The sequence below is a fragment of the Lentibacillus cibarius genome (assembly GCF_005887555.1).
Classification (GTDB): domain Bacteria; phylum Bacillota; class Bacilli; order Bacillales; family Amphibacillaceae; genus Lentibacillus; species Lentibacillus cibarius.
The window spans coordinates 1-49,419 of the sequence record NZ_VCIA01000002.1 but is presented as its reverse complement, the minus strand read 5'-3'; the positions used below and the strand labels follow the sequence as shown (position 1 = coordinate 49,419).

Genomic DNA, 49,419 nt, shown 5'->3' with positions numbered 1-49,419 from the left:
GGCAGGAATGAATCCGTTTATAAACGTACACTTTGTGAAACATGCTTTAAATCTAGCTTTTTATGTTTCAAATACACAACATAATTCATTTGAAGTACTGCAAAAGAGGTGCAGCCATTTTGACAAGGTTCAATGTGAGTTTAAATATTCTGAAATACACCTTTTAGGGGCGTTGGGCAAAGATACCCAAGTTTTCCCTAGCATTTCGCGGTTAATCCAATCCTGCAGATAGTTATAACGCAAGCCATGAAAGGTAAATCCCGTTATGGTCACGATCATTCATGGCCCTCTTTCTCCACCTTTCTATGTCTTGCATATATCTCTGTGACGGCCGAGATACTTCTCCATTCATGTTAATTATTGTTTTTAGATAAGTCATAGAATAAAACTTTCTTTATATAGAACGATAGTCCAATAAGTAAAATCATAATCCCAACTATGAATGTAATTAATGGGATATAGCTACTTGTTTCATGAGCTGGATAAAAATCTGGCAAGCCAACCATAAGAATTTTTCCGATGCCAGACAAAGCAATAATTATTAGTCCTGAGCATGTAAATATTGCTGCAATATATTTTTCCAATTATAACCCCACCTTATGATGTAGTTCTCATAATAATTCTAGACAGTTTAGGATGCGATGTCTATAACCTGAATTATTCACAGCTCAAAACTAAAACGCCATTATGGTAAATTGAACGCTGCACCAGCGTTCTTGGATTCCAAAATCGTGAAAATAGAACCAAAGCAACTAAAACATGGCGATATCATCAGCTTACTGCCGATTTTGGACATACGTCTCCTGTGTCTGGGCTTGGGCTTTAAAAAATGACCTATATTTTTACACTATATTTTTACCGTCTTATGTCGGCTTCATAGCCTGTATTCGTTGCAGCACCTGCCAAAAAGTTTCGGATAGACAAAGCTGGAAGCCAGTTTGAAGTAAAACGATCGTCCCGATCGAACCAGCTTGCTGGCTACCTTGATCAACTTTGTGCGAATGGTCTGGATCTGCATGTTCTGGTGACCATCGGGGAAGCAAAGCGTGCGCAGCCAATTGGTTAAATTATAGGCCAACAGGCTCAACATCATTCTAACCTGGTTGACTTGAAAGTCATGACTGCTCATACGATCCATATAAAAGCCATTTTTTGCTTCCTTGATATAGTTTTCCATTGTCCCTCTTTGCTTGTAGGACTGGACAATCGTTTCAGGTGAAATGTGTCACCCAAGTTCGTGACAAAAACCCATGCGTGAAAAGCAATTCACCTGCCGGACGAATGGATTGGATGACCACTTTTCTTGGTTGGGACCAGGACCCAGCCTGATAGTGTATGGTCTCATAATAGCACTCGGTTTGCGTGGCATCGGCTGGTGTCGTATTGGGATGAAGTTCGGCTGCAATGCGCTTCAAAGCAGGGTTGGCTTTCAAACGAATCACGTAAAACACGGATTCACGTTCACACAGCTCATACAGGGCTGGAACGGCAAAACCGCTGTCACCGCGCAGGAACGGTGTGGTTGTCGGAAACACGTTATTATAGTGCTGTATAACAGGTTCGATAAAATCAACCACCCCATTGGACGTATAGACACTGCCCGGACGTAGATCTGCTTTCACAAAGTCACCTGTGATCCCGTCAAAAGCCACCAAAGGATGGAACCCAACGGTTCCATAATGGGTGTTGTAATTCGCTGCTTCCTGATTACCGTAGGTATCAGCGTGGGTGGAATCCAAGTCCAGGATCAGGGCATCGGACGCCCTGTATCGGTGCACCCTGTCCAACAGGTCCTGATTGGCCTGATTCAGTTGATCAATCGAGTTGGCATCAAATCGTTCAAGAAAGCGTGACAGACTAGGCTGAGAAGCCAGAGCTTTCGTCCCAATAATTTGTGTCAGGACAGGATCATTTGTCAGTTGATCGGCGGCATCATCGCCATCGTATCCGGCAATGATCTGGTAGATTTTTTGACGCAATAAGTCCTGATTGGCATGAATATGGTAGTGTCTTTCGTCGTTCAGCACCAGATATTTCGCCAATGTCCGGGTGAAACCAATAGTTTCGTCAAATTCCCGAAACAGGAATTCACCGGTATCCGATGACAGGTCACCCCCATCATGCGACAATTTAATTTGACGGTTGAAATCAAGCGTTATTTGCGGTAAAGTAGCCAATATAAGAACCCCTTTCTGTTGGTTTCTGTTGGTACTTTAACTGTAACAGAAAAAGGGGTTCTTTTTCATTTATTAGATGAATATATGATTTGGTCAAACAACCTGACAATCAAGGGGTTAAGCTATACCAGAGTGTTTTTGTGAATAATTCAGGTTTAAATGATCTGAGGGCATTTCTGTACCGGCTGATAAACTTCCTACTGAAATGGAATAAAGTCGACACACAGCCCTGCTTTAACTATTACATTTTCGGTTCGAATTATCACTTTAAGAATTAGTTGTGATACAAGGGAGGCTTTGCCTAGTATATTACCTTTGGTGATATCAATTTTCCCTTATGTTCTTCTAACTTTAAAGCCCCTGCAGGAAACCCCCATTTCATACAGCAGTTTAACCACTGCGTGTAAATGGGCACTCTCGTTTAACTCGAGTGATTTTTCTTTGCCGTTCACTCTTTTTAGGACTAAAAAAGCCGTTTCTTTTTAAAACCGTTCAACTGATTATAAATGCGTCAAAAAATCATTTTAATGCATTTGTGAGCGCTTTTAATTTCTTTGATGACGTTATATCATCTAACGTAAAAAACATCCAGCAAAGGCTCTTAAATAGTTTAAAGCTATTGGTACTATCTTAAAGATAGATTTATCTTCCAATTACTGTTTAATTCAAAGAGTTAAAAACAGCAATAACGATATACACTTTTTGTATGTATTCACTCATTCCTCATCTTCCAGCCAGTTAAAATAGATGGATGTGTCTCTTTCCTGTCCGTCATTTTCAAGGAGATCCTGCAAACACCTATATAATTCTTTTGCTTCCTGAATAAATACATTTGCTTGTTTTGATGTTAATTTTTCATTTACCTGTCGGTCTATTTCCTTAATCCTAATGATGTATCTTCTAGCCATGTCCCGACTTTTTGAGTTTTCTAAAGCGAGGTAATCAAACATCTTTCTCTCAACTTCATCATTGATTTCACGCAATAACGTTAATTGTTTATCTGTAGCACCCGCTTTACGCTTTCCGGTAGACCAATGTATTTGAAATCCCGTTATCTTTCGTCCGGATTTTATTTCTTTTATACCAAACTTCAAATTCTGTATATTGATTGATTTCATCAATTGCTAAATTAAGCGCTTTAGTTTTTAACAATGATGTATTGCTTTGATAACTTTTAACATTTTCAATACCGAAAAGTCGCATAAGAGATTTTTTTGACAATTCCTTATGCCAATAACCATAATGCGCTTTCAAATATTCGTATAATGTCCAGGAAAAGCTACTTTTAAATTTAGCTGCAATAGATAAATCTGTCATCACATAATTATCTTTTAATTCTAAAATATGAGGGAGCATATCATCAGCCCACTTAAAAGAGAATATTCCTTTTTTATATGTAATACGTTGGAAAACTCTTAAGTAGTCAAATTCATCTTCTTCTAAGTTTACTGTTGCAAATCCTAATTCATATAGCTTTTTAGTATCTTCATTCGCATGTTCTGTTCGATACTCACCAAGACCAAACTTTTGTTCAAAACTAGCCTTGTTGAAAATATTCCTTTTACTATCTTTTTGGGTTGAATAAATTGCATAAGCCAACAACTGCATTTGATTCAATGTTAGCCCATGATTCAACTTAGCCATCGAAAGCTCATTACTTTTCCTAATACTAGATTCATAGTCAATTGTTTGTTCCTTATTATTTTTCATAAAGAGAGTCCCCCTCCTATTTTTGAATTATAACTTTTTGTCTTTTACAAATGCAACTTTATTTAAACTAAGTTTTAATAAACCCGACAAAAAGTTTTAATAAACCCGACAAAAAGTTTTAATAAATCGCTATGATCCCTGATATGTCAACATTAAAGATGGAGACAATATAATTAATATAATAAAATCTTTAAAAGATAATAAATATGCGCGCGTGCGCGATACTATCTCCTTAATTTAAAAACTTCTCAACATAGACAGAAACATCATTTTTTACCCAAATAAACATTAATAACTTCCAGTCGGTTATGCCCGACTTCTTTCGTGATGATTTTTGCTGCATGCCGAAAGTTTCGTCCATGCAACATTTCCCAGTTCAGCCGATCCTGTACATAATTATAACGCAGGCCATGAAAAGTGAGTCTGTTATAGCCACCTTCATGGGAACGCCTTTCTCGGCCTTCCTGTGTCTCGAATTTATTACGGTGACGCCCAAGATATTTTTCGATTCGGTTAATCGCGCGATGCGTTTTTTCTGTCGGTTGCACAAAGATCTTTTCACCACGCTCGACAGATTGCAGTCGCTCGGTCAGCATTTCCCTCGCTTCCGAAGAAAGGGGCACTTGGCGGTGCTTACCGTTTTTTGCTTCATTTTTTACTTGATAAACGCCAGTCCGGAGTGCGTTTTCAGCTTGTGAACGGTGCATAGCCACAGCCTCAGCCACACGCAATCCCATGGTACGACTTAAAACAAACGTATCCCGTACATCACAAGCTGTCCGTTGTTCAGCCCCACCTTCTTTGCTTTGCTCATCAGCAAAAGCATACATATTGTTGTATTCTTCGTTTGTCCAGGAACGGTCGCCTTTTGCTTCTGTTTCAAGTTCAATCCCATGTTGCCTTTCCAGTTCATCATTAGAAGTCAGTTCATGTTTGGCATTAGGAACCATGTCATGGAGATACCGTATTGCCCCCAGATCGTTCTTGATCGTCTTGGTTGTTATCCCTGCATCCTGTCTTGCATGGATAAAGGCCACGACATGTTTATCCTGAAGGTTGCGTAAGTTCTTCATCTTAAATTCCTCATGAACAAACTGTAAAAATTGCTTGCAGCTGCCCTGATATCTGGCACGTGTTCCGTAGGATCCTGACCTTGTATGCTTAAATAACTTGTCAGCCTGTGCTTGAATTGGTGATTTTCCTTTCGCCATCTAAACTCCTCCTTTTGCAAAATGGACATACCTCGGACGTCTGCAAATAACGTTGTCCTCAGCATCTCCTCAAAAACGGAAATCGGTGTAACGCTTGGCGTGTTCGTTTTCAGCTGAGGTGTCCGGCGGCGGTCTCTTTGCCGGGATTTATTTAAAATAAATCCCGGCAAAGAGACCGCCGCCTTCCGCATCAACAAAATGTTGCAGCTTAGCAAATATGAAATTAACGATGAGTGATCTGCTGGTACGTTCTCTTGCGAGTGGGCATGCTGCCCTGTACCAATGACAAATATCATGCGGGTGCATGTAGCTGGCAGGCCAGCTCATTTGCCACTTACCATGTTGCTCTTCCCAACCCAAGAGCAACACAGCGAAACAATCTATGTTAATCAGCCTCTCTCCTTTTTAAATGAACCTCCCTTTCCTGTTTGGAACACAAAATGAGCAACGACGGGCTGAGTAGCGTCCTTGCTTTACGTGTTCGCCTTTTTAATTGTCTTTTAAGCATAAAAATATCGACCGTCGTTAGACGCTCGATTGCTTTTGAATCATTCTCTTTTTGGCACTATCAACCCTGGTGGTTACTGGCGGTTTGTTGCACGTTACCAGCCAAAAATAGCACATACATTTAAAAACGACACACGCCACTTCTAAATTTTTAAATCAAACCTTTGCCTGTTTCAACGACCCTTAGATTATTAGCCCAAGGCGCAAACGCGGCTTTTGTGACGGTGTTGCCATTGCCGTCGATCCATCTTCTCCCTTAAAACAAGAGTTAATGGAAAACTCATCCTTAAACCAAAGGATACTTAGATCGAATCTCCTTCTAAAGTGAAGGTGTGATGAATTCTGCTAAATAAGCAACTAATAAAATATTATATATCTTTATCCTATCAAGTTGGGAATAGATGTCAATATCTTTTTATTTTCTACTATCTCATGATAAAATAAAACAAAGAACAAAGAAATGTGTATCTTTCTGCAAAGGAGTGGCATACTATGGTTATAAAGGCAGATGCAATTCGAAAAAGTGAAGGAGAGACTATGATGAGACCTCAACCATCTGGGGCGAAACAGATTAGTGTGTCTGAAAAACGACAAATCACGATTCCTAAGCGTTTTTATGAGAAATTAGGAATGACGGAATCCCTTATTTGCGAGTTGCGTGGTGATGAAATTGTATTGCGCCCGGCACCAACAGACGCTGATTTCTCCCAGGAAATTTTAAAGGATCTTATTCAAGAGGGATACGAAGGAGAACAGCTTTTGAAATGCTTTCAAAAGCGAAAAGCTCAAATTCGTCCTGCTGTTGAATCTTTAATAACTGAGGCAGATGAGGTTGCTCAACAGTTTACAGGAACAGGTGACGAAGAAACAGAATCCCTATTTGGTGATGTAAGGGAGTGACCTTCATGTTACCTGTTGCGTACTTGAATCCAGCCAAACGCTACTTTAAAAAACTCAAAGAAAAACCACTTAAAAAACAATTTGACGAAGCGATTCATCATATCCGGCTAAATCCTTATGTCGGAGAACCAAAGACAGGGGATTTAGCCGGTATTTATTCTTACAATATTCCATACAAAGGAACACAGTATCGGTTGGCCTATCGGATCGCTGAAAATGACACAGGGGAATTAATTGTTGTTATTTTAGCCGGAACCCGGGAGACCTTTTATCAAGAGTTAAAGCATTTTATGAACTCTTAATACATACAAAAACAAAACCATATAAAAAATAATCACTCGCTGATTCGCTCGATCTTTAGTTTTTTGCTACCGCAAAAATTACCTGCAGGGGCTTGTAAAATTAAAACCTCTTCTGCGACTTGTTTGCAAATGAGATTCACTTAATCAAAAGGTAGTGCAAAAATACATATTACGATTGCGGGTTGTATCACAATAGATTTTGAGCTGAGGAAGCCACAGAGAAAGCGGACAGTGAATTTTTGATAGATTAATAGACTTAATACCTGAAACAATAAAAAACACTTTCTATGCCCCTTGAAATCGTCTTTAAGGACATTATGTACCTTTCTCTTACCTTTTAGTATTTTTTGTATTCTATTAGGACGTTAGATCCAAATTTCATATTAGATATATAAAATATTGTAAATTTTTAGTACACTGCAGTTGAAGGCGCCTTTAAAATTAATATTGAGAGGAGATTTATCATTGAAAAGGTTGTTATCCATTGGATTAGCTGTACTTTTAGTTTTTACAATGATTCCACTTCAATCATTTGCGTCTACAAATGACTCAAGTAAAAATGTAACTTTAACTACTCTTGAAAGGACAGATAATTATCAAAAAGTTGAAGTGAAAGCTAATACAAAAAGTAAATCAGGGAATGGAACGTTAGAATGGGTTAAAAACGGGGATAGAGAATATTATGTTGCTAAACAAAATGGAAAGAAGACTATCATTGAACAAAAAGACAATAAAATATATATGAATGGCGAAGTTGTCACTGAAATTGAAAAGGTCGAACCACACAATGAAAATTCAGCAACGATTTCTTCTTCTTGGGAGCAACTCGGTACTTACAGAACTTCTACGGATGTTGACAAAGCTATGGTAACAGAAATCGCAGGACTTATTGCTTCTTTCTTGGGGAGCCCAATAACTGGGGCAGTCACAACACTAGCTTCTTCAGTTTTTTCTATGGCTACACCTACTATATGGCAAGAAAAAACACAATATTGGGATACTGAAAATTATGGAGATATGAAAAATGTTGTGCGAGCATATGAGCATAGTAATTATACTGGATATATTGGTAGCGCAACTCACGAATTTAGAAGTATGCCACCTGGGTACTAAAACAATATGATACGGTGATCTTAAAATCACCGTATCTAACTTATATTATACTTATGTTTGGGAGAGAATCACCATGAAAAACTATAAACCAATTGAAACAATATTAATGGCTATAGTTATTATTCTTTTTACTGCTTCGCTTGCTGTTTTTCCTGAATATGGATATCAATTAATTTTTGCGTTTGCACTCATAACTTTGGTGTATATATTGGTGAAATGGCAAAGAAACAGGACTTAAATAACACATTTTATCTTAAATTCCTTTCGATTTTAGCTTTTAAAGTGTCTAAAAGCTTGTAACCCACTCGCTTAGGTTTATATCCAAATCTGCCGATTAAAATACGCACAGTGGGTTTTGATAGATTAATAGACCCTTTTTATACCTGAAACAATAAAGAACACCTAAACATTGTAATAAATTAATGCAATGTTTGTTGTGTTAAATTTAACGAAACTATGGGTTTTTTAACGTTCGATCATGGTGCCCGCAGTTCCTTAAAACAATGGTATCCGGCTTTTCAAAGTGAAAGGTTAGGCGTATATCCATATTGGCACTTGCTTCAAATATGTAATCCCAACCCTCCATCTTCTTTGTTCGGAGGGAAGGGTGATGCCAATCATGAGCCAGGAAGCGAAGTGCTTTCTTGATCGCCTTTTGTGATTGACCGTCAAGTGCAGCGAAATTTTTATCAAAGCGCGGTTGTCTGCGAAAATTCAATGGTCCGTTACTCCTTTGACATGTCATCAAGATCGTTTAGTGTCTCGTCCAGACTTTTCGATTCCGTTAGACGGCCGGCTTTAATGTGTTCCTCAACTTCCTGCTCTTCCTTTTGCCATTGTTCAGACCAAAACCATGCTTGATCCTTTGGAATGGAAACCATCGGCACAAACACGATTTTGCCATTTTCCAGACGGACCTGGAGATCATCACCTTCGTGCAGATCTAAGGCTTCCACAATCTCACGGGGAACCGTTACTTGTGATTTTCGTTTGAACCGTACATGTTCTGGTTTCATGGCGGCACCTCTTCTTTCTGTCGTTTCTGCCATCATATGTTTCCCCTTCCTGTTTGATTAATACAAAAGTACAACGGTATGAACTGTTGAACTCATTGTATCATATATTCGAAAAAAAGGATAAAACGCTGATAAGAAATATAGCGCTGTCAGCATTTAAAAGCTAAGATGTATGAATCATTTCCCTGAATTATGTGTATACTAATATATACAAAATGAAAAGGGAGTGCTATAATGAACTTAGATTCTCACAAAGGAGTGTATGCCATGACGACTGCACAAAAATGGGGCAATAGCATTGGTGTCCGTTTACCTTTTAAATTAGCTCAAAAGTATGACATTGCGAATGGGACAGAAATAAACGTTATAGAAGGCACAAACGAGATCATCATTAGACCTGCCAATGATAAGCCGACATTAGATGAATTGTTATCGCAATGTTCAGGTAATAATCCACACGAGGAATTTTTCGAGCAACCAGTGGGAAGGGAAGACATTTAATATGCAGGTTCCAGATAGAGGGGATGTCATTTATTTAGACTTTAATCCCCAGGCAGGAACAGAACAAGCAGGGCATCGCCCCGCCATTGTGCTATCACCAAAGAAGTTTAATGAGGTCACAGGGTATGCGTCCGTTTGTCCCATCAGTCGAACAGAAAGGAATTGGGGATTTCATATTCCTGTTCCGAAAGGTTTGGCAGTTGAGGGTGTCATCATTAGTGATCAAATCAAAAATTTAGATTGGAAAAAAAGAAAAGCACGCATTGCAGGAAAAGCACCTAACGACCTTGTCAATAAGGTTGTTCAGGTGATACATACCTATTTGTACGAAGAGCATCAGGAATAAACATAGGAATTGAAAAGAATATCCATCTGTAATACAACAGTTATTGTAATAATTTAATACAATATTAATACAATAACTGTTGTATTTATTTTAAATGGCTTTAGTTTTCTTTTGACGCAAATATTCCAGCACCGCAAACACAACCTGTTCGTCTTTGTTTTCGTAGGTCGTATCCAGCATAATACGCTGGCCATTAAATAAGGCAGCGTCCAGTAAATAAGGAATTCTGGGGCTGGCATACCCACGTTTGTGTTCCTGAATGATTCCCCATGCATCCCTTTCAAATGTTTTTGAAAGCCCCATGTGATTGACCGCATCACGCACTTGCGTTTTCTTCACTTCCAGCAAATCTTCAAAGATGTTTTTTCGCACTAATTCCCACCACATCTCAGCCCGAATTGCCTCGCGGTCCGTTCCTTTTACATCAGTTGTTGTATGAGGTGACGCAACGGGGATCTCGTCCGGCAGTCGGGATTGTATGAAATGCAGGAGATCCTCTTCTTGAATCAGCCAGCCTTCTTTACGGGATTTTGGCGGAGTCCCTTTGATTTTTCCTTCCCGCAGCCATCTACGGACGCTTTCGATATGCGTGGTTATTTTATAATCTTTTAAAAGGTCAAAAGCCGTTTCAACCGTGTACGTTTTCAATGGAATTCCCCCCTTGCTCATATTACAACAATTGTTGTTATAATTATATTAAAACATTTGTTGCATTAAAGTCAAACGATCATTCATTTTCGTGTTGAACAGGATAAGGGGAAAATGTCCCCACACAAGTCGGGGACCCAGGCAGTGCCTGGTTTTTCCATGATGTCATATTTTTGAGCCAAGGCGTACATTTGGCGCCCTTTATGGGGTACACGTGGCACATACTTTTTAGTGACTCTGCCAATCGCTTAGCCCTCTAGCCCAATCTAAAATCGTTCAGTGTATCGTCAATCTCATCTTGTCGGATACCGATATAGCGCTTCGTAATGCTTGGCGCTGCATGATTGAAGATTTCCTGCAGAATGGCCACGTCTTTAAATTGCTTGTAATGGTGATAACCGAACGTTTTCCGCATGGTGTGCGTGCCAACATCATCCCGATCTAAAAAATCAGCTGCAGCGTCCAGTATTCGATAGACTTGCGTTGTCGTAATGTGACCGTCGCCCTTTTGACTTTTGAACAGGTATTCGTCTGGATGTCTGCCTTCTGTATAGCGCGCTATTTCGCTCTGCAGCATTGAAATATTAACTTCACGGCGCTTATTTGTTTTGCCCTCGTAAATAATAAACTGATTCTTTCCCTTTACATCACCGACTTTGAGCCGAATGATATCATTTACACGCAGACCCGTGTTAATACCGACCAGAAAGATTAATACATCGCGCTGAGCAAGCTCCGGCCTTTTAGGTGTCCCTTTGTTGCCCCGTTTGATGGCCAATTTCATTTCGTCGATTTCCTCTTTTGTTCGTAACGGCTGCACATTGATAATCCGTTCGTTTTTGGCCATGGTTTCCCCTCTCCATTTATGTATTGAAATATAATATATAACCATAAAATAGTACATTTATAGTTATGATAAAATAAAAACCTTGATAAACCAAGGTTTAAAATGTATGCTTTTAACTATTTTATTACATTTTTAATGATAAAAAAGATGGAACAGCGTGGATTTTCGTTTCATTTTGGATTAAATTATAGGTGAAAATTGCTCCCATCAAGAAAAAGCCCCTCTCTCGAAAGAAAGGGGCTGCCGTTCATAGTAAAGGTTAATGGCAGACGGCAACCTGCATCTCTGGTAATGACACAATGTGTAGCGCGTGGGGAACCTTTCCCACCTCATTAACCCTTACTGAACATTAATATTGCCTTGTTAATTATACAAGGGCGTCACTCAAATGACACCCTTACCCAATACATAAGTTGATCATTCCCTGTTTTAGCATAAAAATGAGAACGAGAACTAGGTATTAATCAAATTGCTCGGCAAACTCCCAAAATCCCGGCGCCTGTTCAAAAACATCATTGTAGAAGCATTCCGTGATTTTCGTTTTTAGCTCCTGTTCCAGATCCTCTCGGTTCTGTTGTTCGGTTTGATGGAGCGACTTTTGGATTTTAGGCTCCAACGTTTTTAAAGCTTGTTCCACGTCAGCTGTTGTCATGGCCATCTTGCTCCTTTTTTAGATGGTTTTCTAGTTTTTGCAGTGCTTTTCGATGCAACTTGGATACGTTTTGCGGTGAATCGTTGAATAAATCAGCTATGTTGTTGTTTTGTACGCCATGCACGTATTTGTGCGTTAAAATGCTTTTCTGTTTGGGCGTCAGGGTTTCGATGGCTTGATATAATTGGGGGTCTTCCACACAGTCCGTCACTGTCTCACAGGCAATCATGTCGGCGATATCCGGCGATGACTGGTAAAGCATGTCCTTGTGTGTAGCCCCATCGTTTTCCTCATGCAATGGTTGATCCAATGTTAAGGTTTCGCGATAGCGATGTTTTTTCTTGGCTTTATCAAAGTTCATCGCATTATAGTGAATGACATTCGATAAATACGTCAGCGTTTTCACATGTTTATAAAACGTCTGGAACGCCTCGTTCACTTGTTTCATGTTTTGCTGAGTCGGTGAACAGATAGCCCGTTTCACAAGTTTGTAATGGGTTTCGTCCTGTAAAAACGATTGAATGATCGGCTGCTGAAAGAATTCAGGATGGTTCTGCCGGAATGCTAGGCATTTCTCATGACATCGCTCGTCGTTTTCCTTCACACATATCACCTCATGATTTAAAGAGACATGAAAGTCCCAAAAATAAACCACTTATCGAAAAAAAGGGAACAAACGTTCTATAAATCTATATTAGCATTTGTTTATGTTCGGATACAGGATTTTTTGAAAAAAGGTTGATTTTGAACGTCTTTTTGCTTCTTTAGATAAGAAAGGAGGAAGCACCTATGCAATGTCATGACTGGGTAATGAAACGGCCTCGGAAAAAGGTGGCGGCATGGGAATTTCCGTCCAAAGAAGGAATCAATGATGTCGACTGACTTATCGGCTTGGACGTCCTTATTGGAAAATGTGGGGTTCCCTATTTTTATTGCAGCTTACTTGTTGCTGCGTTTTGAAAAGAAGATCAATAACTTATCCGATACGCTGGACGAACTGAAAGAACTGATTCGAAACCATAGGAAATGAGAAAGGGGAAAAGAAGATGATTTGTCATGAACAAGCCATTCAACGCTATTATCGTATATTAACGACTTATCTAACCATGGCCAAGCATTTGGACTCTTGTTCCCGGGAAGATGAGGCATTTTATCAGGATATGTGCGTGTTATTAGCTAAAAAGATCAAAGCCATACAGGCTGAACTCGCTGATAACGGCTTCGCTTTCTCTCGGGAACTGACCGTACCTTGTGGCGATGCTTTTGTAGCAGATGAACAGGAAAAAAAGGAATAAACGGTTGATATTTTGCCTCCTTCCTTTTCTTTATAAGAAAAAAGGGAGGTGTTTTTATGACAGTGATTGTGTTGGATGCCGGCCACGGAGGATATGACCCCGGAACGTCAGGACGGAGGATACTTTTGTGGGACTAAGCGAGCGAACCAGCATGGCCAATGCTCATAATGCCGATCTGTTTGTATCTTTCCATCATAACGCCGGTGGAGGAGAAGGGTTCGAGAGTTATATTTATCCAGGATTCCGCCATACCAAAACCGGCGACATTCAGCGTATCATACACGCATCTATCATGGAGTTTTATGCTTCGTATAGTCTACGGGACAGAGGCAAAAAAGAAGCCGATTTTTCGGTTCTTCGAGAAACCGACATGCCGGCCATTCTGCTGGAAAACTTATTTCTGGATTCGGCGGTGGATACGTGGCATTTAAAGCAGCCCTCCTTTGTGAGGGAATTAAGTACAGCCATTGCTAAAAGTATTTTAAAAGCTGTGGGATAAAATTTTTAACAAAAATATTGAAAAGTGGTTGTTTTTTAGCCCCTTCATAACTCTTTATGTAACACACAGCATTTGGTGGCATAGCCAAGCGGTTAAGGCAAAGGTCTGCAAAACCTTAATCCTCGGTTCGATCCCGAGTGCCACCTCCAAAAAACCAATCAAAGGAGGGTTAAAATGAAAAGTGAACAGAATAAAAAAAATGTTTCTAAAAAAGCAAAAACATCAGGTGGTATGTGTTCATCAAGCCGTGACTGTTGTCATTTACGAGGCTGTTTAGCAACTTATTATCATGTGTCAGGTGAACTTTGGGAATTCGGAGAATGTGGATGTAGTGGAGACAATTGGACTTAGTGTTAACAGTATGTACAAATAAGAAAGGATGATTTAAGGTGATTGGAAATTTGATTGATGGAAAACACTTACGAGGAAAGGAATTAAATCAAAAGCTCAATGAACTATACGAAAAGGAGCCTTTTAAAAATCTTATTGCAACTATGCAAAATCAAAAAAGTTTTGAAGTTAATGATTTAAACCCTAGAAAGGCATATGTATTTGATGCTGAATTCCGAGAAGAAGACAACATGCACTTTTTTAGCTCTTCAATTCTTCATTTAGTAGATGAAAAGGAAAATATAAGCATTCTCTATAATGAATTGCCCAATGTTCAGGATCACTATTTCGGACAAATTTTGCAACCAAACTCAAATGCATTACATGAGTATTTATATGATGGAGGCAAGGTTCAAAATAACCAAAAGAACACTGAATTAAATAAACTAGCTTTTAGTGATGACTATGAAGAATTACCAGATAATAAAAATTATAAATCTGGAAATTTATTTAACGATCAAATAGAAACACAATCATGGTTCACAGGTGATGGCTGTCTCCCAGGGGGTTACCAACATTGTGGTGGTAATTGCGGATATGATCTGGATCATGGTGGAGGGACTCCTATTAATGACACTGATGATTGTTGTGTAGCTCATGATAACTGTTGGAAAACTTACGGGGATTGGGATTCATGTTGCGATAAAAGATTGATAGAATGTGTAGCTGGGCATACAACAGTTGCAGCAGCGAGTATTAGGGAAGTATTTACACCAAGTTCTCTTAGATGTTTATTTGGCTAAATTTAAAAAAAACGCTACTAATCGTAGCGTTTTTTAAATTCAAGGTGTAAATTCCTCTTTATAGAAATGTCTGAGTTTTACTCCAGCTCAAGAGAATGCTTATTTAGGGAAAAGCGCCCATTTACTTTAAATCATGATTAATGTAAAAATTATTAAAACAATTAAAGGGAATATAGTAAAAAAACAATTTAACCCCTGTAATAGCCATATTAAAAGCGTGTTCTTTTTTGTTGCATAATGACTAATATAAGACAAAGAAATTAAACCAAATATAGGTGTTAAGAACAATAGTGGTGCACCGTAGTTCGGAGGTGAGGCATCTATTAATTCCTCAACCATGAAACCAACTGAAATAACGTTGATACCCATCAGTAATAATGGAATCCATAAATGAAATTCTTTCAAGTTATTAGACATAATTACTTCTTTCCCCCTAACTATTATTTCCGCTTCTCCATATAAAGTTGCCGTAAAGTAAAACCATGTATTTTATTTTAATGAATGCATCACTCTCTAAATTAAGTTAATTACAGACACATTTGACCATTAAATTTTGTTGAACGTATGTTAGGTTGTTCAGAAGAAACAATCCGCAATAGATTAAGACATATTGTAAAGTGGCTATACTCTTGTTTTCATTGTCAACTAGAGCTTCCTTTGCTACCTCGTTTAAATAACTTATGAAAGAATCCTTTGTTGTTTTCCTTATTATTTTCTGCAGCTATCTGCTTTCGCGTTTCCAGTGATTCATTAATGGACTGCATTAACGCTTTATCACGTTCTTCCAGTCGCTGATCTATGTATTCCTGCTGCTCGTCCAGCCGCTTTGTCAGCCCTTCTATAAGTTCATTCTGTTTATGTATCATGCTTTTTAATTCCATTATGTCGTCATTATGCGGCTTCGTATCGTTGTGTGTGTCAGTCTGATATGGCGTTATGCCTTCCTGCTCTGATTCGTTCCCATTATGCCACAGAATAACAGCCTCTGCCGATTCTCCCAGCGTCATGCCGTTATCCTTAAACGTTACAAGTTTCCGCAACGTTATGATGTCTGCATCCGTATAATAACGCTGATTCCGGTTATTCTTTTCAAACGTATATCCCAATTCTTCCAGCATGATACTGTACTTGCGTATCGTGCTGACTTTAAGCTTTAATAAATCTGCTATATCTCCCGGATTATAGACCTTCATACGCTCACCGCCTTTGCTATTCATTCTAGCGTTACAACGGTATAACGTAAACATATAACACAAAGAAGCTTTAAGGAATGACTATTCGTTATAAGTAAAACGCCTATCAGAATTATTATATTGACTTCAGAACGCCCTAACTTGAAGTTAGGCAGACATGACCTAGATTGAACTAGCCCGTATCCACACGCCGTTCACGATATGTACAAACTATGTACAAATAAACGCTATACCATGTACAAAGTCTGCACAACTTCAAAAATAACGATATCACCAAAAAACTTGGCTCTGCCAAGGATAGCACGAATGTGATATCAGTTTTCTATAATGGACCCAAGATTTTAGACACGAAAAAAGGAGATGTTAAGGTAGGTATATGAAACGCAAAAGATATACACCAGAATTCAAATCACAAATCGTGTTGGAAATCTTGAAGGAAGAAAAGGCAATGAGTCAGATTGCTTCGGAACATGGGATTCATGTGAACCAGCTTCATAAATGGAAAACGCAGTTCCTGCAAGAAATGCCACAGGTCTTTGAGAAACAAAACAAAGACTTGGAAAAAATGAAAGCTGACTATGAAGAAAAGCTGGAAAGCCTCTATTCGGAGTTGGTAAGTTAACCACGCAATTGTCGTGGATCAAAAAAAAATCTGGCATCTACAACGACTAGACGGGAACGCATGGAAATGGTGGACTGGGATGATCCTGAACTGCCCATCTCTTGGCAGGCCGACCTGCTTGGGATCAATCGTTCCAGCCTTTACTACAAGCATGTTCAGCCGTCACCGGAAGAGGTTGCCATTAAACATCAGATTGATGAGATTTATACCAAACACCCGTTTTTTGGCTCACGCAAGATTAATGAAATACTAAAGAATAAAGGAGTGAATATCAACCGTAAAAGAGTGCAACGTCACATGCGTGAAATGGGTATACAAGCCATTTATCCGGGTCCTAATTTGAGTAAACGCAATCTGCAGCACCGTATTTATCCATATCTGTTGAAAGGAGTGACGATTACCCGTCCCAATCAAGTCTGGAGCATTGACATAACATACATTCGCCTGTATAACAGCTGGATGTATCTAACGGCCATTATCGATTGGTATTCTCGCTACATTATCAGCTGGGAATTAGATCAGACGCTGGCAATTGACTTTGTCCTGGATGCCGTACAACGTGCATTCACGGTTGGTATACCAGAAATATTTAACAGTGACCAAGGCAGTCATTTCACCAGCCCAAAATATATTAGTCTTTTAAAGGAGCATCCATCCATACAGATATGTGTAAAATAATTCTCGGGGCCACCTGAGGCAATTTTCTAGTCAAAAAAGAGAAGGCACTCTATCATAAATGTATGCTTTGACGGGCAAATACATTTCGAAAGAGGCCTTCTCATGGAAACTATTATATCAAGATTATACGCATTAATAAAGGAAACAAACAACTTAGTTGATTTGGAAGAAAGCATTCGACTCTATATGTATGAGGTGTTTGCTTCCCAGATGGGGGAAGTGTTCACACAGATTAATAAGGTGATTAAAGCTGAGAAACAGAAGTTGGGCTGGACTGTCGAGCGTGAAGATTGGAAAACGGTTCAATTCACGTTTGGGGCAGTTCGTTTTCGGCATACATTAATGCATGACCTGAAAGGTGATTCTCACTATCCCTTTGATGAGTGGGCTGGTCTTCGGAAAAGTCAACGATACAGTCCCCTGACGGAGGTAAAAGTGGCTGAATTGGCTAGTGAGAGCACGTATCGTGCATCAGTCCAAACTTTGAAGGAATGGACCCCCGTAACGATGAGTCATCAAACAGTCGGGAGTATCGTGAAGCGTGTTGGAGATGCGCAGTCCCAGGCTGATGTGGAACTGGCGGCTGAACTGGAGGAAGCAGCGTCCCTTCCGGAGGGAAAAGAAGTTGACTATTTATATACAGAGGCAGATGGCGTTTTTGTCCGTTCTACAAAGAAAAAGAAAAGCCATGAGGTCCGGCATGCGATTATGCATGAAGGCTGGGTCAAAAATGGCAAACGGGTCTCACTCAGCAATCAACACGTAATCATGACAACGAAGCCGACTGATGACTTTTGGAAAGAGGTGCAGTCATATGCGGCCCATGGTTATTCGCTGGAGAATACGCAGGTTGTGACAAATAGTGATGGCGGGCAGGGCTACACAGCTGAACGGTTCCAGGAAGCCTTTTCCCAGTCCCGTTATCCCGTGTTGAATCAACTTGACGCTTACCATGTAGCTCAGGCGTTAAATCGGGCATTAGGCGGTGAAAAGAGTGAATTTAAGGACGGGATAAGAAAAGCGTTAAAACAACACGATTGGCAACAGTTCATACTTTGGCTGGATACATACGAAAGTACCCTGGAAAACGCAAAACAGGTAGAAAAGGTAAACGGTTTTCGAACTTACATTCAGCACAATTGGGATCGTATTTTTGACTGGCGTGAGAAAGTGGAAGACCCGCCAGAAGACGCACGAGGCTTAGGGGCTATGGAATCCAATCAGCGTCGCGTTTCTTTCCGGATGAAAAGACGGGGGATGCATTGGAGCGTAGAAGGCAGTGAAGCTATGGTGAAAGTAAAACAGGGTATCCTCAATAACACGTTGCGGGATGTTTATCTCACATCCCAAAAACGAAGCGCACGCAAGCAGCGAGACGTTGAAAAGACCGTTCGCATGACGGAGTATTTGAATCAGCCAACACGCCCATCGATTGGCGCAAAAGAAGGTTCCATCAGTTTATATACAGCCCATTCATCAGCGATAGGAAACTTGATGAAGAGTTTTAGGTAATACCCTGCATGTTTTTGTCAGGTTCCGGGTTTTGGAACGTGACGAAAACATGCAGGCCACCAAGCGACAGCGCGGTAGCCGGAAAACGTGTACAAAAATAGAGTGCCAAATATATTGGTGTGACAACCACATCGAGAAAAGATTGACACATACTCCATACAGATCAGCATGGACTCAAGAGGCCGGGCATTGGATAATATCATGATCGAACGCTTTTGGAGAAGCCTTAAGTACGAAGAAGTCTATTTAAAAGACTATGGCTCCCCAAGAGCAGCCAGAAGCAATATAAGAGACTACATGAACCTTTATAATCATGAACGGCCTCATCAATCATTAGATTATCAAACACCAGCATCTATTTATTTCAGATAGTCCGTTATCCTTTCCATCTTGGCGCAATTATCTTTCCTGTGCCAGAACCTGTCAAGGGGAAATACGCCCTTGACAGAACCTGACACAGGAAAGAGCTGGTTAGTAAGATGGGAAAGGGAAAACAATGATAACCCCACCTTATTTTTATAAAATTTGTGTCTTGACGATGGGGTCCACCTTATTCCCTTATGCTCTTTTCTAACTTTTAAGCCCCTGAAGGAAACCCATTTTTTACAGCAGTTTAAACCACTGCGTATAAATGGGCACTCGCTTCTAACTCGAGTGATTGTTCCCTGCCATACTTAAAAAACTGTTTCTTTTATGCTGCATCACTAAAAGACGTTTATTGGATAGAAATGCACCAAAAAAATCAATTGAAAGCATCTGTAAGTGCTTTCAATTGATTGCATGACCAAAACACTATATAACGTTAAAAACGCTCTGAAAATGCTTTAAAATAGCTTTAAGCTAACCATACTATCTTCAAGATAGAATTGTCTTCCAACTACTGCTAAAAACAGGGAATAAAATATTGAACAGGATAAGGAGAAATTGTCCCCACAAAAGCTGGGGAAACTAGGCAGAGCCTGTTTTTCCGCAGGGACATTTTTTATTACGATGGCGTACATCTGGCATACAGGTTGGCGTACACGTGGCACATGCTTTTTATTGTATTGGTACACTCGCAACCTATTAAAAAACAGGATAAAATGGCAATATAATCTTTCTATATGGAGTATGTATATACTCAGTCCTCTTCCAGCCAGTTATAATAAACGGATGTGTCTCTTTCCTGTCCGTCATTTTCAAGAAGATCTTGCAGATACCCGTACAATTCTTTTTCTTCCTGAATAAATTCATTTGCTTGTTTTGATGTTAATGTTTCATTTACCTGTCGATCTATGTCCTTGATTCTAATGATGTATGTTCTGGCCATATCCCGGTTCTTTGAATTTTCCAAAGCAAGATAATCAAACATTCTTCTCTCCACTTCATCATGAATTTCGCGCAATAGGGATATTTGTTTATCTGTTGCCCCTGCAACCTGTTTGTCAGTGGACCAGTGCAGCGTGAATCCTGTTATTTTATTGCCTATTTTCGTTTGGGTATACCATGCTTCCAACTCTGTGAATTCGTTTATTTCACTAATAGCAATATTCAACACTGCATTTTTAAATAACGCGGTACTTTTTTGATATGATTTCTTATCCTCTACTGCAAATAAATTCATCAAGGCATCTTTAGATATTTCCTTATGCCAGTAACCATAATGCGCTTTCAAATAATCATATAAAATCCAGCTGAACCCACTTTTAAAATTGGAAGTAATGGTCAAATCCGTCAATACGTACTTCTTTTTCAGCTCCAGAATATAAGGAATCATTTTTTTATTCCATTCAAATGTGAAGTGACCATTCTCATATTCAATAGAACTAAAAACATTGGTAAAGCTGAATTTATCATTTTCTAAATCTTGAGTGCTGAATCTAAGAGTAGAAACTTTATCGCTATCCTCATAAGCGTCATCTGTTTTATAATCTTTTATTCCAAACTTATCTTGGAATTCATACTTCCTGAATTCCGTTTTTCCATTTTGTTGTGTGGAAAAGATCGCATAAGCCAACAACTGCATTTGATTTAATGTCAATCCCTGATTCAGTTTTGCCATCGATAACTCATTGCTTTTTTTGATTGTGTTCGAATAATCAATTAAGTGTTCAGTTTTACTGTTCCTACCCAAAATACGACCTCCATATCTAACTACGCCTGATATGTAATTCCTCTTTTAAATAAATTACATTAATATAATGTAAAAATCAATATATTACAGGTAAAAGGGGGTAAAAATTACAGTATCGGGGGGTAAAAATTACAGTATCGGGGGGTAAAAATTACAGTAAATCGCTATACCCTCTGATATGACAACCTAAAAAATGCCGACAAGGTAATAAAGGTAATAAAGTATTATAAAAATAAATATCTCGCGCGCGTACGCGCGGGGAAACAATCATTTATTTCATCATCCTTAACCCATCCAAACACATTAACAAGAGTTATGTTTTTCCCAAATACGTATTTATGACATTAATCCTCTCATGCCCGACCTCTTTGGTGACCATAGCTGCTGCTTCCCGGAAACGACGGCCATGCAGCATCTCCCGATTCATCCGGTCCTGCACATAGTTATAACGCAGGCCATGAAACGTGAGTTTGTTATAGCCATCATCATGGGAACGCCTTTCCCGTCCTTCCTGCGTCTCGACGTTTTCCCGGTGCCGACCGAGGTATTTCTCAATTCGATTGATCGCATGATGGGTTTTTTCAGTCGGTTGCACAAATATTTTTTCACCACGTTCCACCGTCCGCAGACGCTCGGTCAGCACGTTCTTCGCTTCTTGGGAAAGGGGCACTTGCCGATGTTTGCCGTTCTTTGCTTCGTTTTTGACGTGATAAATTCCCGTCCGGAGGGCGTTTTCAGCCTGTGAACGGTGCATGGCCACGGCTTCCGCCACCCGCAGTCCCATGGTACGACTTAAAACCATTGTATCCCGCCCATCACAAGCTGTCCGTTGTTCAGTCCCATCTCCCCGGCTTTGTTTATCCGCAAAAGCATACATATTGTTATATTCTTCATTTGTCCAGGAACGATCCCCTTTTGCTTCCGAATCGAGTTCAATCCCATGCTGCTTTTCCAGCTCATTATTGGAAGCCAGTTCATGTTTGGCATGAGGAACCATATCATGCAGGTAGCGTATCGCCCCCAGATCATTGCGTATCGTTTTGGTTGCGACGCCGGCTTCCTGCCTTGCTTGGATAAACGCTACCACGTGCTTATCCTGCAGATTGCGCAGATTTTTCATCTTAAATGCCTCGTGGACAAACGATAAAAATTGCTTGCAGCTGCCCCGATATCTGGCACGGGTTCCATAGGAACCTGACCGTGTATGCTTAAATAACTTGTCTGCCTGTGCCTGAATCGGAGATTTACCTTTTGGTTTCTCTGACATAATATCTCTCCTTTTGTCATAAATGGTCCCATAATCAACACAAATCTATTGTGAGCGTTTCTGAAATCAAGTAAATAGGAAACATCCTATTGAAAATAGAATCTTCACAAAGGGTGTTTAAAAAGCTTGTGAATGCATAGAAACTTTGACTCTATCAAAAAAGACATACCCCGGACGACGGCAACCATCGTCGTCCTCGGGCCATCCCCGGACAAACAATCCGGGCGCAGCCCTCGTAACGATGGCTCTTATTCGAGGTTGCCGGGGCCTGTCTCTTTGCCTGAATCATAGACAAAGAGACAGGCCCCGGACGAAGCATAACGGTATGCGTGCATATGACATGAATGATGAGTGCTCTGCTGGTACATTCTCTTGCGAGTGGGCATGTTGCCCTGTACCAATGGCAAATATCATGCGGGTGCATGCAGCTGGCAGCCCAGCTCATTTGCCACTTACCATGTTGCTCTTCCCAACCCAAGAGCAACACAGCGAAACAATCTATGTTAATCAGCCTGTCTCCTTTTTAAATGGACCTCCTTTTCCTGTTTGGAACACAAAATGAGCAACGACGGGCTGAGTATCGTCCTTGCTTTACGTGTTCGCCTTTTTAATTGTCTTTTAAGAATAAAAATATCGACCGTCGTTAGACGCTCGATTGCCTTTGAACCATTCTCTTGTCAGCCCTATCAACCCTAGCGGTTACTGGCGGGTTATTGCACGTTGCCAGCCAAACATAGGACACCCATTTGAAAACGACACACGCCACTTCTATTTTTAAATAAACCTTTGCCTGTTTCAACGATCCTCAGATTATTAGCCCAAGGCGCAAACGCGACTTTTGTGACGGAGTTACCAGTACCGTCCAATCCATCTTCTCCCTAAAACGAGAGTTCATGGAAGCCTTATCCTTATGCCGAATCTCCTTCTCAAGTGAAGGGGTGACGACGTCTGCTTCCATAGCAGCTTAAAAACAATAGTCTTATACGTCAATCATAGCATTATTTCTCCCATGATAACAAGCCATCATGAACCATTGCATGAAAAAACCAGCACATATAAATACCACCTTTAGCTAAGAAAAATCACTCGAGTCAAAAGCGAGTACCCATTTATACGCAGTGATTTTTTCACAAAAATAACAGCGTTTAACATGGGTTTCCTGCAGGGGCTTATGGATAAATAACAAGATCATTTTTTTGGTTGTGATAGATTTGTAAAAACCATGCCATTAAACACTAGCATCCTTATGAAATACACAGAAAGCGCACAGTGGTTTTTAATAGACTAATAGACCTTTCATACCTGAATTAAAAAAACGTTTTGTAACCCCTTTAAAACGGCTTTATAAAAGCCTTCTTATTACAGGATGTATAAATCACTTTCCGAGGGAATCATCATTAGTAATCTAATCAAAAATTTAGCTTGGAAAAAAGACAGGAACGCATTGTAGAAAAGGCACCGAATGACCTTGTTAATTAGGTTGTTTAAGTGATACATACCTATTTGTTTGAAGAACATTATGAATAAACAGAAGCCACATAAAAATCCTTTTTTGTCTTTTTCACAGGTGACCAGAAAGGATTGCAGGAGAATGAGAATATCACCTTCCCTAGAAGTATTAATACAATAATTGTTGTATTAGGTTTTAAATGGCTTTATCTTCTTTTGACGCAGGTACTCCAGCACCGCAAACATAATCTGTTCGTCTTTGCTTTCGTAGGTCGTATCCAGCAAAATGCGCCGACCGTCAAACAAGGCAGCGTCCAGTAAATAGGGAATTCTGGGAGTGGCATACCCTCGTTTATGCTCACGGATACTTTCCCATGCGTAGGTTTCAAACGCTTTGGACAGCCCCATATGCGCCACAGCATCACGCACGTGGGCTTTTTTTACGTCCAGAACATCCTCAAATATGTTTTTCCCTACTAATTCCCACCACATCTCAGCCCGAATGGCCTCGCGGTCTGTTTCTTTTGCATCATTTGTTGTATTGAATAAAACAACAGGGGTATCATCCGGCATGCGGGATTTTATGAACTGCAGGAGATCATCTTCCCGAATCAGCCACCCTTCTTTGCGGGATTTAGGCGGAATTCCTTTGATGGTGCCTTCCCGCAGCCATCGGCGGACGCTTTCCATGTGAGTCGTGATTTTGTAGGTTTTTAACAGGGAAAAGGCGTCCTCAACATTATACATTGTCATCCATCCTTTGCAATAAATGTTGTATTAATATAAGTATAACAAGTGCGGCTGTTCATGCAACATTTATTGTAAAAATATCTTAAGATGACGTCGGTGTCTTAAGACAATGTTTGTTGCATTAATCATTTCACAACATAAGTTGTATTAAATCAGATTTCATTCTCATAAATGGCGAATGGCGGGGGGAGGTAAATATTAGCCCTTCATATACCGTTTCAATGTTTGGTAAAAAGCTTCACGACTGCCGGCCAAAATGATAATAATGAGTTCGCCATCATCATTTTCGGAAATCTGGTAAGCCAACCGATACTGCGTTCCATTGTAATGGATGGCGTAAGTATAAATACCGGCTAAATCCCCCGTCTTAAGGTCTCCAGCATAGGGATTCAGCCGGATTGTCTGAATAGCATGATCAAACTGTTTTTTGAGTGGTTTTTCTTTGAGTTTTTTAAAATAACGTTTAGCTGGATTCAAATACGTAACGGGTAACACGAAACTCACTCCCTTACATCACCAAATAGGGATTCTGTTTCTTCGTCACCTGTTCCTGTAAACTGTTGGGCAGCTTGATCAGCTTCGGCGATTAACGTTTCCACAGCTGGACGAATTTGGGCTTTGCGTTTTTGAAATTCCGTGAGAAGTTGGTCCCCTTCATAACCCTCTTGTAAGAGATCTTTCAAAATGTCCTCTGAAAAATCTTCATCAGTTGGAGCTGGACGGAGCACAATTTCATCGCCACGTAGCTCGCAAATGAGGGATTCCTCAATCCCCAATTGCTCGAAAAAACGTTTGGGAATCGTAATTTGCCGTTTTTCTGATACACGAATGTGTTTAGATGCGGCAGGTTGAGGTCCCATGTTTGTTTCCCTCCCATGCTTATGAATGACATTCATATCCATAGTCATAGTATGCCCTCCTTGTGTCAAAAGAAACTTATTTCTTTGTTCTTTTTTCTTTGTTTCATTTTATCATACTATCCGTCAAAAAACAGAGAAACAGCATAACAAAAGCCCCCAAAGGATAAATAGGGTGTTTTTACCTAACGCCCCTAAAAGGTCTATTTCGGAATATTCAAATTTAAATTGAACTTTGTCAAAATGGTTACGCCCCTTTTGCAATACTTCAAAATGAATTATGTTGTATTTTTGAAATGCAAAAAGCTTGGTTTAAAGCATCTTTCAAAAAGTATACTTTTTGAAAGGCTAGTTTGTAATTCAAGCAACTCTGATCCCCACCCTTTGAGAAAAAACGGGCAAACACCGCATCTTTGCAACATTCTAAGAGCATGGTAATTAGTCAGAGTATTTTGAATTGGACCTTTTCGAGGGGACGGGCAAAAACACCCAAATAACGATTATCCATGAGATTTAATTCCTGAAAACTTATGACGCCCTTACCCTAATCGGAAATCGTTCAAAGTGTCGTCGATCTCATCCTTCCGGATCCCGATATAACGCTTGGTGATGCTTGGCTGGGCATGGTTGAATATCTCCTGCAGAATGGCCACGTCTTTAAATTGCTTGTAATGGTGATACCCAAATGTTTTTCGCATGGTATGCGTGCCAACATCATCACGCCCCAGAAAGTCAGCTGCATCATCCAGTATTCGGTAGACCTGCGTTGTCGTGATATGGCCGTCACCCTTTTGGCTTTTAAACAGGGATTCGCCCGGGTGTCGGCATTCTGTATAGCGTTCAATTTCATCCTGAAGCATGCTTACATTGACCTCACGTCGTTTAGCCGTCTTGCCTTCGTACATCACAAACTGATTCTTTCCCTTCACATCACCGACGGTCAGCCGGATGATGTCATTCACGCGTAACCCGGTGTTAATGCCGATAAGGAAGATCAGAACGTCACGCTGGGCCAACTCCGGGCGCTTGGGTGCCCCTTTATTGCCTCGTTTAATAGCCAGCTTCATTTCGTCGATTTCCTCTTTGGTTCGTAACGGCTGCACATTGATAATCCGTTCGTTTTTGGCCATGGTTTCCCCTCTCCATTTATGTATTGAAATGTAATATATAACCATAAAATAGTACATTTATAGTTATGATAAAATAAAAACCCTGTCAATTTAATTGCTATTTTACGCTTTTTTAGTCGCTATTCTGCGCCGGAAGTAAATACGTAAAGGCTAATTTCTCTTTCGAATGAGAGGAAAATTAGCCTTTTGACATGGCAGGAATGAATCCGTTTATAAACGTACACTTTGTGAAACATGCTTTAAATCTAGCTTTTTATGTTTCAAATACACAACATAATTCATTTTGAAGTACTGCAAAAGAGGTGCAGCCATTTTGACAAGGTTCAATGTGAGTTTAAATATTCTGAAATACACCTTTTAGGGGCGTTGGGCAAAGATACCCAAGTTTTCCCTAGCATTTCGCGGTTAATCCAATCCTGCAGATAGTTATAACGCAAGCCATGAAAGGTAAATCCCGTTATGGTCACGATCATTCATGGCCCTCTTTCTCCACCTTTCTATGTCTTGCATATATCTCTGTGACGGCCGAGATACTTCTCCATTCATGTTAATTATTGTTTTTAGATAAGTCATAGAATAAAACTTTCTTTATATAGAACGATAGTCCAATAAGTAAAATCATAATCCCAACTATGAATGTAATTAATGGGATATAGCTACTTGTTTCATGAGCTGGATAAAAATCTGGCAAGCCAACCATAAGAATTTTTCCGATGCCAGACAAAGCAATAATTATTAGTCCTGAGCATGTAAATATTGCTGCAATATATTTTTCCAATTATAACCCCACCTTATGATGTAGTTCTCATAATAATTCTAGACAGTTTAGGATGCGATGTCTATAACCTGAATTATTCACAGCTCAAAACTAAAACGCCATTATGGTAAATTGAACGCTGCACCAGCGTTCTTGGATTCCAAAATCGTGAAAATAGAACCAAAGCAACTAAAACATGGCGATATCATCAGCTTACTGCCGATTTTGGACATACGTCTCCTGTGTCTGGGCTTGGGCTTTAAAAAATGACCTATATTTTTACACTATATTTTTACCGTCTTATGTCGGCTTCATAGCCTGTATTCGTTGCAGCACCTGCCAAAAAAGTTTCGGATAGACAAAGCTGGAAGCCAGTTTGAAGTAAAACGATCGTCCCGATCGAACCAGCTTGCTGGCTACCTTGATCAACTTTGTGCGAATGGTCTGGATCTGCATGTTCTGGTGACCATCGGGGAAGCAAAGCGTGCGCAGCCAATTGGTTAAATTATAGGCCAACAGGCTCAACATCATTCTAACCTGGTTGACTTGAAAGTCATGACTGCTCATACGATCCATATAAAAGCCATTTTTTGCTTCCTTGATATAGTTTTCCATTGTCCCTCTTTGCTTGTAGGACTGGACAATCGTTTCAGGTGAAAATGTGTCACCCAAGTTCGTGACAAAAAACCCATGCGTGAAAAGCAATTCACCTGCCGGACGAATGGATTGGATGACCACTTTTCTTGGTTGGGACCAGGACCCAGCCTGATAGTGTATGGTCTCATAATAGCACTCGGTTTGCGTGGCATCGGCTGGTGTCGTATTGGGATGAAGTTCGGCTGCAATGCGCTTCAAAGCAGGGTTGGCTTTCAAACGAATCACGTAAAACACGGATTCACGTTCACACAGCTCATACAGGGCTGGAACGGCAAAACCGCTGTCACCGCGCAGGAACGGTGTGGTTGTCGGAAACACGTTATTATAGTGCTGTATAACAGGTTCGATAAAATCAACCACCCCATTGGACGTATAGACACTGCCCGGACGTAGATCTGCTTTCACAAAGTCACCTGTGATCCCGTCAAAAGCCACCAAAGGATGGAACCCAACGGTTCCATAATGGGTGTTGTAATTCGCTGCTTCCTGATTACCGTAGGTATCAGCGTGGGTGGAATCCAAGTCCAGGATCAGGGCATCGGACGCCCTGTATCGGTGCACCCTGTCCAACAGGTCCTGATTGGCCTGATTCAGTTGATCAATCGAGTTGGCATCAAATCGTTCAAGAAAGCGTGACAGACTAGGCTGAGAAGCCAGAGCTTTCGTCCCAATAATTTGTGTCAGGACAGGATCATTTGTCAGTTGATCGGCGGCATCATCGCCATCGTATCCGGCAATGATCTGGTAGATTTTTTGACGCAATAAGTCCTGATTGGCATGAATATGGTAGTGTCTTTCGTCGTTCAGCACCAGATATTTCGCCAATGTCCGGGTGAAACCAATAGTTTCGTCAAATTCCCGAAACAGGAATTCACCGGTATCCGATGACAGGTCACCCCCATCATGCGACAATTTAATTTGACGGTTGAAATCAAGCGTTATTTGCGGTAAAGTAGCCAATATAAGAACCCCTTTCTGTTGGTTTCTGTTGGTACTTTAACTGTAACAGAAAAAGGGGTTCTTTTTCATTTATTAGATGAATATATGATTTGGTCAAACAACCTGACAATCAAGGGGTTAAGCTATACCAGAGTGTTTTTGTGAATAATTCAGGTTTAAATGATCTGAGGGCATTTCTGTACCGGCTGATAAACTTCCTACTGAAATGGAATAAAGTCGACACACAGCCCTGCTTTAACTATTACATTTTCGGTTCGAATTATCACTTTAAGAATTAGTTGTGATACAAGGGAGGCTTTGCCTAGTATATTACCTTTGGTGATATCAATTTTCCCTTATGTTCTTCTAACTTTAAAGCCCCTGCAGGAAACCCCCATTTCATACAGCAGTTTAACCACTGCGTGTAAATGGGCACTCTCGTTTAACTCGAGTGATTTTTCTTTGCCGTTCACTCTTTTTAGGACTAAAAAAGCCGTTTCTTTTTAAAACCGTTCAACTGATTATAAATGCGTCAAAAAATCATTTTAATGCATTTGTGAGCGCTTTTAATTTCTTTGATGACGTTATATCATCTAACGTAAAAAACATCCAGCAAAGGCTCTTAAATAGTTTAAAGCTATTGGTACTATCTTAAAGATAGATTTATCTTCCAATTACTGTTTAATTCAAAGAGTTAAAAACAGCAATAACGATATACACTTTTTGTATGTATTCACTCATTCCTCATCTTCCAGCCAGTTAAAATAGATGGATGTGTCTCTTTCCTGTCCGTCATTTTCAAGGAGATCCTGCAAACACCTATATAATTCTTTTGCTTCCTGAATAAATACATTTGCTTGTTTTGATGTTAATTTTTCATTTACCTGTCGGTCTATTTCCTTAATCCTAATGATGTATCTTCTAGCCATGTCCCGACTTTTTGAGTTTTCTAAAGCGAGGTAATCAAACATCTTTCTCTCAACTTCATCATTGATTTCACGCAATAACGTTAATTGTTTATCTGTAGCACCCGCTTTACGCTTTCCGGTAGACCAATGTATTTGAAATCCCGTTATCTTTCGTCCGGATTTTATTTCTTTATACCAAACTTCAAATTCTGTATATTGATTGATTTCATCAATTGCTAAATTAAGCGCTTTAGTTTTTAACAATGATGTATTGCTTTGATAACTTTTAACATTTTCAATACCGAAAAGTCGCATAAGAGATTTTTTTGACAATTCCTTATGCCAATAACCATAATGCGCTTTCAAATATTCGTATAATGTCCAGGAAAAGCTACTTTTAAATTTAGCTGCAATAGATAAATCTGTCATCACATAATTATCTTTTAATTCTAAAATATGAGGGAGCATATCATCAGCCCACTTAAAAGAGAATATTCCTTTTTTATATGTAATACGTTGGAAAACTCTTAAGTAGTCAAATTCATCTTCTTCTAAGTTTACTGTTGCAAATCCTAATTCATATAGCTTTTTAGTATCTTCATTCGCATGTTCTGTTCGATACTCACCAAGACCAAACTTTTGTTCAAAACTAGCCTTGTTGAAAATATTCCTTTTACTATCTTTTTGGGTTGAATAAATTGCATAAGCCAACAACTGCATTTGATTCAATGTTAGCCCATGATTCAACTTAGCCATCGAAAGCTCATTACTTTTCCTAATACTAGATTCATAGTCAATTGTTTGTTCCTTATTATTTTTCATAAAGAGAGTCCCCCTCCTATTTTTGAATTATAACTTTTTGTCTTTTACAAATGCAACTTTATTTAAACTAAGTTTTAATAAACCCGACAAAAAGTTTTAATAAACCCGACAAAAAGTTTTAATAAATCGCTATGATCCCTGATATGTCAACATTAAAGATGGAGACAATATAATTAATATAATAAAATCTTTAAAAGATAATAAATATGCGCGCGTGCGCGATACTATCTCCTTAATTTAAAAACTTCTCAACATAGACAGAAACATCATTTTTTACCCAAATAAACATTAATAACTTCCAGTCGGTTATGCCCGACTTCTTTCGTGATGATTTTTGCTGCATGCCGAAAGTTTCGTCCATGCAACATTTCCCAGTTCAGCCGATCCTGTACATAATTATAACGCAGGCCATGAAAAGTGAGTCTGTTATAGCCACCTTCATGGGAACGCCTTTCTCGGCCTTCCTGTGTCTCGAATTTATTACGGTGACGCCCAAGATATTTTTCGATTCGGTTAATCGCGCGATGCGTTTTTTCTGTCGGTTGCACAAAGATCTTTTCACCACGCTCGACAGATTGCAGTCGCTCGGTCAGCATTTCCCTCGCTTCCGAAGAAAGGGGCACTTGGCGGTGCTTACCGTTTTTTGCTTCATTTTTTACTTGATAAACGCCAGTCCGGAGTGCGTTTTCAGCTTGTGAACGGTGCATAGCCACAGCCTCAGCCACACGCAATCCCATGGTACGACTTAAAACAAACGTATCCCGTACATCACAAGCTGTCCGTTGTTCAGCCCCACCTTCTTTGCTTTGCTCATCAGCAAAAGCATACATATTGTTGTATTCTTCGTTTGTCCAGGAACGGTCGCCTTTTGCTTCTGTTTCAAGTTCAATCCCATGTTGCCTTTCCAGTTCATCATTAGAAGTCAGTTCATGTTTGGCATTAGGAACCATGTCATGGAGATACCGTATTGCCCCCAGATCGTTCTTGATCGTCTTGGTTGTTATCCCTGCATCCTGTCTTGCATGGATAAAGGCCACGACATGTTTATCCTGAAGGTTGCGTAAGTTCTTCATCTTAAATTCCTCATGAACAAACTGTAAAAATTGCTTGCAGCTGCCCTGATATCTGGCACGTGTTCCGTAGGATCCTGACCTTGTATGCTTAAATAACTTGTCAGCCTGTGCTTGAATTGGTGATTTTCCTTTCGCCATCTAAACTCCTCCTTTTGCAAAATGGACATACCTCGGACGTCTGCAAATAACGTTGTCCTCAGCATCTCCTCAAAAACGGAAATCGGTGTAACGCTTGGCGTGTTCGTTTTCAGCTGAGGTGTCCGGCGGCGGTCTCTTTGCCGGGATTTATTTAAAATAAATCCCGGCAAAGAGACCGCCGCCTTCCGCATCAACAAAATGTTGCAGCTTAGCAAATATGAAATTAACGATGAGTGATCTGCTGGTACGTTCTCTTGCGAGTGGGCATGCTGCCCTGTACCAATGACAAATATCATGCGGGTGCATGTAGCTGGCAGGCCAGCTCATTTGCCACTTACCATGTTGCTCTTCCCAACCCAAGAGCAACACAGCGAAACAATCTATGTTAATCAGCCTCTCTCCTTTTTAAATGAACCTCCCTTTCCTGTTTGGAACACAAAATGAGCAACGACGGGCTGAGTAGCGTCCTTGCTTTACGTGTTCGCCTTTTTAATTGTCTTTTAAGCATAAAAATATCGACCGTCGTTAGACGCTCGATTGCTTTTGAATCATTCTCTTTTTGGCACTATCAACCCTGGTGGTTACTGGCGGTTTGTTGCACGTTACCAGCCAAAAATAGCACATACATTTAAAAACGACACACGCCACTTCTAAATTTTTAAATCAAACCTTTGCCTGTTTCAACGACCCTTAGATTATTAGCCCAAGGCGCAAACGCGGCTTTTGTGACGGTGTTGCCATTGCCGTCGATCCATCTTCTCCCTTAAAACAAGAGTTAATGGAAAACTCATCCTTAAACCAAAGGATACTTAGATCGAATCTCCTTCTAAAGTGAAGGTGTGATGAATTCTGCTAAATAAGCAACTAATAAAATATTATATATCTTTATCCTATCAAGTTGGGAATAGATGTCAATATCTTTTTATTTTCTACTATCTCATGATAAAATAAAACAAAGAACAAAGAAATGTGTATCTTTCTGCAAAGGAGTGGCATACTATGGTTATAAAGGCAGATGCAATTCGAAAAAGTGAAGGAGAGACTATGATGAGACCTCAACCATCTGGGGCGAAACAGATTAGTGTGTCTGAAAAACGACAAATCACGATTCCTAAGCGTTTTTATGAGAAATTAGGAATGACGGAATCCCTTATTTGCGAGTTGCGTGGTGATGAAATTGTATTGCGCCCGGCACCAACAGACGCTGATTTCTCCCAGGAAATTTTAAAGGATCTTATTCAAGAGGGATACGAAGGAGAACAGCTTTTGAAATGCTTTCAAAAGCGAAAAGCTCAAATTCGTCCTGCTGTTGAATCTTTAATAACTGAGGCAGATGAGGTTGCTCAACAGTTTACAGGAACAGGTGACGAAGAAACAGAATCCCTATTTGGTGATGTAAGGGAGTGACCTTCATGTTACCTGTTGCGTACTTGAATCCAGCCAAACGCTACTTTAAAAAACTCAAAGAAAAACCACTTAAAAAACAATTTGACGAAGCGATTCATCATATCCGGCTAAATCCTTATGTCGGAGAACCAAAGACAGGGGATTTAGCCGGTATTTATTCTTACAATATTCCATACAAAGGAACACAGTATCGGTTGGCCTATCGGATCGCTGAAAATGACACAGGGGAATTAATTGTTGTTATTTTAGCCGGAACCCGGGAGACCTTTTATCAAGAGTTAAAGCATTTTATGAACTCTTAATACATACAAAAACAAAACCATATAAAAAATAATCACTCGCTGATTCGCTCGATCTTTAGTTTTTTGCTACCGCAAAAATTACCTGCAGGGGCTTGTAAAATTAAAACCTCTTCTGCGACTTGTTTGCAAATGAGATTCACTTAATCAAAAGGTAGTGCAAAAATACATATTACGATTGCGGGTTGTATCACAATAGATTTTGAGCTGAGGAAGCCACAGAGAAAGCGGACAGTGAATTTTTGATAGATTAATAGACTTAATACCTGAAACAATAAAAAACACTTTCTATGCCCCTTGAAATCGTCTTTAAGGACATTATGTACCTTTCTCTTACCTTTTAGTATTTTTTGTATTCTATTAGGACGTTAGATCCAAATTTCATATTAGATATATAAAATATTGTAAATTTTTAGTACACTGCAGTTGAAGGCGCCTTTAAAATTAATATTGAGAGGAGATTTATCATTGAAAAGGTTGTTATCCATTGGATTAGCTGTACTTTTAGTTTTTACAATGATTCCACTTCAATCATTTGCGTCTACAAATGACTCAAGTAAAAATGTAACTTTAACTACTCTTGAAAGGACAGATAATTATCAAAAAGTTGAAGTGAAAGCTAATACAAAAAGTAAATCAGGGAATGGAACGTTAGAATGGGTTAAAAACGGGGATAGAGAATATTATGTTGCTAAACAAAATGGAAAGAAGACTATCATTGAACAAAAAGACAATAAAATATATATGAATGGCGAAGTTGTCACTGAAATTGAAAAGGTCGAACCACACAATGAAAATTCAGCAACGATTTCTTCTTCTTGGGAGCAACTCGGTACTTACAGAACTTCTACGGATGTTGACAAAGCTATGGTAACAGAAATCGCAGGACTTATTGCTTCTTTCTTGGGGAGCCCAATAACTGGGGCAGTCACAACACTAGCTTCTTCAGTTTTTTCTATGGCTACACCTACTATATGGCAAGAAAAAACACAATATTGGGATACTGAAAATTATGGAGATATGAAAAATGTTGTGCGAGCATATGAGCATAGTAATTATACTGGATATATTGGTAGCGCAACTCACGAATTTAGAAGTATGCCACCTGGGTACTAAAACAATATGATACGGTGATCTTAAAATCACCGTATCTAACTTATATTATACTTATGTTTGGGAGAGAATCACCATGAAAAACTATAAACCAATTGAAACAATATTAATGGCTATAGTTATTATTCTTTTTACTGCTTCGCTTGCTGTTTTTCCTGAATATGGATATCAATTAATTTTTGCGTTTGCACTCATAACTTTGGTGTATATATTGGTGAAATGGCAAAGAAACAGGACTTAAATAACACATTTTATCTTAAATTCCTTTCGATTTTAGCTTTTAAAGTGTCTAAAAGCTTGTAACCCACTCGCTTAGGTTTATATCCAAATCTGCCGATTAAAATACGCACAGTGGGTTTTGATAGATTAATAGACCCTTTTTATACCTGAAACAATAAAGAACACCTAAACATTGTAATAAATTAATGCAATGTTTGTTGTGTTAAATTTAACGAAACTATGGGTTTTTTAACGTTCGATCATGGTGCCCGCAGTTCCTTAAAACAATGGTATCCGGCTTTTCAAAGTGAAAGGTTAGGCGTATATCCATATTGGCACTTGCTTCAAATATGTAATCCCAACCCTCCATCTTCTTTGTTCGGAGGGAAGGGTGATGCCAATCATGAGCCAGGAAGCGAAGTGCTTTCTTGATCGCCTTTTGTGATTGACCGTCAAGTGCAGCGAAATTTTTATCAAAGCGCGGTTGTCTGCGAAAATTCAATGGTCCGTTACTCCTTTGACATGTCATCAAGATCGTTTAGTGTCTCGTCCAGACTTTTCGATTCCGTTAGACGGCCGGCTTTAATGTGTTCCTCAACTTCCTGCTCTTCCTTTTGCCATTGTTCAGACCAAAACCATGCTTGATCCTTTGGAATGGAAACCATCGGCACAAACACGATTTTGCCATTTTCCAGACGGACCTGGAGATCATCACCTTCGTGCAGATCTAAGGCTTCCACAATCTCACGGGGAACCGTTACTTGTGATTTTCGTTTGAACCGTACATGTTCTGGTTTCATGGCGGCACCTCTTCTTTCTGTCGTTTCTGCCATCATATGTTTCCCCTTCCTGTTTGATTAATACAAAAGTACAACGGTATGAACTGTTGAACTCATTGTATCATATATTCGAAAAAAAGGATAAAACGCTGATAAGAAATATAGCGCTGTCAGCATTTAAAAGCTAAGATGTATGAATCATTTCCCTGAATTATGTGTATACTAATATATACAAAATGAAAAGGGAGTGCTATAATGAACTTAGATTCTCACAAAGGAGTGTATGCCATGACGACTGCACAAAAATGGGGCAATAGCATTGGTGTCCGTTTACCTTTTAAATTAGCTCAAAAGTATGACATTGCGAATGGGACAGAAATAAACGTTATAGAAGGCACAAACGAGATCATCATTAGACCTGCCAATGATAAGCCGACATTAGATGAATTGTTATCGCAATGTTCAGGTAATAATCCACACGAGGAATTTTTCGAGCAACCAGTGGGAAGGGAAGACATTTAATATGCAGGTTCCAGATAGAGGGGATGTCATTTATTTAGACTTTAATCCCCAGGCAGGAACAGAACAAGCAGGGCATCGCCCCGCCATTGTGCTATCACCAAAGAAGTTTAATGAGGTCACAGGGTATGCGTCCGTTTGTCCCATCAGTCGAACAGAAAGGAATTGGGGATTTCATATTCCTGTTCCGAAAGGTTTGGCAGTTGAGGGTGTCATCATTAGTGATCAAATCAAAAATTTAGATTGGAAAAAAAGAAAAGCACGCATTGCAGGAAAAGCACCTAACGACCTTGTCAATAAGGTTGTTCAGGTGATACATACCTATTTGTACGAAGAGCATCAGGAATAAACATAGGAATTGAAAAGAATATCCATCTGTAATACAACAGTTATTGTAATAATTTAATACAATATTAATACAATAACTGTTGTATTTATTTTAAATGGCTTTAGTTTTCTTTTGACGCAAATATTCCAGCACCGCAAACACAACCTGTTCGTCTTTGTTTTCGTAGGTCGTATCCAGCATAATACGCTGGCCATTAAATAAGGCAGCGTCCAGTAAATAAGGAATTCTGGGGCTGGCATACCCACGTTTGTGTTCCTGAATGATTCCCCATGCATCCCTTTCAAATGTTTTTGAAAGCCCCATGTGATTGACCGCATCACGCACTTGCGTTTTCTTCACTTCCAGCAAATCTTCAAAGATGTTTTTTCGCACTAATTCCCACCACATCTCAGCCCGAATTGCCTCGCGGTCCGTTCCTTTTACATCAGTTGTTGTATGAGGTGACGCAACGGGGATCTCGTCCGGCAGTCGGGATTGTATGAAATGCAGGAGATCCTCTTCTTGAATCAGCCAGCCTTCTTTACGGGATTTTGGCGGAGTCCCTTTGATTTTTCCTTCCCGCAGCCATCTACGGACGCTTTCGATATGCGTGGTTATTTTATAATCTTTTAAAAGGTCAAAAGCCGTTTCAACCGTGTACGTTTTCAATGGAATTCCCCCCTTGCTCATATTACAACAATTGTTGTTATAATTATATTAAAACATTTGTTGCATTAAAGTCAAACGATCATTCATTTTCGTGTTGAACAGGATAAGGGGAAAATGTCCCCACACAAGTCGGGGACCCAGGCAGTGCCTGGTTTTTCCATGATGTCATATTTTTGAGCCAAGGCGTACATTTGGCGCCCTTTATGGGGTACACGTGGCACATACTTTTTAGTGACTCTGCCAATCGCTTAGCCCTCTAGCCCAATCTAAAATCGTTCAGTGTATCGTCAATCTCATCTTGTCGGATACCGATATAGCGCTTCGTAATGCTTGGCGCTGCATGATTGAAGATTTCCTGCAGAATGGCCACGTCTTTAAATTGCTTGTAATGGTGATAACCGAACGTTTTCCGCATGGTGTGCGTGCCAACATCATCCCGATCTAAAAAATCAGCTGCAGCGTCCAGTATTCGATAGACTTGCGTTGTCGTAATGTGACCGTCGCCCTTTTGACTTTTGAACAGGTATTCGTCTGGATGTCTGCCTTCTGTATAGCGCGCTATTTCGCTCTGCAGCATTGAAATATTAACTTCACGGCGCTTATTTGTTTTGCCCTCGTAAATAATAAACTGATTCTTTCCCTTTACATCACCGACTTTGAGCCGAATGATATCATTTACACGCAGACCCGTGTTAATACCGACCAGAAAGATTAATACATCGCGCTGAGCAAGCTCCGGCCTTTTAGGTGTCCCTTTGTTGCCCCGTTTGATGGCCAATTTCATTTCGTCGATTTCCTCTTTTGTTCGTAACGGCTGCACATTGATAATCCGTTCGTTTTTGGCCATGGTTTCCCCTCTCCATTTATGTATTGAAATATAATATATAACCATAAAATAGTACATTTATAGTTATGATAAAATAAAAACCTTGATAAACCAAGGTTTAAAATGTATGCTTTTAACTATTTTATTACATTTTTAATGATAAAAAAGATGGAACAGCGTGGATTTTCGTTTCATTTTGGATTAAATTATAGGTGAAAATTGCTCCCATCAAGAAAAAGCCCCTCTCTCGAAAGAAAGGGGCTGCCGTTCATAGTAAAGGTTAATGGCAGACGGCAACCTGCATCTCTGGTAATGACACAATGTGTAGCGCGTGGGGAACCTTTCCCACCTCATTAACCCTTACTGAACATTAATATTGCCTTGTTAATTATACAAGGGCGTCACTCAAATGACACCCTTACCCAATACATAAGTTGATCATTCCCTGTTTTAGCATAAAAATGAGAACGAGAACTAGGTATTAATCAAATTGCTCGGCAAACTCCCAAAATCCCGGCGCCTGTTCAAAAACATCATTGTAGAAGCATTCCGTGATTTTCGTTTTTAGCTCCTGTTCCAGATCCTCTCGGTTCTGTTGTTCGGTTTGATGGAGCGACTTTTGGATTTTAGGCTCCAACGTTTTTAAAGCTTGTTCCACGTCAGCTGTTGTCATGGCCATCTTGCTCCTTTTTTAGATGGTTTTCTAGTTTTTGCAGTGCTTTTCGATGCAACTTGGATACGTTTTGCGGTGAATCGTTGAATAAATCAGCTATGTTGTTGTTTTGTACGCCATGCACGTATTTGTGCGTTAAAATGCTTTTCTGTTTGGGCGTCAGGGTTTCGATGGCTTGATATAATTGGGGGTCTTCCACACAGTCCGTCACTGTCTCACAGGCAATCATGTCGGCGATATCCGGCGATGACTGGTAAAGCATGTCCTTGTGTGTAGCCCCATCGTTTTCCTCATGCAATGGTTGATCCAATGTTAAGGTTTCGCGATAGCGATGTTTTTTCTTGGCTTTATCAAAGTTCATCGCATTATAGTGAATGACATTCGATAAATACGTCAGCGTTTTCACATGTTTATAAAACGTCTGGAACGCCTCGTTCACTTGTTTCATGTTTTGCTGAGTCGGTGAACAGATAGCCCGTTTCACAAGTTTGTAATGGGTTTCGTCCTGTAAAAACGATTGAATGATCGGCTGCTGAAAGAATTCAGGATGGTTCTGCCGGAATGCTAGGCATTTCTCATGACATCGCTCGTCGTTTTCCTTCACACATATCACCTCATGATTTAAAGAGACATGAAAGTCCCAAAAATAAACCACTTATCGAAAAAAAGGGAACAAACGTTCTATAAATCTATATTAGCATTTGTTTATGTTCGGATACAGGATTTTTTGAAAAAAGGTTGATTTTGAACGTCTTTTTGCTTCTTTAGATAAGAAAGGAGGAAGCACCTATGCAATGTCATGACTGGGTAATGAAACGGCCTCGGAAAAAGGTGGCGGCATGGGAATTTCCGTCCAAAGAAGGAATCAATGATGTCGACTGACTTATCGGCTTGGACGTCCTTATTGGAAAATGTGGGGTTCCCTATTTTTATTGCAGCTTACTTGTTGCTGCGTTTTGAAAAGAAGATCAATAACTTATCCGATACGCTGGACGAACTGAAAGAACTGATTCGAAACCATAGGAAATGAGAAAGGGGAAAAGAAGATGATTTGTCATGAACAAGCCATTCAACGCTATTATCGTATATTAACGACTTATCTAACCATGGCCAAGCATTTGGACTCTTGTTCCCGGGAAGATGAGGCATTTTATCAGGATATGTGCGTGTTATTAGCTAAAAAGATCAAAGCCATACAGGCTGAACTCGCTGATAACGGCTTCGCTTTCTCTCGGGAACTGACCGTACCTTGTGGCGATGCTTTTGTAGCAGATGAACAGGAAAAAAAGGAATAAACGGTTGATATTTTGCCTCCTTCCTTTTCTTTATAAGAAAAAAGGGAGGTGTTTTTATGACAGTGATTGTGTTGGATGCCGGCCACGGAGGATATGACCCCGGAACGTCAGGACGGAGGATACTTTTGTGGGACTAAGCGAGCGAACCAGCATGGCCAATGCTCATAATGCCGATCTGTTTGTATCTTTCCATCATAACGCCGGTGGAGGAGAAGGGTTCGAGAGTTATATTTATCCAGGATTCCGCCATACCAAAACCGGCGACATTCAGCGTATCATACACGCATCTATCATGGAGTTTTATGCTTCGTATAGTCTACGGGACAGAGGCAAAAAAGAAGCCGATTTTTCGGTTCTTCGAGAAACCGACATGCCGGCCATTCTGCTGGAAAACTTATTTCTGGATTCGGCGGTGGATACGTGGCATTTAAAGCAGCCCTCCTTTGTGAGGGAATTAAGTACAGCCATTGCTAAAAGTATTTTAAAAGCTGTGGGATAAAATTTTTAACAAAAATATTGAAAAGTGGTTGTTTTTTAGCCCCTTCATAACTCTTTATGTAACACACAGCATTTGGTGGCATAGCCAAGCGGTTAAGGCAAAGGTCTGCAAAACCTTAATCCTCGGTTCGATCCCGAGTGCCACCTCCAAAAAACCAATCAAAGGAGGGTTAAAATGAAAAGTGAACAGAATAAAAAAAATGTTTCTAAAAAAGCAAAAACATCAGGTGGTATGTGTTCATCAAGCCGTGACTGTTGTCATTTACGAGGCTGTTTAGCAACTTATTATCATGTGTCAGGTGAACTTTGGGAATTCGGAGAATGTGGATGTAGTGGAGACAATTGGACTTAGTGTTAACAGTATGTACAAATAAGAAAGGATGATTTAAGGTGATTGGAAATTTGATTGATGGAAAACACTTACGAGGAAAGGAATTAAATCAAAAGCTCAATGAACTATACGAAAAGGAGCCTTTTAAAAATCTTATTGCAACTATGCAAAATCAAAAAAGTTTTGAAGTTAATGATTTAAACCCTAGAAAGGCATATGTATTTGATGCTGAATTCCGAGAAGAAGACAACATGCACTTTTTTAGCTCTTCAATTCTTCATTTAGTAGATGAAAAGGAAAATATAAGCATTCTCTATAATGAATTGCCCAATGTTCAGGATCACTATTTCGGACAAATTTTGCAACCAAACTCAAATGCATTACATGAGTATTTATATGATGGAGGCAAGGTTCAAAATAACCAAAAGAACACTGAATTAAATAAACTAGCTTTTAGTGATGACTATGAAGAATTACCAGATAATAAAAATTATAAATCTGGAAATTTATTTAACGATCAAATAGAAACACAATCATGGTTCACAGGTGATGGCTGTCTCCCAGGGGGTTACCAACATTGTGGTGGTAATTGCGGATATGATCTGGATCATGGTGGAGGGACTCCTATTAATGACACTGATGATTGTTGTGTAGCTCATGATAACTGTTGGAAAACTTACGGGGATTGGGATTCATGTTGCGATAAAAGATTGATAGAATGTGTAGCTGGGCATACAACAGTTGCAGCAGCGAGTATTAGGGAAGTATTTACACCAAGTTCTCTTAGATGTTTATTTGGCTAAATTTAAAAAAAACGCTACTAATCGTAGCGTTTTTTAAATTCAAGGTGTAAATTCCTCTTTATAGAAATGTCTGAGTTTTACTCCAGCTCAAGAGAATGCTTATTTAGGGAAAAGCGCCCATTTACTTTAAATCATGATTAATGTAAAAATTATTAAAACAATTAAAGGGAATATAGTAAAAAAACAATTTAACCCCTGTAATAGCCATATTAAAAGCGTGTTCTTTTTTGTTGCATAATGACTAATATAAGACAAAGAAATTAAACCAAATATAGGTGTTAAGAACAATAGTGGTGCACCGTAGTTCGGAGGTGAGGCATCTATTAATTCCTCAACCATGAAACCAACTGAAATAACGTTGATACCCATCAGTAATAATGGAATCCATAAATGAAATTCTTTCAAGTTATTAGACATAATTACTTCTTTCCCCCTAACTATTATTTCCGCTTCTCCATATAAAGTTGCCGTAAAGTAAAACCATGTATTTTATTTTAATGAATGCATCACTCTCTAAATTAAGTTAATTACAGACACATTTGACCATTAAATTTTGTTGAACGTATGTTAGGTTGTTCAGAAGAAACAATCCGCAATAGATTAAGACATATTGTAAAGTGGCTATACTCTTGTTTTCATTGTCAACTAGAGCTTCCTTTGCTACCTCGTTTAAATAACTTATGAAAGAATCCTTTGTTGTTTTCCTTATTATTTTCTGCAGCTATCTGCTTTCGCGTTTCCAGTGATTCATTAATGGACTGCATTAACGCTTTATCACGTTCTTCCAGTCGCTGATCTATGTATTCCTGCTGCTCGTCCAGCCGCTTTGTCAGCCCTTCTATAAGTTCATTCTGTTTATGTATCATGCTTTTTAATTCCATTATGTCGTCATTATGCGGCTTCGTATCGTTGTGTGTGTCAGTCTGATATGGCGTTATGCCTTCCTGCTCTGATTCGTTCCCATTATGCCACAGAATAACAGCCTCTGCCGATTCTCCCAGCGTCATGCCGTTATCCTTAAACGTTACAAGTTTCCGCAACGTTATGATGTCTGCATCCGTATAATAACGCTGATTCCGGTTATTCTTTTCAAACGTATATCCCAATTCTTCCAGCATGATACTGTACTTGCGTATCGTGCTGACTTTAAGCTTTAATAAATCTGCTATATCTCCCGGATTATAGACCTTCATACGCTCACCGCCTTTGCTATTCATTCTAGCGTTACAACGGTATAACGTAAACATATAACACAAAGAAGCTTTAAGGAATGACTATTCGTTATAAGTAAAACGCCTATCAGAATTATTATATTGACTTCAGAACGCCCTAACTTGAAGTTAGGCAGACATGACCTAGATTGAACTAGCCCGTATCCACACGCCGTTCACGATATGTACAAACTATGTACAAATAAACGCTATACCATGTACAAAGTCTGCACAACTTCAAAAATAACGATATCACCAAAAAACTTGGCTCTGCCAAGGATAGCACGAATGTGATATCAGTTTTCTATAATGGACCCAAGATTTTAGACACGAAAAAAGGAGATGTTAAGGTAGGTATATGAAACGCAAAAGATATACACCAGAATTCAAATCACAAATCGTGTTGGAAATCTTGAAGGAAGAAAAGGCAATGAGTCAGATTGCTTCGGAACATGGGATTCATGTGAACCAGCTTCATAAATGGAAAACGCAGTTCCTGCAAGAAATGCCACAGGTCTTTGAGAAACAAAACAAAGACTTGGAAAAAATGAAAGCTGACTATGAAGAAAAGCTGGAAAGCCTCTATTCGGAGGTTGGTAAGTTAACCACGCAATTGTCGTGGATCAAAAAAAAATCTGGCATCTACAACGACTAGACGGGAACGCATGGAAATGGTGGACTGGGATGATCCTGAACTGCCCATCTCTTGGCAGGCCGACCTGCTTGGGATCAATCGTTCCAGCCTTTACTACAAGCATGTTCAGCCGTCACCGGAAGAGGTTGCCATTAAACATCAGATTGATGAGATTTATACCAAACACCCGTTTTTTGGCTCACGCAAGATTAATGAAATACTAAAGAATAAAGGAGTGAATATCAACCGTAAAAGAGTGCAACGTCACATGCGTGAAATGGGTATACAAGCCATTTATCCGGGTCCTAATTTGAGTAAACGCAATCTGCAGCACCGTATTTATCCATATCTGTTGAAAGGAGTGACGATTACCCGTCCCAATCAAGTCTGGAGCATTGACATAACATACATTCGCCTGTATAACAGCTGGATGTATCTAACGGCCATTATCGATTGGTATTCTCGCTACATTATCAGCTGGGAATTAGATCAGACGCTGGCAATTGACTTTGTCCTGGATGCCGTACAACGTGCATTCACGGTTGGTATACCAGAAATATTTAACAGTGACCAAGGCAGTCATTTCACCAGCCCAAAATATATTAGTCTTTTAAAGGAGCATCCATCCATACAGATATGTGTAAAATAATTCTCGGGGCCACCTGAGGCAATTTTCTAGTCAAAAAAGAGAAGGCACTCTATCATAAATGTATGCTTTGACGGGCAAATACATTTCGAAAGAGGCCTTCTCATGGAAACTATTATATCAAGATTATACGCATTAATAAAGGAAACAAACAACTTAGTTGATTTGGAAGAAAGCATTCGACTCTATATGTATGAGGTGTTTGCTTCCCAGATGGGGGAAGTGTTCACACAGATTAATAAGGTGATTAAAGCTGAGAAACAGAAGTTGGGCTGGACTGTCGAGCGTGAAGATTGGAAAACGGTTCAATTCACGTTTGGGGCAGTTCGTTTTCGGCATACATTAATGCATGACCTGAAAGGTGATTCTCACTATCCCTTTGATGAGTGGGCTGGTCTTCGGAAAAGTCAACGATACAGTCCCCTGACGGAGGTAAAAGTGGCTGAATTGGCTAGTGAGAGCACGTATCGTGCATCAGTCCAAACTTTGAAGGAATGGACCCCCGTAACGATGAGTCATCAAACAGTCGGGAGTATCGTGAAGCGTGTTGGAGATGCGCAGTCCCAGGCTGATGTGGAACTGGCGGCTGAACTGGAGGAAGCAGCGTCCCTTCCGGAGGGAAAAGAAGTTGACTATTTATATACAGAGGCAGATGGCGTTTTTGTCCGTTCTACAAAGAAAAAGAAAAGCCATGAGGTCCGGCATGCGATTATGCATGAAGGCTGGGTCAAAAATGGCAAACGGGTCTCACTCAGCAATCAACACGTAATCATGACAACGAAGCCGACTGATGACTTTTGGAAAGAGGTGCAGTCATATGCGGCCCATGGTTATTCGCTGGAGAATACGCAGGTTGTGACAAATAGTGATGGCGGGCAGGGCTACACAGCTGAACGGTTCCAGGAAGCCTTTTCCCAGTCCCGTTATCCCGTGTTGAATCAACTTGACGCTTACCATGTAGCTCAGGCGTTAAATCGGGCATTAGGCGGTGAAAAGAGTGAATTTAAGGACGGGATAAGAAAAGCGTTAAAACAACACGATTGGCAACAGTTCATACTTTGGCTGGATACATACGAAAGTACCCTGGAAAACGCAAAACAGGTAGAAAAGGTAAACGGTTTTCGAACTTACATTCAGCACAATTGGGATCGTATTTTTGACTGGCGTGAGAAAGTGGAAGACCCGCCAGAAGACGCACGAGGCTTAGGGGCTATGGAATCCAATCAGCGTCGCGTTTCTTTCCGGATGAAAAGACGGGGGATGCATTGGAGCGTAGAAGGCAGTGAAGCTATGGTGAAAGTAAAACAGGGTATCCTCAATAACACGTTGCGGGATGTTTATCTCACATCCCAAAAACGAAGCGCACGCAAGCAGCGAGACGTTGAAAAGACCGTTCGCATGACGGAGTATTTGAATCAGCCAACACGCCCATCGATTGGCGCAAAAGAAGGTTCCATCAGTTTATATACAGCCCATTCATCAGCGATAGGAAACTTGATGAAGAGTTTTAGGTAATACCCTGCATGTTTTTGTCAGGTTCCGGGTTTTGGAACGTGACGAAAACATGCAGGCCACCAAGCGACAGCGCGGTAGCCGGAAAACGTGTACAAAAATAGAGTGCCAAATATATTGGTGTGACAACCACATCGAGAAAAGATTGACACATACTCCATACAGATCAGCATGGACTCAAGAGGCCGGGCATTGGATAATATCATGATCGAACGCTTTTGGAGAAGCCTTAAGTACGAAGAAGTCTATTTAAAAGACTATGGCTCCCCAAGAGCAGCCAGAAGCAATATAAGAGACTACATGAACCTTTATAATCATGAACGGCCTCATCAATCATTAGATTATCAAACACCAGCATCTATTTATTTCAGATAGTCCGTTATCCTTTCCATCTTGGCGCAATTATCTTTCCTGTGCCAGAACCTGTCAAGGGGAAATACGCCCTTGACAGAACCTGACACAGGAAAGAGCTGGTTAGTAAGATGGGAAAGGGAAAACAATGATAACCCCACCTTATTTTTATAAAATTTGTGTCTTGACGATGGGGTCCACCTTATTCCCTTATGCTCTTTTCTAACTTTTAAGCCCCTGAAGGAAACCCATTTTTTACAGCAGTTTAAACCACTGCGTATAAATGGGCACTCGCTTCTAACTCGAGTGATTGTTCCCTGCCATACTTAAAAAACTGTTTCTTTTATGCTGCATCACTAAAAGACGTTTATTGGATAGAAATGCACCAAAAAAATCAATTGAAAGCATCTGTAAGTGCTTTCAATTGATTGCATGACCAAAACACTATATAACGTTAAAAACGCTCTGAAAATGCTTTAAAATAGCTTTAAGCTAACCATACTATCTTCAAGATAGAATTGTCTTCCAACTACTGCTAAAAACAGGGAATAAAATATTGAACAGGATAAGGAGAAATTGTCCCCACAAAAGCTGGGGAAACTAGGCAGAGCCTGTTTTTCCGCAGGGACATTTTTTATTACGATGGCGTACATCTGGCATACAGGTTGGCGTACACGTGGCACATGCTTTTTATTGTATTGGTACACTCGCAACCTATTAAAAAACAGGATAAAATGGCAATATAATCTTTCTATATGGAGTATGTATATACTCAGTCCTCTTCCAGCCAGTTATAATAAACGGATGTGTCTCTTTCCTGTCCGTCATTTTCAAGAAGATCTTGCAGATACCCGTACAATTCTTTTTCTTCCTGAATAAATTCATTTGCTTGTTTTGATGTTAATGTTTCATTTACCTGTCGATCTATGTCCTTGATTCTAATGATGTATGTTCTGGCCATATCCCGGTTCTTTGAATTTTCCAAAGCAAGATAATCAAACATTCTTCTCTCCACTTCATCATGAATTTCGCGCAATAGGGATATTTGTTTATCTGTTGCCCCTGCAACCTGTTTGTCAGTGGACCAGTGCAGCGTGAATCCTGTTATTTTATTGCCTATTTTCGTTTGGGTATACCATGCTTCCAACTCTGTGAATTCGTTTATTTCACTAATAGCAATATTCAACACTGCATTTTTAAATAACGCGGTACTTTTTTGATATGATTTCTTATCCTCTACTGCAATAAATTCATCAAGGCATCTTTAGATATTTCCTTATGCCAGTAACCATAATGCGCTTTCAAATAATCATATAAAATCCAGCTGAACCCACTTTTAAAATTGGAAGTAATGGTCAAATCCGTCAATACGTACTTCTTTTTCAGCTCCAGAATATAAGGAATCATTTTTTTATTCCATTCAAATGTGAAGTGACCATTCTCATATTCAATAGAACTAAAAACATTGGTAAAGCTGAATTTATCATTTTCTAAATCTTGAGTGCTGAATCTAAGAGTAGAAACTTTATCGCTATCCTCATAAGCGTCATCTGTTTTATAATCTTTTATTCCAAACTTATCTTGGAATTCATACTTCCTGAATTCCGTTTTTCCATTTTGTTGTGTGGAAAAGATCGCATAAGCCAACAACTGCATTTGATTTAATGTCAATCCCTGATTCAGTTTTGCCATCGATAACTCATTGCTTTTTTTGATTGTGTTCGAATAATCAATTAAGTGTTCAGTTTTACTGTTCCTACCCAAAATACGACCTCCATATCTAACTACGCCTGATATGTAATTCCTCTTTTAAATAAATTACATTAATATAATGTAAAAATCAATATATTACAGGTAAAAGGGGGTAAAAATTACAGTATCGGGGGGTAAAAATTACAGTATCGGGGGGTAAAAATTACAGTAAATCGCTATACCCTCTGATATGACAACCTAAAAAATGCCGACAAGGTAATAAAGGTAATAAAGTATTATAAAAATAAATATCTCGCGCGCGTACGCGCGGGGAAACAATCATTTATTTCATCATCCTTAACCCATCCAAACACATTAACAAGAGTTATGTTTTTCCCAAATACGTATTTATGACATTAATCCTCTCATGCCCGACCTCTTTGGTGACCATAGCTGCTGCTTCCCGGAAACGACGGCCATGCAGCATCTCCCGATTCATCCGGTCCTGCACATAGTTATAACGCAGGCCATGAAACGTGAGTTTGTTATAGCCATCATCATGGGAACGCCTTTCCCGTCCTTCCTGCGTCTCGACGTTTTCCCGGTGCCGACCGAGGTATTTCTCAATTCGATTGATCGCATGATGGGTTTTTTCAGTCGGTTGCACAAATATTTTTTCACCACGTTCCACCGTCCGCAGACGCTCGGTCAGCACGTTCTTCGCTTCTTGGGAAAGGGCACTTGCCGATGTTTGCCGTTCTTTGCTTCGTTTTTGACGTGATAAATTCCCGTCCGGAGGGCGTTTTCAGCCTGTGAACGGTGCATGGCCACGGCTTCCGCCACCGCAGTCCCATGGTACGACTTAAAACCATTGTATCCCGCCCATCACAAGCTGTCCGTTGTTCAGTCCCATCTCCCCGGCTTTGTTTATCCGCAAAAGCATACATATTGTTATATTCTTCATTTGTCCAGGAACGATCCCTTTTGCTTCCGAATCGAGTTCAATCCATGCTGCTTTTCCAGCTCATTATTGGAAGCCAGTTCATGTTTGGCATGAGGAACCATATCATGCAGGTAGCGTATCGCCCCCAGATCATTGCGTATCGTTTTGGTTGCGACGCCGGCTTCCTGCCTTGCTTGGATAACGCTACCACGTGCTTATCCTGCAGATTGCGCAGATTTTTCATCTTAAATGCCTCGTGGACAAACGATAAAAATTGCTTGCAGCTGCCCCGATATCTGGCACGGGTTCCATAGGAACCTGACCGTGTATGCTTAAATAACTTGTCTGCCTGTGCCTGAATCGGAGATTTACCTTTTGGTTTCTCTGACATAATATCTCTCCTTTTGTCATAAATGGTCCATAATCAACACAAATCTATTGTGAGCGTTTCTGAAATCAAGTAAATAGGAAACATCCTATTGAAAATAGAATCTTCACAAAGGGTGTTTAAAAAGCTTGTGAATGCATAGAAACTTTGACTCTATCAAAAAAGACATACCCCGGACGACGGCAACCATCTTCCTCGGCCATCCCCGGACAAACAATCCGGGCGCAGCCTCGTAACGATGGCTCTTATTCGAGGTTGCGGGCCTGTCTCTTTGCCTGAATCATAGACAAAGAGACAGGCCCCGGACGAAGCATAACGGTATGCGTGCATATGACATGAATGATGAGTGCTCTGCTGGTACATTCTCTGCGAGTGGGCATGTTGCCTGTACCAATGGCAAATATCATGCGGGTGCATGCAGCTGGCAGCCCAGCTCATTTGCCACTTACCATGTTGCTCTTCCCAACCCAAGAGCACACAGCGAAACAATCTATGTTAATCAGCCTGTCTCCTTTTTAAATGGACCTCCTTTTCCTGTTGGAACACAAAATGAGCAACGAC

General features: G+C 39.9%; 65 protein-coding genes, 2 tRNA genes and 5 pseudogenes. 33 read left to right on the top strand and 39 right to left on the bottom strand.

Going from position 1 to position 49,419, the window contains the following annotated elements; genetic code table 11:
• Positions 1-232 (top strand): hypothetical protein (locus tag FFL34_RS18745; protein ID WP_234031587.1); only part of this gene is annotated, 232 nt, incomplete at its 5' end.
• A gap of 121 nt (positions 233-353) precedes the next feature.
• Here the strand turns inward: FFL34_RS18745 and FFL34_RS18010 are convergent.
• The 6 genes and pseudogenes from FFL34_RS18010 to FFL34_RS17985 form a co-directional block, all read right to left on the bottom strand.
• The gene (locus tag FFL34_RS18010) at positions 354-584 is read right to left on the bottom strand and encodes a hypothetical protein (protein ID WP_138604808.1); all 231 of its coding nucleotides are present in this window, start codon (positions 582-584) and stop codon (positions 354-356) included.
• A gap of 279 nt (positions 585-863) precedes the next feature.
• A pseudogene (locus FFL34_RS18005) lies at positions 864-2,177 on the bottom strand (IS1380 family transposase).
• A gap of 716 nt (positions 2,178-2,893) precedes the next feature.
• Positions 2,894-3,085, bottom strand: a complete 192-nt coding sequence (locus tag FFL34_RS18000) for a hypothetical protein (RefSeq protein ID WP_138604816.1) — start codon at positions 3,083-3,085, stop codon at positions 2,894-2,896.
• A gap of 106 nt (positions 3,086-3,191) precedes the next feature.
• On the bottom strand, positions 3,192-3,887 hold the full coding sequence (locus FFL34_RS17995) for a replication initiation protein (protein WP_138604815.1): 696 nt from the start codon (positions 3,885-3,887) through the stop codon (positions 3,192-3,194).
• Between the two features lie 266 nt (positions 3,888-4,153).
• Positions 4,154-5,098 carry a phage integrase N-terminal domain-containing protein gene (locus FFL34_RS17990; RefSeq protein WP_138604806.1) on the bottom strand — a complete coding sequence of 315 codons (945 nt, stop codon included), beginning with the start codon at positions 5,096-5,098 and terminating at the stop codon, positions 4,154-4,156.
• Between the two features lie 147 nt (positions 5,099-5,245).
• Positions 5,246-5,467, bottom strand: a complete 222-nt coding sequence (locus tag FFL34_RS17985) for a hypothetical protein (RefSeq protein ID WP_138604805.1) — start codon at positions 5,465-5,467, stop codon at positions 5,246-5,248.
• 630 nt (positions 5,468-6,097) lie between these two features.
• Here FFL34_RS17985 and FFL34_RS17980 point away from each other — a divergent pair.
• From FFL34_RS17980 to FFL34_RS18405, 4 genes are all read left to right on the top strand, one after another.
• Positions 6,098-6,505, top strand: coding sequence for an AbrB/MazE/SpoVT family DNA-binding domain-containing protein (locus FFL34_RS17980; protein WP_234031585.1), 408 nt, complete (start codon positions 6,098-6,100; stop codon positions 6,503-6,505).
• A gap of 5 nt (positions 6,506-6,510) precedes the next feature.
• On the top strand, positions 6,511-6,807 hold the full coding sequence (locus tag FFL34_RS17975; protein ID WP_138604804.1) for a type II toxin-antitoxin system RelE/ParE family toxin: 297 nt from the start codon (positions 6,511-6,513) through the stop codon (positions 6,805-6,807).
• 465 nt (positions 6,808-7,272) lie between these two features.
• Complete coding sequence (locus tag FFL34_RS17970; RefSeq protein ID WP_129678309.1) at positions 7,273-7,920, top strand: hypothetical protein; 648 nt, start codon at positions 7,273-7,275, stop codon at positions 7,918-7,920.
• A 73-nt stretch (positions 7,921-7,993) separates the two neighbouring features.
• Entirely contained in the window at positions 7,994-8,158 is a 165-nt protein-coding gene (locus FFL34_RS18405) for a hypothetical protein (RefSeq protein WP_165303882.1), read from the top strand.
• A 216-nt stretch (positions 8,159-8,374) separates the two neighbouring features.
• Here FFL34_RS18405 and FFL34_RS17965 read toward each other — a convergent pair whose 3' ends face one another.
• The gene (locus FFL34_RS17965; protein WP_129678311.1) at positions 8,375-8,638 is read right to left on the bottom strand and encodes a cytotoxin; all 264 of its coding nucleotides are present in this window, start codon (positions 8,636-8,638) and stop codon (positions 8,375-8,377) included.
• A gap of 7 nt (positions 8,639-8,645) precedes the next feature.
• Complete coding sequence (locus tag FFL34_RS17960; RefSeq protein ID WP_234031584.1) at positions 8,646-8,972, bottom strand: AbrB/MazE/SpoVT family DNA-binding domain-containing protein; 327 nt, start codon at positions 8,970-8,972, stop codon at positions 8,646-8,648.
• A 231-nt stretch (positions 8,973-9,203) separates the two neighbouring features.
• Between FFL34_RS17960 and FFL34_RS17955 the strand changes: the two genes are divergently transcribed.
• Both FFL34_RS17955 and FFL34_RS17950 read left to right on the top strand, forming a co-directional pair.
• The gene (locus tag FFL34_RS17955; RefSeq protein WP_129678314.1) at positions 9,204-9,437 is read left to right on the top strand and encodes an AbrB/MazE/SpoVT family DNA-binding domain-containing protein; all 234 of its coding nucleotides are present in this window, start codon (positions 9,204-9,206) and stop codon (positions 9,435-9,437) included.
• A gap of 1 nt (position 9,438) precedes the next feature.
• Entirely contained in the window at positions 9,439-9,783 is a 345-nt protein-coding gene (locus FFL34_RS17950) for a type II toxin-antitoxin system PemK/MazF family toxin (protein ID WP_129678316.1), read from the top strand.
• Between the two features lie 90 nt (positions 9,784-9,873).
• Here the strand turns inward: FFL34_RS17950 and FFL34_RS17945 are convergent, their stop codons facing one another.
• From FFL34_RS17945 to FFL34_RS17930, 4 genes are all read right to left on the bottom strand, one after another.
• Positions 9,874-10,431 (bottom strand): MerR family transcriptional regulator, encoded by a 558-nt coding sequence (locus tag FFL34_RS17945; protein WP_129678318.1) that lies wholly within the window; start codon positions 10,429-10,431, stop codon positions 9,874-9,876.
• Positions 10,432-10,687: 256 nt separating this feature from the next.
• Entirely contained in the window at positions 10,688-11,278 is a 591-nt protein-coding gene (locus FFL34_RS17940; protein WP_129678319.1) for a tyrosine-type recombinase/integrase, read from the bottom strand.
• 460 nt (positions 11,279-11,738) lie between these two features.
• Positions 11,739-11,930: a hypothetical protein gene (locus tag FFL34_RS17935; RefSeq protein WP_234031583.1), complete on the bottom strand. Its 192-nt coding sequence runs from the start codon at positions 11,928-11,930 to the stop codon at positions 11,739-11,741.
• Positions 11,917-12,534 carry a sigma-70 family RNA polymerase sigma factor gene (locus FFL34_RS17930; protein WP_129678481.1) on the bottom strand — a complete coding sequence of 206 codons (618 nt, stop codon included), beginning with the start codon at positions 12,532-12,534 and terminating at the stop codon, positions 11,917-11,919. Before FFL34_RS17930 ends, FFL34_RS17935 begins: the two co-directional genes overlap by 14 nt.
• 264 nt (positions 12,535-12,798) lie before the next feature.
• Here FFL34_RS17930 and FFL34_RS17925 point away from each other — a divergent pair, with 264 nt between their 5' ends.
• The 6 genes from FFL34_RS17925 to FFL34_RS17905 all read left to right on the top strand — a co-directional run bounded on the left by FFL34_RS17925 (position 12,799) and on the right by FFL34_RS17905 (position 14,857).
• Positions 12,799-12,960 (top strand): YvrJ family protein, encoded by a 162-nt coding sequence (locus FFL34_RS17925; RefSeq protein ID WP_138604803.1) that lies wholly within the window; start codon positions 12,799-12,801, stop codon positions 12,958-12,960.
• Positions 12,961-12,976: 16 nt separating this feature from the next.
• Positions 12,977-13,225: a hypothetical protein gene (locus tag FFL34_RS17920; RefSeq protein ID WP_129678485.1), complete on the top strand. Its 249-nt coding sequence runs from the start codon at positions 12,977-12,979 to the stop codon at positions 13,223-13,225.
• A 127-nt stretch (positions 13,226-13,352) separates the two neighbouring features.
• The gene (locus FFL34_RS17915) at positions 13,353-13,724 is read left to right on the top strand and encodes an N-acetylmuramoyl-L-alanine amidase (protein ID WP_199799060.1); all 372 of its coding nucleotides are present in this window, start codon (positions 13,353-13,355) and stop codon (positions 13,722-13,724) included.
• A gap of 74 nt (positions 13,725-13,798) precedes the next feature.
• Positions 13,799-13,873 (top strand) — tRNA-Cys (locus FFL34_RS17910).
• 25 nt (positions 13,874-13,898) lie between these two features.
• Positions 13,899-14,075, top strand: a complete 177-nt coding sequence (locus FFL34_RS18400) for a hypothetical protein (protein ID WP_165303894.1) — start codon at positions 13,899-13,901, stop codon at positions 14,073-14,075.
• Positions 14,076-14,113: 38 nt separating this feature from the next.
• The gene (locus FFL34_RS17905; protein WP_129678457.1) at positions 14,114-14,857 is read left to right on the top strand and encodes a hypothetical protein; all 744 of its coding nucleotides are present in this window, start codon (positions 14,114-14,116) and stop codon (positions 14,855-14,857) included.
• A gap of 126 nt (positions 14,858-14,983) precedes the next feature.
• On the opposite strand, the gene FFL34_RS17900 is transcribed toward FFL34_RS17905, so the two are convergent.
• Both FFL34_RS17900 and FFL34_RS17895 read right to left on the bottom strand, forming a co-directional pair.
• The gene (locus tag FFL34_RS17900) at positions 14,984-15,274 is read right to left on the bottom strand and encodes a hypothetical protein (protein ID WP_138604802.1); all 291 of its coding nucleotides are present in this window, start codon (positions 15,272-15,274) and stop codon (positions 14,984-14,986) included.
• Positions 15,275-15,498: 224 nt separating this feature from the next.
• A complete protein-coding gene (locus tag FFL34_RS17895; RefSeq protein ID WP_165303895.1) occupies positions 15,499-16,050 on the bottom strand; it encodes a MerR family transcriptional regulator in 552 nt (183 codons plus the stop codon).
• A gap of 376 nt (positions 16,051-16,426) precedes the next feature.
• Between FFL34_RS17895 and FFL34_RS17885 the strand changes: the two are divergent.
• Both FFL34_RS17885 and FFL34_RS17880 read left to right on the top strand, forming a co-directional pair.
• Positions 16,427-17,323, top strand: a pseudogene (locus FFL34_RS17885) (IS3 family transposase); the annotation flags it as partial.
• Positions 17,324-17,452: 129 nt separating this feature from the next.
• On the top strand, positions 17,453-18,862 hold the full coding sequence (locus FFL34_RS17880; protein WP_138601467.1) for an ISLre2 family transposase: 1,410 nt from the start codon (positions 17,453-17,455) through the stop codon (positions 18,860-18,862).
• Here the strand turns inward: FFL34_RS17880 and FFL34_RS18740 are convergent.
• Positions 18,855-19,013 carry a hypothetical protein gene (locus FFL34_RS18740; RefSeq protein ID WP_171046348.1) on the bottom strand — a complete coding sequence of 53 codons (159 nt, stop codon included), beginning with the start codon at positions 19,011-19,013 and terminating at the stop codon, positions 18,855-18,857. The genes FFL34_RS17880 and FFL34_RS18740 overlap by 8 nt on opposite strands.
• 5 nt (positions 19,014-19,018) lie before the next feature.
• Between FFL34_RS18740 and FFL34_RS17875 the strand changes: the two are divergent.
• Positions 19,019-19,234, top strand: a pseudogene (locus FFL34_RS17875) (integrase core domain-containing protein); the annotation flags it as partial.
• A gap of 748 nt (positions 19,235-19,982) precedes the next feature.
• Here the strand turns inward: FFL34_RS17875 and FFL34_RS17870 are convergent.
• Both FFL34_RS17870 and FFL34_RS17865 read right to left on the bottom strand, forming a co-directional pair.
• Positions 19,983-20,975 carry a replication initiation protein gene (locus tag FFL34_RS17870; RefSeq protein WP_129678303.1) on the bottom strand — a complete coding sequence of 331 codons (993 nt, stop codon included), beginning with the start codon at positions 20,973-20,975 and terminating at the stop codon, positions 19,983-19,985.
• Between the two features lie 313 nt (positions 20,976-21,288).
• Positions 21,289-22,242, bottom strand: coding sequence for a site-specific integrase (locus FFL34_RS17865; RefSeq protein ID WP_138604813.1), 954 nt, complete (start codon positions 22,240-22,242; stop codon positions 21,289-21,291).
• Between the two features lie 325 nt (positions 22,243-22,567).
• On the opposite strand from FFL34_RS17865, the gene FFL34_RS17860 reads away from it, so the two are divergent.
• Entirely contained in the window at positions 22,568-22,804 is a 237-nt protein-coding gene (locus FFL34_RS17860) for a hypothetical protein (RefSeq protein WP_138604812.1), read from the top strand.
• 1,076 nt (positions 22,805-23,880) lie between these two features.
• Here the strand turns inward: FFL34_RS17860 and FFL34_RS17855 are convergent.
• From FFL34_RS17855 to FFL34_RS17815, 9 genes are all read right to left on the bottom strand, one after another.
• Positions 23,881-24,438, bottom strand: a complete 558-nt coding sequence (locus FFL34_RS17855) for a hypothetical protein (RefSeq protein WP_138604811.1) — start codon at positions 24,436-24,438, stop codon at positions 23,881-23,883.
• Positions 24,439-24,639: 201 nt separating this feature from the next.
• Positions 24,640-24,936 (bottom strand): type II toxin-antitoxin system RelE/ParE family toxin, encoded by a 297-nt coding sequence (locus FFL34_RS17850; protein WP_138604810.1) that lies wholly within the window; start codon positions 24,934-24,936, stop codon positions 24,640-24,642.
• Between the two features lie 5 nt (positions 24,937-24,941).
• Positions 24,942-25,349 (bottom strand): AbrB/MazE/SpoVT family DNA-binding domain-containing protein, encoded by a 408-nt coding sequence (locus FFL34_RS17845; RefSeq protein ID WP_234031586.1) that lies wholly within the window; start codon positions 25,347-25,349, stop codon positions 24,942-24,944.
• Positions 25,350-25,837: 488 nt separating this feature from the next.
• Positions 25,838-26,428 carry a tyrosine-type recombinase/integrase gene (locus FFL34_RS17840; protein ID WP_138604809.1) on the bottom strand — a complete coding sequence of 197 codons (591 nt, stop codon included), beginning with the start codon at positions 26,426-26,428 and terminating at the stop codon, positions 25,838-25,840.
• Between the two features lie 547 nt (positions 26,429-26,975).
• Complete coding sequence (locus tag FFL34_RS17835; protein WP_138604808.1) at positions 26,976-27,206, bottom strand: hypothetical protein; 231 nt, start codon at positions 27,204-27,206, stop codon at positions 26,976-26,978.
• A gap of 279 nt (positions 27,207-27,485) precedes the next feature.
• Positions 27,486-28,802 (bottom strand): IS1380 family transposase, encoded by a 1,317-nt coding sequence (locus FFL34_RS17830; RefSeq protein WP_138602666.1) that lies wholly within the window; start codon positions 28,800-28,802, stop codon positions 27,486-27,488.
• A gap of 716 nt (positions 28,803-29,518) precedes the next feature.
• Complete coding sequence (locus FFL34_RS17825; protein WP_138604807.1) at positions 29,519-30,511, bottom strand: replication initiation protein; 993 nt, start codon at positions 30,509-30,511, stop codon at positions 29,519-29,521.
• Between the two features lie 266 nt (positions 30,512-30,777).
• The gene (locus FFL34_RS17820) at positions 30,778-31,722 is read right to left on the bottom strand and encodes a phage integrase N-terminal domain-containing protein (protein ID WP_138604806.1); all 945 of its coding nucleotides are present in this window, start codon (positions 31,720-31,722) and stop codon (positions 30,778-30,780) included.
• Between the two features lie 147 nt (positions 31,723-31,869).
• Positions 31,870-32,091 carry a hypothetical protein gene (locus FFL34_RS17815; RefSeq protein ID WP_138604805.1) on the bottom strand — a complete coding sequence of 74 codons (222 nt, stop codon included), beginning with the start codon at positions 32,089-32,091 and terminating at the stop codon, positions 31,870-31,872.
• Positions 32,092-32,721: 630 nt separating this feature from the next.
• On the opposite strand from FFL34_RS17815, the gene FFL34_RS17810 reads away from it, so the two are divergent.
• The 4 genes from FFL34_RS17810 to FFL34_RS18395 all read left to right on the top strand — a co-directional run bounded on the left by FFL34_RS17810 (position 32,722) and on the right by FFL34_RS18395 (position 34,782).
• Positions 32,722-33,129, top strand: a complete 408-nt coding sequence (locus FFL34_RS17810; protein WP_234031585.1) for an AbrB/MazE/SpoVT family DNA-binding domain-containing protein — start codon at positions 32,722-32,724, stop codon at positions 33,127-33,129.
• 5 nt (positions 33,130-33,134) lie between these two features.
• Positions 33,135-33,431, top strand: coding sequence for a type II toxin-antitoxin system RelE/ParE family toxin (locus tag FFL34_RS17805; protein WP_138604804.1), 297 nt, complete (start codon positions 33,135-33,137; stop codon positions 33,429-33,431).
• A 465-nt stretch (positions 33,432-33,896) separates the two neighbouring features.
• Positions 33,897-34,544, top strand: a complete 648-nt coding sequence (locus FFL34_RS17800) for a hypothetical protein (protein WP_129678309.1) — start codon at positions 33,897-33,899, stop codon at positions 34,542-34,544.
• 73 nt (positions 34,545-34,617) lie between these two features.
• On the top strand, positions 34,618-34,782 hold the full coding sequence (locus tag FFL34_RS18395) for a hypothetical protein (protein WP_165303882.1): 165 nt from the start codon (positions 34,618-34,620) through the stop codon (positions 34,780-34,782).
• Positions 34,783-34,998: 216 nt separating this feature from the next.
• Here the strand turns inward: FFL34_RS18395 and FFL34_RS17795 are convergent, their stop codons facing one another.
• Complete coding sequence (locus FFL34_RS17795; protein WP_129678311.1) at positions 34,999-35,262, bottom strand: cytotoxin; 264 nt, start codon at positions 35,260-35,262, stop codon at positions 34,999-35,001.
• Positions 35,263-35,269: 7 nt separating this feature from the next.
• Positions 35,270-35,596 carry an AbrB/MazE/SpoVT family DNA-binding domain-containing protein gene (locus FFL34_RS17790; protein WP_234031584.1) on the bottom strand — a complete coding sequence of 109 codons (327 nt, stop codon included), beginning with the start codon at positions 35,594-35,596 and terminating at the stop codon, positions 35,270-35,272.
• Between the two features lie 231 nt (positions 35,597-35,827).
• Between FFL34_RS17790 and FFL34_RS17785 the strand changes: the two genes are divergently transcribed.
• A complete protein-coding gene (locus FFL34_RS17785) occupies positions 35,828-36,061 on the top strand; it encodes an AbrB/MazE/SpoVT family DNA-binding domain-containing protein (RefSeq protein ID WP_129678314.1) in 234 nt (77 codons plus the stop codon).
• A gap of 1 nt (position 36,062) precedes the next feature.
• Positions 36,063-36,407, top strand: a complete 345-nt coding sequence (locus FFL34_RS17780; protein ID WP_129678316.1) for a type II toxin-antitoxin system PemK/MazF family toxin — start codon at positions 36,063-36,065, stop codon at positions 36,405-36,407.
• A gap of 90 nt (positions 36,408-36,497) precedes the next feature.
• On the opposite strand, the gene FFL34_RS17775 is transcribed toward FFL34_RS17780, so the two are convergent.
• The 4 genes from FFL34_RS17775 to FFL34_RS17760 all read right to left on the bottom strand — a co-directional run bounded on the left by FFL34_RS17775 (position 36,498) and on the right by FFL34_RS17760 (position 39,158).
• Positions 36,498-37,055 carry a MerR family transcriptional regulator gene (locus FFL34_RS17775; RefSeq protein WP_129678318.1) on the bottom strand — a complete coding sequence of 186 codons (558 nt, stop codon included), beginning with the start codon at positions 37,053-37,055 and terminating at the stop codon, positions 36,498-36,500.
• A 256-nt stretch (positions 37,056-37,311) separates the two neighbouring features.
• Positions 37,312-37,902 carry a tyrosine-type recombinase/integrase gene (locus tag FFL34_RS17770; protein ID WP_129678319.1) on the bottom strand — a complete coding sequence of 197 codons (591 nt, stop codon included), beginning with the start codon at positions 37,900-37,902 and terminating at the stop codon, positions 37,312-37,314.
• 460 nt (positions 37,903-38,362) lie between these two features.
• Positions 38,363-38,554 (bottom strand): hypothetical protein, encoded by a 192-nt coding sequence (locus FFL34_RS17765; protein WP_234031583.1) that lies wholly within the window; start codon positions 38,552-38,554, stop codon positions 38,363-38,365.
• The gene (locus FFL34_RS17760) at positions 38,541-39,158 is read right to left on the bottom strand and encodes a sigma-70 family RNA polymerase sigma factor (protein ID WP_129678481.1); all 618 of its coding nucleotides are present in this window, start codon (positions 39,156-39,158) and stop codon (positions 38,541-38,543) included. Before FFL34_RS17760 ends, FFL34_RS17765 begins: the two co-directional genes overlap by 14 nt.
• Before the next feature lie 264 nt (positions 39,159-39,422).
• Between FFL34_RS17760 and FFL34_RS17755 the strand changes: the two genes are divergently transcribed.
• From FFL34_RS17755 to FFL34_RS17735, 6 genes are all read left to right on the top strand, one after another.
• Positions 39,423-39,584, top strand: a complete 162-nt coding sequence (locus FFL34_RS17755; RefSeq protein WP_138604803.1) for a YvrJ family protein — start codon at positions 39,423-39,425, stop codon at positions 39,582-39,584.
• Positions 39,585-39,600: 16 nt separating this feature from the next.
• A complete protein-coding gene (locus tag FFL34_RS17750; RefSeq protein WP_129678485.1) occupies positions 39,601-39,849 on the top strand; it encodes a hypothetical protein in 249 nt (82 codons plus the stop codon).
• 127 nt (positions 39,850-39,976) lie between these two features.
• Positions 39,977-40,348: an N-acetylmuramoyl-L-alanine amidase gene (locus FFL34_RS17745; protein WP_199799060.1), complete on the top strand. Its 372-nt coding sequence runs from the start codon at positions 39,977-39,979 to the stop codon at positions 40,346-40,348.
• Between the two features lie 74 nt (positions 40,349-40,422).
• Positions 40,423-40,497 (top strand) — tRNA-Cys (locus FFL34_RS17740).
• 25 nt (positions 40,498-40,522) lie between these two features.
• Positions 40,523-40,699 carry a hypothetical protein gene (locus tag FFL34_RS18390; protein ID WP_165303894.1) on the top strand — a complete coding sequence of 59 codons (177 nt, stop codon included), beginning with the start codon at positions 40,523-40,525 and terminating at the stop codon, positions 40,697-40,699.
• 38 nt (positions 40,700-40,737) lie between these two features.
• On the top strand, positions 40,738-41,481 hold the full coding sequence (locus FFL34_RS17735) for a hypothetical protein (RefSeq protein ID WP_129678457.1): 744 nt from the start codon (positions 40,738-40,740) through the stop codon (positions 41,479-41,481).
• A gap of 126 nt (positions 41,482-41,607) precedes the next feature.
• Here the strand turns inward: FFL34_RS17735 and FFL34_RS17730 are convergent, their stop codons facing one another.
• Together FFL34_RS17730 and FFL34_RS17725 are read right to left on the bottom strand one after the other, a co-directional pair.
• The gene (locus FFL34_RS17730) at positions 41,608-41,898 is read right to left on the bottom strand and encodes a hypothetical protein (protein ID WP_138604802.1); all 291 of its coding nucleotides are present in this window, start codon (positions 41,896-41,898) and stop codon (positions 41,608-41,610) included.
• A gap of 224 nt (positions 41,899-42,122) precedes the next feature.
• Positions 42,123-42,674: a MerR family transcriptional regulator gene (locus FFL34_RS17725; protein WP_165303895.1), complete on the bottom strand. Its 552-nt coding sequence runs from the start codon at positions 42,672-42,674 to the stop codon at positions 42,123-42,125.
• A 376-nt stretch (positions 42,675-43,050) separates the two neighbouring features.
• Here FFL34_RS17725 and FFL34_RS17715 point away from each other — a divergent pair.
• Both FFL34_RS17715 and FFL34_RS17710 read left to right on the top strand, forming a co-directional pair.
• Positions 43,051-43,948 (top strand): annotated as a pseudogene (locus FFL34_RS17715) (IS3 family transposase); the annotation flags it as partial.
• A 129-nt stretch (positions 43,949-44,077) separates the two neighbouring features.
• A complete protein-coding gene (locus FFL34_RS17710) occupies positions 44,078-45,487 on the top strand; it encodes an ISLre2 family transposase (protein WP_138601467.1) in 1,410 nt (469 codons plus the stop codon).
• Here FFL34_RS17710 and FFL34_RS18735 read toward each other — a convergent pair.
• Positions 45,480-45,638 (bottom strand): hypothetical protein, encoded by a 159-nt coding sequence (locus FFL34_RS18735; protein ID WP_171046348.1) that lies wholly within the window; start codon positions 45,636-45,638, stop codon positions 45,480-45,482. The two genes, FFL34_RS17710 and FFL34_RS18735, sit on opposite strands and share 8 nt — an antisense overlap.
• Before the next feature lie 5 nt (positions 45,639-45,643).
• On the opposite strand from FFL34_RS18735, the pseudogene FFL34_RS17705 reads away from it, so the two are divergent.
• A pseudogene (locus tag FFL34_RS17705) lies at positions 45,644-45,859 on the top strand (integrase core domain-containing protein); the annotation flags it as partial.
• Between the two features lie 748 nt (positions 45,860-46,607).
• Here the strand turns inward: FFL34_RS17705 and FFL34_RS18860 are convergent.
• The 4 genes from FFL34_RS18860 to FFL34_RS17685 all read right to left on the bottom strand — a co-directional run bounded on the left by FFL34_RS18860 (position 46,608) and on the right by FFL34_RS17685 (position 48,861).
• Positions 46,608-47,081, bottom strand: a complete 474-nt coding sequence (locus tag FFL34_RS18860; RefSeq protein WP_138604798.1) for a RepB family plasmid replication initiator protein — start codon at positions 47,079-47,081, stop codon at positions 46,608-46,610.
• Positions 47,072-47,599 (bottom strand): replication initiation protein, encoded by a 528-nt coding sequence (locus FFL34_RS18855; RefSeq protein ID WP_171046455.1) that lies wholly within the window; start codon positions 47,597-47,599, stop codon positions 47,072-47,074. Before FFL34_RS18855 ends, FFL34_RS18860 begins: the two co-directional genes overlap by 10 nt.
• Positions 47,600-47,912: 313 nt before the next feature.
• A complete protein-coding gene (locus tag FFL34_RS17690; RefSeq protein WP_138604796.1) occupies positions 47,913-48,242 on the bottom strand; it encodes a hypothetical protein in 330 nt (109 codons plus the stop codon).
• A gap of 286 nt (positions 48,243-48,528) precedes the next feature.
• Positions 48,529-48,861, bottom strand: a complete 333-nt coding sequence (locus FFL34_RS17685; protein WP_138604795.1) for a hypothetical protein — start codon at positions 48,859-48,861, stop codon at positions 48,529-48,531.
• Between the two features lie 317 nt (positions 48,862-49,178).
• Between FFL34_RS17685 and FFL34_RS18725 the strand changes: the two genes are divergently transcribed.
• On the top strand, positions 49,179-49,419 hold a 241-nt coding region (locus FFL34_RS18725; protein WP_234031582.1), incomplete at its 3' end, for a hypothetical protein.

What these genes read in the sequence shown, in the direction of transcription:
- FFL34_RS18000 (WP_138604816.1), bottom strand. Translation starts at nt 3,085, where the DNA reads ATGGCTAGAAGATACATCATTAGGATTAAGGAAATAGACCGACAGGTA.
- FFL34_RS17995 (WP_138604815.1), bottom strand. Translation starts at nt 3,887, where the DNA reads ATGAAAAATAATAAGGAACAAACAATTGACTATGAATCTAGTATTAGG.
- FFL34_RS17990 (WP_138604806.1), bottom strand. Translation starts at nt 5,098, where the DNA reads ATGGCGAAAGGAAAATCACCAATTCAAGCACAGGCTGACAAGTTATTT.
- FFL34_RS17980 (WP_234031585.1), top strand. Translation starts at nt 6,098, where the DNA reads ATGGTTATAAAGGCAGATGCAATTCGAAAAAGTGAAGGAGAGACTATG.
- FFL34_RS17975 (WP_138604804.1), top strand. Translation starts at nt 6,511, where the DNA reads ATGTTACCTGTTGCGTACTTGAATCCAGCCAAACGCTACTTTAAAAAA.
- FFL34_RS18405 (WP_165303882.1), top strand. Translation starts at nt 7,994, where the DNA reads ATGAAAAACTATAAACCAATTGAAACAATATTAATGGCTATAGTTATT.
- FFL34_RS17960 (WP_234031584.1), bottom strand. Translation starts at nt 8,972, where the DNA reads ATGATGGCAGAAACGACAGAAAGAAGAGGTGCCGCCATGAAACCAGAA.
- FFL34_RS17955 (WP_129678314.1), top strand. Translation starts at nt 9,204, where the DNA reads ATGACGACTGCACAAAAATGGGGCAATAGCATTGGTGTCCGTTTACCT.
- FFL34_RS17950 (WP_129678316.1), top strand. Translation starts at nt 9,439, where the DNA reads ATGCAGGTTCCAGATAGAGGGGATGTCATTTATTTAGACTTTAATCCC.
- FFL34_RS17940 (WP_129678319.1), bottom strand. Translation starts at nt 11,278, where the DNA reads ATGGCCAAAAACGAACGGATTATCAATGTGCAGCCGTTACGAACAAAA.
- FFL34_RS17935 (WP_234031583.1), bottom strand. Translation starts at nt 11,930, where the DNA reads ATGACAACAGCTGACGTGGAACAAGCTTTAAAAACGTTGGAGCCTAAA.
- FFL34_RS17925 (WP_138604803.1), top strand. Translation starts at nt 12,799, where the DNA reads ATGATGTCGACTGACTTATCGGCTTGGACGTCCTTATTGGAAAATGTG.
- FFL34_RS17920 (WP_129678485.1), top strand. Translation starts at nt 12,977, where the DNA reads ATGATTTGTCATGAACAAGCCATTCAACGCTATTATCGTATATTAACG.
- FFL34_RS18400 (WP_165303894.1), top strand. Translation starts at nt 13,899, where the DNA reads ATGAAAAGTGAACAGAATAAAAAAAATGTTTCTAAAAAAGCAAAAACA.
- FFL34_RS17900 (WP_138604802.1), bottom strand. Translation starts at nt 15,274, where the DNA reads ATGTCTAATAACTTGAAAGAATTTCATTTATGGATTCCATTATTACTG.
- FFL34_RS17895 (WP_165303895.1), bottom strand. Translation starts at nt 16,050, where the DNA reads ATGAAGGTCTATAATCCGGGAGATATAGCAGATTTATTAAAGCTTAAA.
- FFL34_RS17880 (WP_138601467.1), top strand. Translation starts at nt 17,453, where the DNA reads ATGGAAACTATTATATCAAGATTATACGCATTAATAAAGGAAACAAAC.
- FFL34_RS18740 (WP_171046348.1), bottom strand. Translation starts at nt 19,013, where the DNA reads ATGTGTCAATCTTTTCTCGATGTGGTTGTCACACCAATATATTTGGCA.
- FFL34_RS17865 (WP_138604813.1), bottom strand. Translation starts at nt 22,242, where the DNA reads ATGTCAGAGAAACCAAAAGGTAAATCTCCGATTCAGGCACAGGCAGAC.
- FFL34_RS17860 (WP_138604812.1), top strand. Translation starts at nt 22,568, where the DNA reads ATGCGTGCATATGACATGAATGATGAGTGCTCTGCTGGTACATTCTCT.
- FFL34_RS17855 (WP_138604811.1), bottom strand. Translation starts at nt 24,438, where the DNA reads ATGTATAATGTTGAGGACGCCTTTTCCCTGTTAAAAACCTACAAAATC.
- FFL34_RS17845 (WP_234031586.1), bottom strand. Translation starts at nt 25,349, where the DNA reads ATGACTATGGATATGAATGTCATTCATAAGCATGGGAGGGAAACAAAC.
- FFL34_RS17840 (WP_138604809.1), bottom strand. Translation starts at nt 26,428, where the DNA reads ATGGCCAAAAACGAACGGATTATCAATGTGCAGCCGTTACGAACCAAA.
- FFL34_RS17825 (WP_138604807.1), bottom strand. Translation starts at nt 30,511, where the DNA reads ATGAAAAATAATAAGGAACAAACAATTGACTATGAATCTAGTATTAGG.
- FFL34_RS17820 (WP_138604806.1), bottom strand. Translation starts at nt 31,722, where the DNA reads ATGGCGAAAGGAAAATCACCAATTCAAGCACAGGCTGACAAGTTATTT.
- FFL34_RS17810 (WP_234031585.1), top strand. Translation starts at nt 32,722, where the DNA reads ATGGTTATAAAGGCAGATGCAATTCGAAAAAGTGAAGGAGAGACTATG.
- FFL34_RS17805 (WP_138604804.1), top strand. Translation starts at nt 33,135, where the DNA reads ATGTTACCTGTTGCGTACTTGAATCCAGCCAAACGCTACTTTAAAAAA.
- FFL34_RS18395 (WP_165303882.1), top strand. Translation starts at nt 34,618, where the DNA reads ATGAAAAACTATAAACCAATTGAAACAATATTAATGGCTATAGTTATT.
- FFL34_RS17790 (WP_234031584.1), bottom strand. Translation starts at nt 35,596, where the DNA reads ATGATGGCAGAAACGACAGAAAGAAGAGGTGCCGCCATGAAACCAGAA.
- FFL34_RS17785 (WP_129678314.1), top strand. Translation starts at nt 35,828, where the DNA reads ATGACGACTGCACAAAAATGGGGCAATAGCATTGGTGTCCGTTTACCT.
- FFL34_RS17780 (WP_129678316.1), top strand. Translation starts at nt 36,063, where the DNA reads ATGCAGGTTCCAGATAGAGGGGATGTCATTTATTTAGACTTTAATCCC.
- FFL34_RS17770 (WP_129678319.1), bottom strand. Translation starts at nt 37,902, where the DNA reads ATGGCCAAAAACGAACGGATTATCAATGTGCAGCCGTTACGAACAAAA.
- FFL34_RS17765 (WP_234031583.1), bottom strand. Translation starts at nt 38,554, where the DNA reads ATGACAACAGCTGACGTGGAACAAGCTTTAAAAACGTTGGAGCCTAAA.
- FFL34_RS17755 (WP_138604803.1), top strand. Translation starts at nt 39,423, where the DNA reads ATGATGTCGACTGACTTATCGGCTTGGACGTCCTTATTGGAAAATGTG.
- FFL34_RS17750 (WP_129678485.1), top strand. Translation starts at nt 39,601, where the DNA reads ATGATTTGTCATGAACAAGCCATTCAACGCTATTATCGTATATTAACG.
- FFL34_RS18390 (WP_165303894.1), top strand. Translation starts at nt 40,523, where the DNA reads ATGAAAAGTGAACAGAATAAAAAAAATGTTTCTAAAAAAGCAAAAACA.
- FFL34_RS17730 (WP_138604802.1), bottom strand. Translation starts at nt 41,898, where the DNA reads ATGTCTAATAACTTGAAAGAATTTCATTTATGGATTCCATTATTACTG.
- FFL34_RS17725 (WP_165303895.1), bottom strand. Translation starts at nt 42,674, where the DNA reads ATGAAGGTCTATAATCCGGGAGATATAGCAGATTTATTAAAGCTTAAA.
- FFL34_RS17710 (WP_138601467.1), top strand. Translation starts at nt 44,078, where the DNA reads ATGGAAACTATTATATCAAGATTATACGCATTAATAAAGGAAACAAAC.
- FFL34_RS18735 (WP_171046348.1), bottom strand. Translation starts at nt 45,638, where the DNA reads ATGTGTCAATCTTTTCTCGATGTGGTTGTCACACCAATATATTTGGCA.
- FFL34_RS17685 (WP_138604795.1), bottom strand. Translation starts at nt 48,861, where the DNA reads ATGTCAGAGAAACCAAAAGGTAAATCTCCGATTCAGGCACAGGCAGAC.